Consider the following 57,671-nt stretch of genomic DNA (forward strand, 5'->3'; position numbering starts at 1 on the left):
AGTTAATCAAAAGTAGTAATATTGCTGGAAAAGATTTTTCATGACTTTGTAGGGGTTGAATATTATTCAACCCTTCCACCTTTGTAACTTTATTTTTTATTGATTAACACCTATCTCATTCTTAATTCTTGAAAATGGATATATCACCAATCTTTCTGACTGTCACCGTTTTAATAGTTTCCTTAATCGCCTTTGTCGCCGAATGGTTGCCCGTTGACTTGACTGCCTTAACAATTACAGTAGTTTTGATGTTATTAGGGTTAGTTTCCCCCAGTGAAGGTATATCGGGATTCGGAAACTCAGCCACCATTACCGTTATGGCAATGTTTATCCTGAGTGCAGGTATAACTAAAACAGGAATCTTAAACGTTGTCAGAGATTGGTTAATTACATGGGGGGGCAAAAATCCTCCTCGACAGATTTTCACTATGGGAATGATTGTAGGTCCTATTAGCGCCTTTATCAATAATACCGCAGTGGTAGCGATTTTTTTACCCATCATCGAACAATGGAGTAAACAGACAAAAACCTCCATTTCTAAACTTTTAATCCCCATGTCTTTTTTGACAATATTAGGGGGATTAATTACTTTAGTTGGTACATCTACCAATATTTTAGCTAGTGGTGTAGCGGTACAATTAGGCTATCCTGAATTTACTATCTTTCAATTTACAGCGTTAGGTTTACCAGTTTTCTTCATCGGTTTAATCTATATTTCCTTAGCCGCACCAAAATTGTTACCTGCGAGAAAACCAGAAGGAGGAGAGTCTTTAAGTGAAGATTATGAATTAAAAGAATACGTTAGTGAAATGATTATTCCTCCTAAATCTACACTAATTGGACAAACATTGCGCAGTAGTGAAATTCAGAGAAAATTTGATTTAGATGTGTTAGAAATTATCCGTAATGATGAGCATTTTCCACCGCCTTTAGCAGATAAAGTCTTAAATGTGGGAGATATTTTATTAGTAAGAGGAAGTCGCAATAATTTGCTCAATATTAAAGATGAAAGAGGAGTAGAAATTTTAGCTGATTTTAAATTTAATTCAGCAGAAATGGAAATGGAAAATAGTCAAGAAGAAGAAAAAATTGCCGAGGTTTTAATTCTTTCTAATTCTCGTTTGATAGGTACAACTTTAAAAGATTTACGTTTTCGTCAACGTTATAATTGTACAGTATTAGCTATTAGACGAGGACAAGAGTTAATTAGAGAAAGACTAGGAAAAGTTACTTTAAAATTTGGTGATTTACTCTTAATTCAAGCCCCGAAAGATAGTTTTATAGGTTTACAAACCACGAGAGAATTATTAGTTTTAGAAGAGAAAAATAGAGAGGGTTTAAGACAAGAAAAAGTATCCATTGCATTAGGGATTATTGTGGGAGTTATTTTAATTTCGGCTTTAGATATTGTACCTATTTTAGTTAGTAGTTTAGCAGGGGTTATCTTAATGGTAATTACGGGATGTCTTAAACCGGGTGAAATTTATGGGGCGGTGCGATGGGATATTATTTTCTTGTTAGCAGGATTAATCCCCCTCGGTATCGCTATGGATAATTCTGGCACTAATCAATGGTTAGCTGATAACTTATTAACAGTAGCAGGAAATTTCCCCCCTTATTGGATTTTAGTGTTATTCTATTTTGCTACTTGTATGTTAACGGAAATTTTGTCTAATAATGCGGCGGTTGTGTTAATGATACCTATTGCGGTTAAGGTTGCCGAAAATATCGGATTAGAGGCTTTATCTTTTATGTATGTAGTGACTTTTGCCGCTTCTAATAGTTATTTAGCTCCTATTGGTTATCAAACTAATACAATGGTATATGCACCAGGTGGTTATAAGTTTTTAGACTATACCCGTATCGGTTTACCTTTAACAATTACTTTAACTATTATTGTGCCGTTATTAGTTATAAAAATTTATGGTATATAAACCTGAATTCGATATAAAATCATGAAGATAAGAGGGAGGAAGGGGAGAAAATTGGGTATTAGGGTATTGGGGTATTGGGGAGTAATTTTTACATGAGTGCCTTTCTTCAATTCTGTTCATTCTTCATTAAATTTAATAAATAGATATAAAAAATCAATTTCTAATAATTTTTACTGAAATCTTAATATTATTCGATCGATTTTATCTAAATTTTATCTTGAACTGAGGTAAATATTACACTGTGGTATAGTAATTTCAAAACTATTACCTATTAACTATTCGTCATATAGCTTTCGTAGGTGTTTTGTAAAAGCATGGCTACTGTCATGGGGCCTACTCCACCGGGTACGGGAGTAATATAACTAGCTATCTCTTTCACTTGATTATAGTCAACATCCCCCACTAAGCGCCCTTTTCCATCAGGGGTTTCAATGCGGTTAATTCCCACGTCAATTACTACGGCGTTGGGTTTCACCATATCAGCAGTAATCATTTCGGGTTTGCCTACGGCGGCGATTAATATATCTGCTTCTCGACACACTTCCCCTAAATTTGTGGTTTTGGAATGAGCAATGGTAACAGTGGCGTTTTCTTCCAATAACATTAAAGCTAGGGGTTTACCGACTAAAATGCTTCTGCCTACTACTACGGCTTTTTTTCCAGCCATAGGGATATTATATTCTTTCAAAATTTCCATCACTCCAGCAGGGGTACAACTTCTTAAACCCTTTTCCCCTCTCACTAATTTACCTAAATTAACGGGGTGAAGTCCATCAGCATCTTTTTTAGGATCGATCGAATGTAATAATGCTATAGAGTTAAAATGATCAGGTAAAGGTAATTGAACTAAAATACCATCTACATTGGCATCCTGATTTAATTCTTCGATGACGGCGGTTAATTCCTCTTGGGTGGTGTTTGCTGGAAAATGTCTGCCAAAAGAAGCCATACCGATTTTAGTACAAGATTTTTCCTTATTACTGACATAAACGGCACTGGCGGGGTTGTCTCCTACCATTAATACTGCTAATCCGGGGGGGCGTTTTTTGTTTATCATTGCCTCTTTAATGGCAACTTGCAAACGAGATTGTACTTTTTTGGCTAAACTTTTACCGTCTAAAATCTGGGCGACCATGTTACTATGATTTAAAATAATTTTGAAAGAATAAGTTGATTTTTGTCTGTCTGTTATTATTCTTAAGAATTAGGTAATTATCAGGATCAAAAACTTGCTTAATTTTTTGATAAACTCTAATATTCTGTATTTTATAGTTAAAATCTCGCTTTTTTAATAAATTTTTATGAAGTTATTACTTAAATCTGTCCATTTATTATCGTTATCTTTTTTTTTTGGGGAATAACTGGTTGTACCTATTTAATTGATTTAGGTTTAGCTTCCCCTCAAGTTATCTCAATCAATGATATTCCTAATCAAGATTCTAGCACCGAAACTATTAAGGTAGAGGGTACTGTACAAAAAATTATACCTCTGCTCGATCGAAAAGCCATCGAAGTTAAAGATGCTACTGGTTCGATTATAGTGATAACGGATAACAGTATTTTACCAAAAGTGGGCGATCGAATTGCCGTAGAAGGAATTTTAAAGTCGAAAGAGATTATCCTTGATGGAGAAGCATTAAACGAGTACTATTTACAACAAATTAGTAATTAGCAAAATACAACATAGATACAGGTGGACAAGTGGACTGGTGAAGTGGTAGAATTAATCACTAATTCTTAATTCTTAATTACTGCCGAAGGTTAAGGGTTTTCCCCTTACTTCGGTATTCAATTTTCCTTTCTCTAACGCAATATTACCTAGTACGATCGTATAGACAGGCCACCCAGTGAGATTCCAACCTTCAAAGGGACTCCAACCGCATTTTGTGGATAAATTTTCCTTTAACACGGGTTTGTAATTTTTCAAGTCCACTAAAATCACATCGGCATCATAACCCACCTTAATCTCTCCCTTATTAGGAATATTGTAGAGTTTAGCAGGATTACTACACATCCATTTTACTACTTGTGCAAGGGTACAACGTCCTTTTTTATACTCCGTTAACATTAACAGTAAAGAAGTTTCTACCCCCGGCATTCCCGATGGGCTATGGGGATAAGGCTTGGCTTTTTCTTCTAAAGTATGAGGGGCGTGATCCGTTGCGATACAGTCAATAACGCCGTCTAGTAAGGCTTTCCAGAGAATTTCGTTATTTTGTTTCGATCGAAGGGGAGGGTTCATTTGTGCTAATGTGCCGATTCTGTCATAATCATCGGTATTCAGTAACAGATGTTGGGGGGTGACTTCCGTAGAAATCCATGGGGTTTTATGCTCTCGTAAATATTCTGCTTCGATGCCCGTGCTAAGGTGTAAAATATGTAAACGGCGTTGATATTTATTAGATAATTTTACCGCTAATTTAGTGGCATTGAGGGCGGCGGTTTCGTCTTGAATTTCAGAATGAATCGCAGGATTAGAAATGTCCTTAAACTGTTTTTTTCTTTCTACTATTCTAGCTTGATCTTCCGCATGGACTGCAATTAAACGGCTACCTTTAGCAAAAATCGGCTCAATTTCTGCCTCTGTGCTGACTAATAAAGCACCATGATTTGAACCCATAAAAATCTTGATACCACAAGCAGGATTAGCATTTCTCAAGTCGTCCAAATTTTCTGCCGTTGCGCCCATGAAAAAGCCATAATTAACTAAACATTTTTGACTAGCAAGGTGCAACTTCTCGTCTAATCTTTCCTGAGTGGTGGTTAAAGGTTTCGTATTAGGCATTTCAAGGAAGGATGTGACTCCCCCCTTAGCACAGGCACAAGAAGCCGTAAATAAGTCTTCTTTATATTCTAACCCCGGCTCACGAAAATGGACTTGCGGATCGATTACCCCCGGTAGTAAAGTTAAACCAGTAGCATCGATGATTTGTGCTGAGTCGTCTTGTAATTGAGTGCCAATTTCAGCAATTTTTCCCTCTTTGATGCTTAAATCTCCTAAGAAAAGATCACCATTAGGTAATAAAATTTCAGCATTACGAATTAATAAATTAGATGTCATAGTTATAATGTGTTATTTAGCTAAGAAAATCAGGAAGGTATTGTGTCATTGCGAGGCGCTTTGGAATGGAAATTAAATAATTTAGTTAAGTTGGATTGTCATTGCGAGGCACGAAGCAATCTGAAGCAATCTAAAGCAATCTCCATAAACACAGGCAAGATGCCTGTTTTACCAAAATTTTTATTAATGACAAATGTTTAAGTCCTAAAATTTTAAGTTGTTAACTGATAATTATTTTCAATATCTTAACCCATGAAAAATTCTCAATCTCATAAATCGCAACAAAAATTATTCTTTTTTTTCAAACTTTTAAGTTGGTATTACGATCGATTATTTATTAGTCGAATCATGGCATTGGTATCAGTGTTAAATTTTGGGTTAGTCTTGTTTGATTTAAGCTATATTCCATTACGAGATATATGGTTAAATGGGGTGATAACTGTAGGACAATTTAAACTAGGTCCTTATGAATTTAATGGTATTCAACTAGAAATTGTACCGAAAAGATTGAGAGAAAAAATTATTCAATATGATGTAATAAAAGGCATTGAACCTTATCGAGATACACAACTTTATTTAGAGGAAGCGGACTTATTAGAAAACACCATTAATCAATATGGTTTAGATAATGAAAAAACCAAAGAAATTTTAAAAAGATTAAGAGAAATGAGTGTTGATATGATCAGAGAAGATCCCTTTAGATTAGCAAATAAAAGTGGCACTTTGGAAATAATAAAAAATAGAATGAGGGAACACATGAATAACTATATTGACAATCCTGATTCTTCCTCCACTTTTGCTTTTACTTCTTTTTGGACTGTGGATAATTTAGAGAATAATTTATACGGACAATTAGGATTTTTTAACAGAGAAATTCGACCTTTAATTAATACTAATTATTGGCGTCCTATTGGAGAAAATGGTCAATTTGTCGATTATTTTGGTTTATTAGATTTTCCTTTTATAGTCATTATTTTTACTGATTTTATTATTCGGTGTTTAGTCATTAGTCTTCGTTATCATGGAGTTAAATTTCAGGATGCAATTTTTTGGCGTTGGTACGATTTAATCTTCTTTTTGCCTTATTTTAGATGGTTAAGGATTATCCCTATTAGTGTTCGTTTAAATGATAGTAAACTCTTAACTTACAAGCGTATTCAAAAACAAATTAGTCAGGGTTTTGTTGCAGGAATTGCAGGGGATATTACTCAAATTGTTGTGTTGAGAATTGTTAATCAAATCCAGAAAACTATTGAAAAAGGTTCGATCGAACAAATATTATTTAAAGAAGAAACGAAAGAATATATTAACCTAAGTGGCAAGAATGAATCAGCCGAAATAGTCAAATTATTAATTAATTTAGTTGTTTATGAAATGTTACCCGAAATTAGACCAGAAGTAGAAATTTTATTAAGTTATATAATGATAAAAACTATTAGCGAATCTCCTATGTATGAAAATATGAAAAACTTACCCGGATTTAACAATTTTCCTGATAAAATTAGCAATAAATTAGCTACTCAATCCTATCAAATATTTTTGAATAGCATTAACGGTATTTTACAAGAAGACCCTATTTTTGAAAAACATTTAGAAAAGATTATTGAAAAAGCAACTAAAACCTTAAATTTACGTCCTAACGCTCGATATGATATAAACAAAATTGAGGAATTATTAGTTATCTTATTAGAAGAAGTAAAAGTTAATTATATTCAACAATTATCCGATGAAGATATAGAGGCTTTAATGGATGAAACAAGAGCAATTAATAATTAGGTGTTGTCTTATAGTCTTTTGATGAAGATAAGTAATAGGTAATAGACATATTCAAAAATTACTTTAACACCCTAATTAAATTTAGTAAATAGTGTCAAAATATCATGTTAATATAACACTTGAAAAGCCTCTCCTTCTAACTGAAAATTGGGATAGTTTTGTAAAACACTATTTTTTTCTTCCTCTCCAGTAAATAAATAAGTACCCGATAAATTATTATTCTGAAAACGGTAAACTAAATCTCCTTGACTACTTCCTACGGGATAAACATAAAATGCTAATCCTTCTAACTCAAATTGAGGATAATTTGCCTCAATACTAATTTTTTCTTCTTCTCCTACATATAAATAAGTACCGTTAACATGAGTATTCTGAAAACGATATATAGGGATTAAATTTTCATCGGGAATTAAACTAACATAAAATGCTAATCCTTCTAACTCAAAGTTGGGATAATTAGCTTGAATACTTATTTTTTCTTCTTCTCCTGCGTATAGATAAGTACCTTTAATATCAGTGTTTTGAAAACGATAAATTGCTTGATTTAATAAGGAATCTTCTGGTTTATTTATATTATTTTCTTCTAGGGGTAAATCCTCAATATCAATAATTTCTGTAATGGGATTATTATTGTCATTGGGGTAAAAATAATTGTCATTCGTTACCCAATCTAATTTAACATTTTCAGATTCGATCGAGATCATTCGAGAAGTAATATTATTATCTAAATTATCCTCAAAATCGCCACTAAAATTAACGGTATAATTCCCTGATGGTAGATATAAAGAATATCCTCCCGTTGCCCATGTTTGGGTTTGATATTGTGTTCCTGTATCGATATTTTCAGCTAATATGGTAACATTACTTATGCCTTCTCCAATGGTATAAAAATTGTCTTCGATGACGGTATCATCATAAACGACTCCCGTTAAAAAAGCCCCTTCTTTATTAGAGTTAGAAACCGCAAAATTTTGGGTAGTCATCACCGCATTATAGTTGATGTTATTGACAGAAAACACCCCTTCAACGGATGCAATGCCAATTTCTTGAAAATCATCTTGGAGAATGGCAACCCGATGACCTCGATTGGGATAGTTTCGATCGATAAATAAGTTATCATAGTTATCTACGGAGAATTGTTCAAAATCGAGAGTATTTGTTGTACCCTTCCATGCAATATTTTCGCCACTCATCCAAGGGGTAAGAAATTCATATCCTGCAATGGTCATTCTTTCCTTAGATGTTGTACCATTAACTCCTGTATGGCTAAAAATATCATTGTCTAACATCCACTGACTATGATTATAAGCGGATTGATTTAAAAGGACATTAAAGGTTAAAGGTTGTTTTGGATCAAGGGAAATAGTATTATTACTGGGTACTCCTTCATTTAACAACCCATTGAGCAAACGATCGGCTTCTAATTGAGGATTTTCTCTAGCACGATTAATCAATTCTAGCATCAATTGATCAACGGCGGTAGGCTCTCTTCCTTTCATAATTTTCACCTTCTTAAGTAATATTATTTCTACCTTTTACCTATTATATATCTGAGAGAAAAACAGGCAAGATGCCTGTTCTACGGTGGTAAAATAATAAATATGATCGAAGTCTATTACTAATTAATTGTTAATCGATGGGGGATTAAGTCTTGTTTTACTAAGTCTTCGTAGGTTTCACGGCGAATAATGAGATTTGCCTCCCCTTCGTTAACTAATACGGCGGCAGGACGTGCTAAACGGTTATAATTGGAAGCCATACTGTAATTATATGCACCAGTAGCTAACACGACTAACACATCTCCTGTTTCTGTGTTGGGAATTTCGATGTCTTTGATTAAGATGTCTCCCGATTCACAGTGTTTTCCTGCGATCGTAACTCTTTCGTCATTTCCAGCCCTCATTTTGTTAGCAATCACCACTTGGTAAAGGGATTGATATGTAATAGGTCTTGGATTATCAGACATTCCACCATCCACAGAGATATAAGTTCTTACATCAGGAATTACTTTTCTTCCTCCCACGGTATAAGCAGTAACACAAGCGGTTGCAACCATCGATCGACCCGGCTCGGCGATAAGTTTAGGAAGGGTAAGATTTCTTTCTTCACAGGCTTTTGTCACGGCAGTAGCAACGGTTTTCACCCATTCTGTAATACTAGGAGGATCATCTGATTCGGTGTAACGAATGCCCAAACCACCGCCAACATTTAATTCTGTGACAGGTAAACCGTAATCTAGTGCTTTTTTAAACCAATCTGCCAATACTCCTGCTAAGTCGTTATGAGGTTGTAATTCAAAAATTTGTGAGCCGATGTGCGCGTGTAAACCAATACAATTAATATAGGCTTGTTCTTTGACAAAAGTAAATACTGCCTCTAGTTGATGGAGAGAAAACCCGAATTTACTATCAATACTACCAGTACGGATATATTCGTGGGTGTGGCATTCAATACCGGGGGTAAGACGAATTAAAATGTTAACAGATTGCTGTTTTTGAGCGGTTAATTTGGCTAAAGTTTCCAATTCTAACCAGTTATCGACGATAATTTTACACTGGCTATCGATAGCTAATTCTAGCTCGGCTACAGATTTATTATTACCATGTAGGTAAATTCGATCGATAATGTCATCAGAATTATAACCACTGATTTCTAAGGCTTTAGTAGTGGTATAAAGTTCACCTCCTGAGACGACATCAAAACCGATACCCTCACTAGCAAGGATAGAGGCAATAGCCATACAACACCACGCTTTAGAAGCGTAGATAACTTGGGATTCCCCCGCATAGTATTCTTTGAAAGCCTCTCGATATTGAGTTGCACAAGTGCGCAAAGTTTTTTCATCGACAATGTATAAAGAAGTACCAAATTGATTTACTAATTCTGTTACATCGCAACCGCCAATTTCAAGGTGATTTCGATCGTTTATGGTAGCAGTAATAGGTAATAATCTTTGATTAGGGGAAGTGTAAGAGTCCGAATTGATAATTAATTTTTCGGCGGTAGATTTTTCAGTTAATAGCATTACAGATAACTAATTAATATAAATTTTTGACAGATATTTAACGGTTTTTAATAAACTGTAATCTACCATTTTAACTTAAATTAGGCACTTACCTTCAGGTTAACCATTGAAAGATAAAAATGCGATGGCACTTCTAATCCATTCCTCTACATGAGGATTTTTTTGTAACAAATTATCTTGACTAATGACAGATATAGCTTGTTGTATTTCACTATTGGTATAACCTAACGCTAATAAAGTCATCTCTAAATCAGCCATAATTTCCTCATTAGGAAAGCCGTTATTATTAATACTTACTCCTGCACTAACACGCCATTGAGAGAGTTTGGTTTTTAATTCTAAAGCGATTCTTTCGGCGGTTTTTTGCCCGATACCGGGGGTTTTTGACAGTTGACGGATATTTCCCGTTACGATCGCTTGTACTAAATCTTCTAATCCTAAAGTATCAATTAAGGCGATAGCAGATTGACAACCGATGCCAGAAATAGCGATTAATTGACGGAATAAATCCCTTTGAGCGGAGGAAGAAAAACCATAAAGAAATTGTTGATCATCTCTTATGTGAAAATGAGTAAAAATTTGGATTTCTTTTTCTAAATTAACCTCTAATTGTCGAGAAAAACGAGGAGGAACTTGCACTTCATAACCGATATTATTAACTTCTAAAATTAAAATACTGCGATTATTATTAAATACAATATTAGTAATAAATCCTTTTAAATAACTAAACATAAAAAATAAATAATAAAAATAATAGATAATTTTTTTCAAATATTATATGATCTATTATAGAGAATAAATGATCTTTCGGGTTAATTAATATATAAAATTATTTCTCTATCTTATATGAAATTATTATTAGATCAATATGCTTACTTAGATTCTTATATTCATCGTTGGGAATCTAAACCAAAATTTATTGCCTTAGTCATTTTAATTTTTGCTTTTGCTTTTATTCAAAATTTAATTTTTTTACCCTTTATTATTATTCTTACAGCTATTCTATATTTTTGCTCTAATTTACCCTTTTCTTTTTTACTTTCTCGTCTGCGTTATCCCGGTATTTTTATTATCGCAGTAGTAATTTTACTTCCTTTTTTAGTGGGCAAAACTATTATTTTGTCTCTAGGTTTTTTATCGATAAAATTAGAAGGCACTCTCCTTGTTATTTTAGTAGTTACTCGCTTTATTTGTATCTTAACTATTACCTTAATTTTATTTGGGACTTCTCCTTTTTTAACTACTCTTAAAACTCTTCGATCGATGGGCTTATCACCGATACTTAGTGATATGATATTATTAACTTATCGTTATTTGGAAGAATTAGGCGATCGATTAACGAGAATGCAAAGGGCATTAAGGTTAAAAGGTTTTCAACCCCATAAAATTACTAGACGCAATTTAAGAGTAATTGCTAACCTTATGGGCAGTTTATTTGTGATTAGTTATGAGCAATCAAAATTAGTTTATCAAGCAATGATTTTAAGAGGTTATCACGATCGATACACAAAGGCAAAAATAACCCAAGCAACTATTCACTGGAAACACTGGTTAGCCTGTGGAATAATTATTTTTATTAGTATTAGTTTAATCATTCTTCAATGGATAATAATTAATTAAAGGTTGTCTCATAGCATAAAATGTAGGGGTTTAATATATTAAACCCAACCCCATCGGAAAATGATAAATAAGTGTTAATTGTTAATTGTTAATTGTTAATTGTTAAAGTCCCATATACTCTAAATAACTTGATAAAATTCGATCGCCCCAGAATATTGTTGAAATTGCTCCTAATACCAAATAAGGACCAAAAGGCATGGGTTGCCCTTGTTTCAATAGTTTTAGCACGATCGAACCTACTCCAACAATAGTACCTACGAGACAAGCCAAAAAGCCCGTTAATAATATACCTTGCCATCCTAACCATGATCCTATCATAGCTGTTAACTTAGGATCACCTCCTCCCATAGCAGGTTTACCAAAAACTAATGTACCGAAAATACGGATAAAATCAAACAACCAAATACCAATTACCGCACTAAAGATACTCAGAAAAAGATATTGTAAAGCACCTTTTATGCCTCCCACGGTAAAACCTAGCCAAGTTTGCCAAAGCAACCCCATAACTAAACCCGATTGAGTGAGGGAATTAGGTAAAGTCATGGTATCAAAATCAATCATGGCTAAAGCAATCAACCAACTCACCAGAATTACATAACCCAAACTTAACCATGTAAAACCATATTGAGAGAATACCAACACAAAAAGAAAGCCCGTAATTGCTTCAATAATGGGGTAACGAGGAGAAATCGGAGTTTGACACCAACGGCATTTACCTCCTAACCATAGCCAACCCATAACGGGGATATTCTCAGTTTTACCGAGGGGATGCAGACATTTTGGACATCGAGACGGAGGATTGATTAAAGAGATTTTCGCAGGTATTCGGTATATTACCACATTTAAAAAACTGCCGATCGAAGCCCCCCATATAAAAATTATGAAGTAGATAAAAAAGTTTGCCATGAGATAATTAGGAACGAGGAATAAGGAATATAGAACTTACGCATTGACAAAAAAAAGAAAAATATGCCTACCTATTTTTAATCTGATTATAAACCAAGTAATATAGCGTTTATTAAAACGATGAGGTACAGTTTTTTATACAACTTTCCATTGCCTATTGCCCATTCCCTATTCCCGAATACCGATAAGTTTTGTACCTCACCATAACGAAAATTGCTATAAATTAAGCTGATAAATGATTAATAATAAAAGAACGAATTATTTCATTAAACATATTTCTTTTCAGTTCATACCAATTTATTATATCAGAATTAAATCGTTGCATTTTTCTCTAATAGTTAAAAATACTGATAAATATTGACTGATATTAACTTTGCTCCTTGCGTCTGCCTCTTGTCTTTTGCCTCTGTTTATCAGTAAAATTAGATGCGTTCTAGCTTATCAGTCACAAAAATTATAGTTACTAAGATCAAAAATAAGTTACTCTGAAAGTAATCTCAATTATCACAATATTTTATTCTTTTCATGGCTTCACTATCACAAGTTCAAAATCCCACTTCAGCAAATCAGATGCTTAATGATATTGAGGAGTTAACTATATCCCTCGTTATCAAAAATTTTAATCCTAATTTATTAAGTTACGAACTTCTTACTATGAGCGGTATCGTTCCGGCGGATTGGGAATTGGCAAGACAACCCGTTGCTAGTCCTCGTGGTTCACAAGTGAGCTTCAAAAACGGCGTTAATATTATTGCCCAACCCAATACTATTAGTTTTGTGGAGGGTTTAGGCAACAAAGATATTAAGAGTCTTGAGTTTGCTAATATTGCCCAAAAATATGTCAGTAAAATGTCTAATGCTGAATATCAGGGTATCAGTATCAGTCCTAAAATTATTGTGCCTTTTACTCAGGGAGAAGAGGGGGGTAAAGATTTTATTAACAATACTCTTTTAAATCAAGGGGCTTGGTTTAATTTTGGTAATATTATCCCCCAAGCATCCTTAAATTTATTTTATCAGCTCGATCGATCTCAATTAGTGTTAAATATCAATCCTGCTAAGTTACAACAACCGAACGAAACAACAATTTCTGCGGTGTTATTTGCTGGTAGTTTTAACTATAATTTAAACGATTTAATTGGCGATTTACGCATCAAAACATTAACGAATACTATTAATTCTTGGCAGAAAGATTTAGATACTTTTAGAGAGTTAATTTATCAAAAATTCTTACAAAAAGCTGTGTCTGAAAAAGCCAGTTTATTTGAAAGCTAAGTGTTGATGAAGCTAGGGAATAGGGAATAGGAAATAGGGAATAGGGAATAGGAAATAGGGAATAGGAAATAGGGAATAAGTAATAAAAATAAAGGTTTTGAGGCTTTGTATGAATATATAAATACAAAAGTATTTTAGAAAAAATTCCGTAAAAAATGCTCATTTTTTGAGTAAAAATTGCTAAAACTGCACACTTTTTTAGTAATGTAGTTTGTCTAAACCCTTGATTTTAATAACCTTTTGATTTATTAAGCAAACCCTAACTAAAACCTAAAACCTAAAACCTAAAACCCCTAACTATAAAGTTTGACAATATCACCTAAACTTTTAGCAACAAAACCATCTCCTTTTGCCGTCATTTCCCAGTCATCTTCCACTCTGGTTAACTGTGCCATAATCATTCCTGTTTTTCCCTGATAGCCATTACCTGAAAGAGTATAACGAGCGATTTCCTGTTTATTCGTCATATTAACGAGACGCACAAAAGCATTTTGCACTTGTCCAAAATCTTGTTTTCTTTCAAAAGCATTATAAATATTAACCACAAAAACTAAGGTAGAAATATTCTTAGGAATTAAGGGTAAATTAACGATAATTTCTTCATCATCACCATCTCCTGAGCCTGTTAAATTATCTCCTAAATGATTAATAGCGGAAGAATAATGACGCAAGTTCCCGAAATAAACAATTTCACTATTAGATTTTAATTTGCCTCTGCTATCTAGGCATAAAACTGAAGCATCTAAGTCAAAATCAGATTGAAATAAACCGCCTAAAAAACCTCCTTTTTTTGCTACATCCCATCCTAAACCGCACATAACTTGTTCTAATTTTGGGGCTTCTTTTTTGAGAGAAATTCGTTGCCCTTTTTGTAAATTAATACCCATAATATTTATTAATTTTTGATAGTTAATTTTTTGCACTCATTACAAGGGCTTAATATATTAAGCCCCTACATTATCCATTACTCTTGCCTCTTCCCTTTTCCCTTTTCCCTATTTTCATTGATAACGATTAACTAAGGCTTGTAATCCGCCTTGATAACCAGCACCAACGGCATTCATGCGCCATTCTCCATCTTTACGGTAAATTTCAGCCATAATTAAAGCGGTTTCGATCGAAAAATCCTCTTCTAAGTCATAGCGTAAAACTTCTTCTTTCGTTTCTACATCCACTAATCGCACAAAAGCATTTCTCACCTGTCCAAAATTTTGTCCTCTTTTTTGGGCTTCATGGATAGTAACAGTGATAGCAATACGAGCTACATCAGCTGGAACTTTGCGCAAATCAACGATAATAACTTCATCATCGCCGTCTCCTTCACCAGTTAAATTATCCCCCATGTGTTTGACGGACTTTTCGGGGTCGGGGCTGGTAAGATTGTTATAAAAAATAAAATGTTCATCAGAAATTAATTTTTCATTAGAATTCAAAAGAAAGACAGAAGCATCCAAGTCAAAATCATATCCCGTGTCAGTAACATTGACATCCCAGCCTAAACCAATAAAAGCCGCATTCATACCGGGGGCGATTTTATCTAAGGAGACTCTTTGACCTTTTTGTAATGATATAGCCATGATTATTTATCTTGATTATTGTTTCTATTTATTTATCAGTCTCACTTTTCTATTTTATGCAACAAATTTAAAATAATTTGTGAAGTTTTATGATGCTGATGCTGAATCTGAGTAGTGAACTATAAAATGATGATGGTTACGCTCACCAACCGAGAGGAAGAGAGGGTAGGCGTTTTCATTTTCAGCAACCCCTAATTATTTTTTACTCTTTTTTCAATGTCTTCAAAGGTTTTTAACAACAAAGTTTGTGCCTGTAATTTCCAACCTAATTGCTGAATTTTTATAGCAACAGGAAGTGCGATCGCAGTAGCTAAAAAATCTAAATATTGTTGAGAAGAAATACCTAATAATAAGCCTAATCCTGCAATTCCCCAAAAAGGTAAAGCAAAAGTTTGACGCTCTTTTTCCAGTTTTTTTGCCCAAAATCCTTGGGGCATTTGCGTTAATAATTCTTGCTTTAATTCTTGTTGTTCTTTAAATGTTAAAGCAATGCCAATTTTACGGCGTAATTTTTCAATTTTTAGAGCTTCAGTGCTATACTCAGTTAATTGATCTTCTGCCATTAAAATTAAGTTATTAAGAGTTAGTGCCATATAATTTATTTACTTTTCAAGTATAGGAAGTAAAAAAGAGTATGATAACGGTAACGGTAGTTTAATGCGAATTTTGCCTTTAGCGTACTATTATCAACAATTTTCCCTTGAGGATTTGATTAGTCTTACCCACGAAGTAGGTAGCATCACTCATGGTCATCTTCGTGCTAATATTGCTTGTGGTATTTACATTACTATTGCGGTGCAATTACTACAAGGGAAAAGCCCTCATCAAGCCTATACTGATTCTCTCAAACAGATCAATACCATGTATAGCAAACCGATTTATCAACAGGAATTAGCCTATTATCATCGTATTTTAGCAGGGAATATCGAGGATCGATCGAGGGATGAAATAGAATCTACTGGTTATGTAGTGGACACATTAGAAGCGTCTTTATGGTGTTTATTAACAACCAATAACTACCAAGAAGCGGTGTTACAAGCGGTGAATTTAGGAGAAGATACTGACACTGTAGGGGCTGTAACAGGAGGTTTAGCAGGAATTTACTACGGTTTAAAAGGTATCCCAGAGCATTGGTTAAGTCAAATTCAAAAGTTAGATGAAATCATTGATTTAATTCGATTATGGGATAGCTCAATATATACGACTTAATATTGAAGGTTCGATCGAGCAGCGCCGCCCTTGGCGATCGAGCCAATTTCATCAATAAATATTAAGGACATAGTGCATAAATTATCAAAGTGAATAGAATAAATAAGTAGGATTACTAAATAAAAGGAGAATTAAATTTGTTGGGACTTAGTATAACTGCTATCGGACAAAGAGATTTTTCAGAATGTTTAAGTATTTACGAGACTTTAAAACCACAATTAAACCTTGATTTTTTAGAGTTAGCCGTTGGTTCTCGATGTGATACTCGATATATCCCCGATGATATGCCGTTAGTTATTCATCATAACTGTCTTTATGATAATGCTTTGAAAATTATGTTCAAACTGATGGATAAAAATACATGGGTTGATTATCACCAAAGAATCAAGGGCAAGGATATTCAATTATTCTCTATTCACCCTCCAAAGAAAAAGGAGGCTACTTTACAACAAGTATTAGATTACCGACAGGAATTAGAAATTTACCTTGATATACCTGTCTGCTTAGAAGTAATGCCCTATAGAGATGATTGGTTATTTGCTACTGATTTTGAGAATAATTCTTTATCTAAAATTCCTCTATTATTAGACATTTCTCATATTAATATATGGGCAAAATCTCAAGAAGATATAGTCAAACAATGGGTAGAAAAATTATTACCTCAAAGTGTGGCTATTCATATATCTCACAACAACGGTTTCAAAGATAGCCATGATATTATTCCTCAAGGTATTTGGTTTGAAAATCAAATAGAAAAATGGAATAGTCAAGAATTATTTGTTACTTATGAATCTTTACCTGAAAGGTTTAAAAACTTCGATCGGGCTAAAAGAAACATATCTTTATTTCAGTAAAAAACATTTATTAGTATAACAGGAGAAAAACAATGACAGATTTTGACTTAAATGATTTAAAAAAATTAGGTTTGACTGGTTCAATTAGTTATTATTTTTCTGGTGAAGGAGATGATGGTTGTTCGGATATTGAGAACGATAATTTATCATTCCCAGATAATTTTGATGATAAAGATAAATGTTACCAATATTTTCGTAACATTTTGATGGATAAATTACCTTACGGATGGGAGATTAATTATCTGAGGAATAAGGTAGTATTGCATAAGTAGTTATTTTCTGCCTGATTGACTGACAAAAATATCTAAAAAAATTGCTAGATTAAGATTATGACATTTTAGTTTTTTAAAGGTGATCGCTATAGTAATATTAGCCGTTATTAAAATTACTGTGATGTTTGATTTATCTGGACTTTAGCACTTGAGAAGAGAGTTGTGTAAAACCCTTATTCAGTGAATGTAACAGGACATTTGTCAGTTATCAGGATTTTCTGCTCTAAAACCTTTTTGCAATCATTTTTAAATCACTACATCTTTATGACTACGCTGTTGTTTTCTATTGATAATTATTATTAATAATAATCAAGTCTATATCAAGTTTTTAAAAATATTATTTCAAATAAAAAATATAAATAATTATGATCGAAATTAAAGGTGCTGGTTATCCTCTAAAAAAAATATTAAGTGATGAATTTCTTTTTACAATTCCTAATTATCAGCGTCCATATCTTTGGGGGGAAAAAGAAACCGATAAATTACTAGAAGATTTAATTGATGCTTTAGGAGAAAATGATAGTGTAAAAATATCGGAGATAACACCTTATTTTCTCGGTAATGTAGTCTTAATTAAAAAAAGTGGAAAACCAGAAGCCGAGATTATTGATGGACAACAAAGATTAACAACCATTACCATTTTATTTGCTGTTTTAAGGGAATTAATGAATATTGATGATCTAACTAAATATATTTGTCAACCTAAAGATGATTTTGAAGGAATACCCGCACGTCCACGTTTATTATTAAGAAAAAGAGATCAATCTTTTTTTGCTCAATACATTCAAGAGAAAGAAGGTATTAAAGAACTTAAAAGTTTAGATATTTCTGCTAAATCAGAAACAGAACAAAATATTGCTAAAAATGTTTTATTTTTACTAGATGAGATTGAAAAACAATTACCTACTATTGAAAAAAAACAGCGTTTAATTCAATTTTTATTGCAACAATGTTATCTAGTTGTGGTTTCAACTTCTGACTTTGATTCTGCTTATAAGATTTTTTCTGTATTAAATGATAGAGGATTAAGATTAGACGTAACTGATATTTTAAAGGCAGATATAATTGGAAATATAACTAAATCATTAGACTTAGATGAGAAGAATCAAATAGAAGATAAATATACAGAAATCTGGGAAGATAAAGAGGAAAAATTAGGTAGAGATAATTTTAAAGAATTATTTACTCACTTGAGAATGATTCGTGCAAAAGTCAAACAACAGCAAAAAATTATAGAAGAATTAAGGATAGTATTTGCAGAAGATTTTAAAAATGGAGAAAGTTTTATTAATCAAATCTTAATTCCTTATGCTGATAATTTTAATAACCTTCTTAAATGTAATTTTACTTTTAGAAGTTATTCCTCAGAGATTAATCAAATACTAAAATATTTAAGCAGGATTGATAATTTTGATTGGAAATCTCCAGCACTTTTATTCTTAGATAAATATAAAAATGACAGTAAAGAAATCTTAAAATTTTTAACTGATTTAGAACGGTTAGCTGTAGGTTTAATGATTCAAAGAATAAATATTAACCATAGAATTAAACGTTATGCAGGTGTGTTAAAAGCTATTGAAAATCAAGAAGATTTATATAAAGAAGATTCTCTTTTACAATTAAGTAAAGATGAACAAATAGAAATAGAAAAAGCCTTAAATGGTAATATATATCAGCAAAAATATAACAAATATGTTTTATTGAGATTAGATGAATTATTATCTGATGGTATTCCTGATTACGATTCATCTAAAATGATAACCATTGAACATATTTTGCCTCAAAATCCCAATAGTAAAAGTAATTGGGTGAAATTATTTACTCCAGAAGAAAGAAAAAAATATCTTCATTGTTTAGGTAATTTAGCTTTATTATCTCATCGAAAAGGTGCTGAAGCTCAAAATTATGATTTTCCTAAAAAAGTAGAAGTTTATTTGAATAATCCTACGGCTATTTTTGCCTTAACAATTACAGCAGTAAAAGAGAAAGAATGGACTCCTGAAATTATTGAAAAAAGACAACATGAATATGTTAAAAAATTAAAAGAAACTTGGCGAATTAATATGAGTTAATTGATTTTTGGTAGTCCATTAATAAACAAAGTCTTGATTATATACTTTCTTACAAAAAATTAAATAATATGGTAAAAAATCATGGACAATATTACGCTCAAAATAGAAAATAAAGAATGTTTTAACTTTGCTTTAGAACAATGTGGAATACCATTAATTGAAGCTATTTACATTGAAAATAATAACTCTTTCCCCCTTGAAAATACTTTCATAGAAATAACTTTACATCCTGATTTTGAAGAATCCCTAAAAATACCTTTACCCAAAATTCATGGTGGCGATCGTCATAAAATAGAAGAAGTGGATTTAAGACTACCACCTGCCAGAATGGAAAAAACTTTAGAAGCAGAAAGGGTAATTTTAGAATGTAGTTTAAAACAAGAAGAAGAAGAAGAAATTTTAACTCAAGTCAAAAAAGATGTTATTTTATCTGCTTATAATGATTGGAATTTAAAAGATTTTTATGCTGAATTATTAGCTTGTTTTATTACTCCAAATCATCCTGTCATAATGCAGGTACTTAAACAAGTTAGAGAGGTAAAAAAACGCAATACAGGGGATAATTCTCTACCGGGCTATCAACATAATGCTCAAACAGTTTATGAAATGACGAAAGCATTATATGAAACCTTTAAAGATTTTGGTATTTCTTATATTAATCCCCCAGCCTCTTTTGAAGCAAATCAAAAAATTAGGTTTGCTGATATGGTGTTACATGATCAAATGGGTACTTGTCTTGATTTAACGGTTTTAGCTTGTTCCTGTTTAGAACAAATGGGATTATATCCCCTTGTAATCTTAGTTCAAGGTCACGCTTTTATTGGGGTTTGGTTACAAGAAGACACCATTAACTACAATTTAATTATTGAAGATAAACTAAAGCTAATTAACTTTATCGAATCAGAAAATCTATTATTATTCAACTCTAGTACCTACGCTGTCAGTCCGCAACCTCCTTTTGAAAAAGCTGTAAAACAGGGGGTTGATATTTTAAATACTACACACTTAACTGGTGCAGTTGATATTAATATCTGTCGGAAAAAAGGTTATAAACCTTTGCCTATTCGCATGGGTGCAATAAACACGGAAGTTAACGAAGAAGAAGTTACCAGTCTTGCCCAACAAATATTAAAACAGGCGGCTTTAGCTCAACAAAATATAAAATCAGAAGAAGAAGTTAAATCTGAAAAAAAAGAGCCTTTACCAAAGGTAGTAGAAAAACGCTTTAACCGTTGGAAATCCAGTATGTTGGATTTATCCATGAAAAATAAGTTATTAAATTTAGCAAATTTAAACATTACAAAAATTGTTGCGAATATCTTAATTGGAGAAGTTAAACAATGGTTAGTTCAATTCTTAGCCCGTCAACAAGAAGAAAATAACGAAGATAATATAGATCCACAATCGTTAATGGCATTACTGCAATTAGTTAGTAGTCTAACCCCAGAAAAAATTATTGGTCATAATTTTAATCTTAGTGAGCAATTCAATTTAGGTTCTTATATTCAAGGAAAAGATCCTCTTTTACAACAATTATTACCTCAAATATTACAGCATCAACAAAGAGAAATATATGGAGCTATAGGTGACTATTTTCGCAAACAGCTAAAAAAACAACCATTTTTAATCTTAGATATACCTTCAAAAATACTTGCACAATTTGAAGATTACTTAGCATCAGGTAAAACTATTGAAATTATTCCCAACGCATCAGATCAATCTGAATCTCAAAGAGCTAATTTACAAAATCGTATTGATGAAAATGAAATTTTAGCTAGAAAAACAACTGAATTGGTAAAAGGTAGATGTACTGCTATACAAGGAATTGGATTAGATATACCCTGTGGCGAGGTTGAACTTTATACTATTGGCAAAACTCTTGAAAGAGAAGCTCTTACAGCTCAAGAAGAAACAGGCTCTAGCACTTTATATTTAGCATAAGGGAAAATCGGTTTTATTTATTGCGGAAAAGATGGCTGCGTTAGAAGTAGTACAAAGACGTTTAGATGGTATTGGTTTAGGGAATTTTTGTTTAGAGTTACACAGTAGCGATGTTAATCGTAAACAAGTGGTTGAATCGTTAATGGCATCCTTTAATCAACAACGTTTGTCTAAGGTTGATGCGAGTGAATTATTAGCGGATTTAGAAGAAATTAAACGGAAATTAGCGGATTACCCCATCGCACTTCACGAAAAACAGTCTTTAGGTTTGTCGATGTATGAAATCATGGGAGAGTTAGAGGGTTTAGAAACTATATCCACTGTTAGTTTACCTTCTTCTGTGGTGGAAGAAATTACTCCTAGCAAATTCAAGGAGATGAATCAAGCCCTAGAAAATTATGCTCTTCGAGTTGAATTAGTTGAACCTATTACAGAACATTTATGGCGTTTTAGTAACTGTGCTGACTGGAGTTTATCTTTAGAATTAGAAATAACTAATCTGCTTAATCAACTCAGAAATAATGCTTCTGAATTAGAGGAAAAATTATCCTTATGGTTAGAGAATATATCTAATCAAAATAGTAATTCTGTTTTACAAAATCAATGGAAGCCCTCGTGGAATATAATCAGACAAATTCCCCTACTGGGAGAAATAATAAATAGTAATCTTCCTGAATGTGTTTATGAACAAAATAACTGGACAAAATCTTCTGAAATAGCGAAAGAATGGTTAAATGCTTCCCGTGATTCTTTTGAACGTAAACAACAAATCAGTCAACGTTGGCAGGATAGTATTTATGGGTTGGATTTAGTTGCAAAAATAAAGACGTTTGAAAAATTAGAGCGGATATTCCCCTTATTTCGTTGGTTTATGCAAATTATTCCTCGTTTTTCTTTGCGATCGATCGTCAAAGGGAAATTACCTTCTAATCAACAGATATTAACAGATTTAAGAAGCTCGATCGAGGTTAAAAATTTATCTTCAAGAATTGAACCTTTAAACAAAGAAATAGAGCGTTTATTTAGCCCTTATTGGCAGTCTGATTATAATAGTTTAGATGAATTAGAATTATTAATTGAAAAAGGAGATCGTCTTCATAATTTGATATGTCAATTAGAGCCACAATTATCAGAATTAATTAATAATGTAAAAAATCAGACCAATAGTGTTAAAGATGAATTAATAGCCCTGATAGATAAATTTAATGAATCCATTACTATATTTGATAATAATTGGCAAAAATTTAATGATTTAGTCAAAGCTAAAACAGATATAATTTCTCCACAAGAGGAAGATTTTATTACACAAATAAAAAGATTATTAAATCAATTAAGCACTGCCCAAAGAGACTTTCAAAATTGGTGTAGGTATCAAAAAACTATTAAAGAATTAGAGGATAAACAGCTAGAATCTTTTGTTAAAGCTCATCAGAAAGGAGAAATAGAGGTAGATAAGTTGGCTAAAGTTTTACGCAAATCTATTCTTTATCCTTGGTTTGTTAAATACTTTGATAGCCAATCAATTTTACGAAATTTTGATGGTAATGAACAAAGAAAATATATTCATAAATTTAATAAATTATATAAACAATATCTGAAACTTAATCAACAGGTAATTAAATCAGAACTTTGTCAAAATTTGCCTTCAGGAGCAGTAGTTTTTGAAGGTTCAGAAGTAGGGGTTTTAAAAAGAGAAAATGAAAAACAAAAAGCCCATATACCCGTTCGTGCTTTATTACAAAAAATCCCTAATTTACTACCTAAACTAAAACCATGCCTACTAATGAGTCCAGCATCTGTGGCTCATTTCCTACCAGCCGATGGAAATCCCTTTGATTTAGTTGTAATAGAAGATAATATTTCTCAGGCAATCAATGATTTAGTCAATAATATTTCATTTCAAAATAATCAGGTTTCTCAAAACTCAGAAATATCAAATACTGATGAAAAAAAAGAAAATCAAAATACAGAAATTTCCCATGACTCTGTTCAAACAAACTCTACTCCTTTTATCTCTTATGAAAAAGCTAATTTAGAGGTAGTTACTGAAGATAAACAATTAATTTATAATAACGAATCAATACCGCTAATTAAACAAAAAATTATTCAATTAGTAGAAATAGAAGCACCAATTTTACTCAGTGATGTTGTACGTCCAGTAGCTCAATGTTGGTCTTATAACAGTGTAAGTAAAAAACTTAATCAACATTTAACTACTATTCTTAATGAACTTATTAAAGAAGAAAGGATATACCTAGATGATGATTTTCTTTGGAACAATCAATCTCAATGTCAAAAGTGGGATAAGGCAAGAAAAAACGATGATGAAAACAAAAGAAAAATAGAACAAATATCTCTGCAAGAATTAGCCGTAATAGCAGAATGGATTATACATCAATCTTTATCTATTGATGAAGAAGGATTAATGAGGGAAATGGCTAATCATTTAGACTTTAAACAGCTAACCCAAGGAGTTAAAACTCGTTTAGAACAAACAATTAAATATGTTGAAGAAAGAGGAAATGTAAAACTAGAAGGGGGCAGAATTATCTGGAATTAGAATTAAACAGTGGAGGCGATTAAAATATCAGCATCTTGAATTATTTGCCCTTTTTTTGTCAAATCTGCGTGAATTTCAGAGGCTTTTTCAAAAATCGCCAAGTTATCTAAAAATAAAATAGGATAATCTTGACAAAATATTTGAAATAATGCCAATTTTTTAGTAGCATTGGTTTTTAAAAGACCTCTTTGAATTTCATAATAAGTTATCCCACTAATGGCAATAAATTGACCACTACGACGCATAGTTTCAATTTTTAAGTATAATTTTTGGTTTTGTTTTAAAAAATATGAAACAATATTTGTATCTAATAAATAACCCATTTAATTGCCTCTTTTAACTGCCTCATCAAATATTCTCATTTCTTCTGGAGTAAAATCACTTAGCATTCCAGAGACTAAATATAATGACAACAGGCTTTTGATTCTTTTTGCTAATTCATCTTCAGAAATTTCATTGAGATCAGGTACATTAATGGGGGTAAAATTTTCTTTCATTACTTCGATCATTTCCTGTCGATTTAAGTTTTCTTGATAAAGTATTTCACTATCAATTAATCTCTCCACAATTTCTGTTATTTTTTGTTCGTTAACTTGACAATTTATCACTTGATTCATATTTATATCTCCTTTTTTTGATCTCAAGTCAATTATACATTAATTAAAAAAAGTTTTAAATTTTGTAGTTACTGCTTTAAAGGTAAAAATGTTAAATTCGATAAGGCTTAAATATTATTCAACCCCTACGGAGTTTTTAGACTTCATCAAACAAAAGTTGACATTGTATAAATTCCTAAAATTCGCCGAATAAATAAGTAGTCATAAAGCTACTAATATTCTCGATCGAAATTACCAAAAAAGAAGTTTAAAATCATATCGAAATTACTAAAAAAGAAGGTTAACATAATGTCGATCGAACCGAAGTAATTAGGTTAAAATTTGCGTACCAATTAACTTTTTATAACGTCTCTCTAACTCATCTTTTAAAGAGGGAGTATCCTTTAAATATTTATGTTGTAACAAGATTTTTTCGGCGGCTTCTCTTGCTAATACTAGCACTTCTTGATCTTCCACTAAACTTGCTAAAGCAAAGTCTGGTAAACCCGATTGACGACTACCTAATACTTCACCCGGTCCTCTTAAGCGCAAATCCATTTCTGATATAAAGAAACCATCTTGTGATTGTTCTAAAACACTCAATCTCTGCATGGCATCCCCTGTTTTACTACCACTAATCAACAAACAATAGGATTTATGGCTACCTCTACCAACCCTTCCTCTTAACTGATGGAGTTGCGACAAGCCAAATCTCTCGGCATTTTCGATTAACATTACGGTAGCATTGGGTACATCCACCCCAACCTCGATAACGGTAGTGGAGACAATAATTTGTATATCGTTATCCCGAAAGGCATTTAAGGCATTTTCCTTTTCGATCGAACTCATCCTACCATGAAGTAAACCCACATTAAAATCAGGGAAAATTTTGTCACTAAATTTTTGATGCTCGGCTACAGCCGCCTTTACGTCTAGCTTTTCCGATTCTTCAATCATGGGAAAAATCACATAAGCCTGTCTTCCTTGCGCCACTTCTCGCTTAATCAAATCATAGGCTTGGAGGCGCTCTTTTCCTGTTAAAGCAGTCGTTTGAATGGGTTGTCTGCCGGGGGGTAACTCGTCAATTTGACTCACATCTAAATCCCCATGTAAGGTTAAGGCAAGGGTACGAGGAATCGGTGTCGCTGTCATGGTTAACACATGAGGTGCTTTCCCTTTCGCTAGTAATCTCGATCGTTGTTGTACTCCAAATCTATGTTGCTCATCGATGACAACTAAACCTAGATTACAAAAGTTTACAGGGTCTTGAATTAAAGCATGAGTGCCGATTAAAAGGGGTAATTCTCCGCTTTGCAGTTGGGAATGTATCACCCTCCGTTTAGCCATTTTTGTTGACCCTGTAAGCAATTCTACGGGCAAATGGAGAAGATTAAACCACTCTACTATCTTCCTGTAATGTTGTTCTGCTAAAACTTCTGTGGGAGCCATCAAAGCCCCTTGATAGCCTGATTGTAATGCCGTAAGAATAGCAAATACAGCTACGATCGTTTTTCCTGAACCTACATCCCCTTGTACAAGACGATTCATAGGAGAATCCGACTGTAAATCCTGTTCAATTTCATTGATAACCCGTTTTTGAGCGTTAGTCAACTTAAAGGGTAAAATCTCATTAAACTGCTCAATAAGTTGCCCATGAGGGTTAAAAGCTACCGCTTGACGGCTTTCTTTTTCCTGTTGTTTACGGTTTAAAAAGCCTAGTTGGAGATAGAAAAATTCATCAAAAATTAGTCTTCTTCTAGCATGGCTTAATATTTCTTGATCTTCAGGGTAGTGTATCTGTGCGATCGCCCGTTGTAAATCGATCAAATCGTACTGTTGTTTAAGTATAGCAGGTAAAGGATCATCAATGTGTTTTAGCAAGGGGATAGCCTCCATTACTCCCTTACGAATCACATCGGCGGGGATGCCTTCGGTTAAGGGATAAACAGGTAATAAACTACCAATTTTGAAAGAATTGATATTGCCTCCGTGACTGTCTAACACCTCAAACTCAGGATTATCAAGGGTAATACCGTATTTATTTTCCTTTACTAATCCCGAAACAGCAATTAATGCACCACAAGGGTACATCCGTTTCATTTTTTCCTGCCAACCTCGATTACTATAATAATTTCCTGCATAAAAACGATTAAGTTTTAACTCTCCAGTTTGATCTTTAATGATGATACTAAGAATCGTTAATTTTTTATTTTTTGGACTACTAAAACAGTCACATTTTTTGACTTTACCAATTAAAGTAACAGTAGCACCTGCTTCTAAATCACAAATGTTAACTTTACGAGTATAATCAATATGATCCCTAGGATAATAAAATAATAAATCTCTCACTTTATAAAGACCTAATTTCATTAAAGGTTCTTTTTGTTTATAAAAAATACTCTCTAAATTAACTACTGGATCATCTAAGGTTATATTTTTGTTAGGAGTATTAACAGGCTTTATTGCAGTATTTTTAATAATTTTTTGTTCAACTACGGGAAGAGTTTCATAACTTTGAAAATAACTATCTTCTTTTGCTTGAATTTCAGTAATTAAAATTTCTGTGTCATTAATTAAATCGATTCTTTCCTGTAAAGTTAATTGAGGATAAAGAGCGTATTGTTTAGCAATTTTTTGCCATTTAAAAGCAATTAGTAAATTATTAACAGGGGGAATATTGCCAAAAGTTAAGCATAAAAATTCATTGAAGCGATACTGTTTTCCTTGAATATTTTTATAACCTAATTCTTTCTCTATTTCTAAAGATTTTGCTATTCTTTGCCAGTCGAAATTATTATCTATCTTATTCATAATGGAAAAGGTTGGATTTTCATTCTCACCTTAATATTTTGTCATAGTTTCACAATTTGGTGGACAGTTTCCTTCTCATATATTCAGTGACGTAATGTACATTTTAAGTAATCAGAGAATAGAGAATAAGTACTTAGGGCTTGGTGAATAAATCACAAAGCTATTAAAATCAAAGGTTAGAGTATAATACATTTTTGAGAAAATGCACAAAAATTGAACAATAACGTTTAAAATAGTGTCATCATTGCTAAATTAACTAACCTTTAATCCAAAGATATGCCCAATAAAGACAGTTTCAATCCTGAAGAAATTAATAATCAATTAGACCCTATTACTTCATTAATAGCAGAATTTTCTGATCCTGCCATAGAAGAAGAAGAATTTAGAAACGATTTTTTTCAAGGCTTGTCGGGAAGACGCAAAAAAGCGGCTTTTGCTTTGAGTATTATTTGGTTAGTCACGATCGTACTGCACTTAGTATCTTGGAGTATTTGGGTTGTGTTAATCTTGGGGTGTTTTGTCACAATTCAAGCCTTAAGATTAATGTTTGCCAAGCCTCCTGTTATCACATCCAATGAAAACATAGACAACTTACCTAAAATTTCTGTGATGGTATCCGCTAAAAATGAAGAAGCGGTAGTAGGAAAATTAGTGAAAATGTTGTCAAGTTTCGACTATCCTCAAGATTTATACGAGTTTTGGGTGATTAATGATAATAGTATCGATCGAACTGGTATGATTTTAGATGAATTAGCAAAGAAATATCCTCAATTAAAAGTTTTACACCGAGACAACACCGCCAAAGGGGGGAAATCGGGCGCTTTAAATCAAGCCTTTGCTTTAACCACTGGAGATATTGTCGGGGTATTTGATGCTGATGCCATTGCCTCCCCCGACTTATTAAGAAAAATAGTACCCTTATTTACTGACAAAATAGGCGCAATTCAAGTCAGAAAATCTATTAGTAATGCCGATGAAAATTTTTGGACATTAGGGCAATCCGTAGAGATGGCGTTAGATAGTTACTTTCAACAACAAAGAATCGCCTGTGGAGGTATGGGAGAATTAAGGGGAAATGGGCAATTTGTACTTCGTCAAGCCTTAGAAAGTTGTGGAGGGTGGAATGAAGAAACCATCACCGATGATCTCGATCTTACCATTCGTTTACACTTGGATCAATGGGATATAGGTATTTTAGAACATCCTGCCGTAGAAGAAGAAGGAGTTAAAAGTTCGATCGCACTGTGGCATCAAAGAAATCGTTGGGCTGAAGGCGGTTATCAACGTTATTTCGACTATTGGCGTTTTATCCTGAGTAATCGCTTAAATTGGAGCAAAAAATTCGATTTACTTTACTTCTTCTTAGTACAATATATCTTTCCCACTGCTGCTATTCCCGACTTAGTGATGGTAATTACCCGTCATCAGATTCCCTTAATTGCGCCCTTAACCAGTCTTACCCTCATTTTGGCATATTGGGGAATGTTTACAGGCTTAAAAAGAACAAAACTAGACAATATCACCATTGGGGATAACTTAAAAATGATGACTAAAAGTCTCTTAGGGATGATATATATGACTCATTGGTTTTTCGTGATGCCTTTTACCACTGCTAGAATGTCTATTCGTCAAAAACAACTCAAATGGGTTAAAACCGTTCACGAAGGTTCATCGGATGATTTAGAATTAGGAGATGCTGAAAAAGTATTTTGATTAACAAAAGTAATCGATAATAGTAGGTTGGGTTAGCGTTAGCGTAACCCAAAAATAATTGGCTCTTCTACAATAATGACCACTTTTATTTTTCCAGTAGAACTAACACCAGACAATTACAAATAGTTTAATAGAATTTCGATCGAGATTAAGCCGCCCCCGAATCTTTAGAAAAGATAACCAGAATGGTTTTTAAGATTAATTTGAAATCATACATTAAACTCCAATTTTCCTGATAACGTAAGTCAAGTTTAATCACGTCTTCAAAATCACGAATTTTCGATCGACCGTTTACCTGCCATTCTCCACTTAAACCGGGGCGCACATCTAACCTTTGCCAGTTAGGTACTTCATATTGTTCTACTTCGTTGGGAGTTGGGGGGCGAGTACCGATTAAACTCATTTCTCCTTTGACTACGTTCCAAAATTGGGGAAATTCGTCTAAACTGGTTTTGCGTAAAAATTTACCAACACGGGTAATACGAGGATCATTTTCATTTTTGAAAAATGCCCCCTGTGCCTGATTATCAATAGTAGCTTTTAAGGCTTCGGCATTTGTCACCATCGATCGAAATTTCCAAATTTTAAATCTTTTGCCCATCCAACCGCAACGAGTTTGACTAAATAAAATCGGACCCGGACTGTCTAATTTTATCGCAATGGCGACGGGAATAAACAAAATTGCCACAAATCCTAAACCCATTAATCCGCCGATAATGTCGATTAAACGCTTGGTTTTCGATCGAACTGAAGGATGGGTGACAGAGGGTAAATCCTTTAATTTAGAACCAGAAATGGGAATAGTAGGCTCTGTATGGGCAATAATGGGCAATACTTTTTCCATGCCAATTAAAGAAAATACCTCCGCCACTTGGGGCAGAATACTCCATATTTGTAAAACAATTTTTTGTTCCTTAGTAAATTTAATCATGCTAACTAAAGAACCAATACCGCTACTATCAATAAATTTAGTCTTACCAAAATCTAAAATAATTTTCTCTATGGTTTTTTCCTCTATCCATTGACGATATTCTTTTTTTAAAGCCATTGCCTCCATTACCGTTAATTTAGGTGGCATTTGAACTAACAAAGTATTTTTTATGGAAGTGAGAATGAATTTTTGATCTGTCATATATTTAGTGGGAGAGTCAAAAGATATTGGTAAAGATAGGGAGAGTTAAGAATTAAGAGTTAAGAATGAAAAAAGAAGAAATAAATATTCAGGTAATATCTCATAATCCGCCAAGAAATAAATTTCATGGAACCAATAGCCCAAGTCAGCTAAAGCGACTCATTTCAGAAGATTCAACTATATTTTCTTTGTATTTTATCATTTTAAAAGATATTTACGAAATCGCTTTAGCAGATTTTCGCTGTTAGCTTCGTCAATTTATTGCGAAGTGGGTAATAATGTTAACCTTATCAATCTGCTAGACACCTCCCACTCTCAAGATAAAGATTCGATCGAACCAAAACGTTGCTCTAAACTCTGGCAAAGCGCGATCGCACTCTGAAAGGTAACATCGCTAATAGATACTTGACGAGGATTATAGATAAAACGAATTAAATCCCCCGGACACCATGCCACAGGGATATTCATTTGTTCCATCGCCATAGCTAACTCAATTTGATGATCGTCAACGTGTTCTTTAAATTTTTGCGATCGAGATACCAAAATATAAGGTTTATCGAGAGAATCCAATAACAATAAAGTACCCTCTCCACAATGACTAATCACTAGACGAGCTTGATTGATCAAAGAGCGAAACATATCTTCCTTGACAAAACGATAAACCTTCGCCCCTGTAGGTAATACGGTACAATTACCATATTGAACGATAATTTCTTCATCAATCAGATTTGATTCTAATAAAACCTCAATCCAGTGCATGAGGCGATTAAAGGGGAATTGTTCTGTACCAACGGTGACAAAAATCATATATTTTTGAGAGGAATAACTAATTCAGCTTGAGGATAACGAGTTTGTAGTTGAGGCCACTGTACATAAAGTACACTCAAAAAAGGTAATAATCGTTCTTCGAGGTTCTTCAATGATTATACGCCAATGATATTTTATGGCTTCAAAAAATAATTTGAAGGCTACTTGGGGCGATCGTAATCTGACAGCCCTTCTTGCTAAGTATCGTAATTGATAGGCTCTAGCTTTATTACCCCATTTCTTGATAAATTCAGGGTTATAGGTTTCGGTTTTGTGTAAAATCCTTTCCCATGCTTCATACTGCGATCGAATATTTGCTGATAATCCCTTCTCATTGACTCGATAAAGGGTTAAAGAATTGGGAATGCCTTCAATGTGCCAGTTAGTTTGTAGAGCAATGCGTAACCAACATTCAATATCTTCTGACTGTCGAAAAGTATCATCAAAATAAAAATCTTCTATTTCGCCATAAAGATTCTCTTGAAATTTGATTCCCTCTAAGGTTTCTCTCCGAATGACTACCGCCGAACCGTTACTAATAGGATTACGACAAAATAGATAATCAGGGGTAATGTTGGTTAATTGGGGGATTTGATAAATACCTAAAGCCTTCCCTTCAATATCGATGAATTCAGAGCGAGAAAAACTAACCCCTACGGTGGGATTGTGATCTAAATGCTGAACATGATACTCTAATTTTTCAGGTAGCCAAAGATCATCGGCATCAACAAACGCTAAATATTCTCCTTGACTATGACGAATCCCTGTATTTCTTGCTCCTGCTAGTCCTCTATTTTGCTGATGAACAATTTTAATGCGTTCTGGGGATACTTTGTTCTGTTGTTCGATCGATTCTTGACAAAGTTCGATACTTCGATCGGTGCTACCATCATCAACAATAATTAGTTCAAAATCCGAATAAGTTTGATTTAACACCGATTCTAAAGTTTGCAGTACAGTAGTTTGTGAATTATAAACGGGAATGATGACTGATACTTTCGTCATGATTTTAAAATTGATTGATCGATCGTGCTTGTCCTCTTTTCCTAAATTTTATCTTGTTTTTTGTGTGAGAAAATTATTATTAAATTTTTGTTACCATAACCATCTAATTAGCTTTTGTGGTATTTGATCCCCCCTAAGTACCAACTTTTACCAAACTTTCGGTTGAAACTCGTTAGAATTAATAATAGTCATATTTTCTCCTGATGGAGTCATCACGAATAAACCTTGACTATAAGCATAATTAGCGACTTCATCCGTCACCACCATAGCCGCCACTGCTCCCAATGCCCTCATATTTTTGTATCGTGACATTAAGGGTTTAAACTTTTCTAATCTTTGTAAATGTTCATCCACATCCCTTTGAGTTAATTTGCTTTTTACTTCTACCAATACCACTTCAGTATTATTTACTAATAATAAATCAATTTCTAAACCGCCTTCTGCCCTTTTCACCACTACATCAGATTGTAATTCATGGACATCAATACCTCTTTCTTGAAACAAACGTACAGCAGATGGACGTACTTGCCACTCCACAAACTCTCCTAAACGATTTCCTAGTTTCCCAATTTCTTGGCTTACTTGTTTTATTCGGCGATCAGTTTCTTGCATTCGGCGATCGGTTTCTTGAGATTGTTCTTTAAGGATACGTTCAGTTTCTTGAAATTGTTCTTTAAGAATACGCTCGGTTTCTTGGGAACGTCTTTCTGTCTCTAAAGATTGTTCTTTGATAATACGCTCTGTTTCTTTTTGGGCGTTAATTAATTCACCTAATAATTGCCAAACTTCTTCTGCTGTATTTACCATATTTTTATTACATCTATTCTTTCTCCACCTAAAATTATAAGCTAGTTTGTATTTAGATGGTAGGGAAGAGGAAAAAGGAATAATTTTCAGTTGTGCATAAGACTTCGGGGGTTTAAATTTGGCTAAATATACTAATATATTTTCCTACCTTTTTGAATATGATCGATAATATTAGGTGTGAATCTAAGATCACCTAAGTTGCTAGTTATAAAAAACTGTTCAAATTAGGCATCAAAAAGGTTTATTTTAATGAAAAATCACACTAATTTTAGATATTTAGTATAAATAATTACAGTTTAAGCTAGTAACTAGCAACTTGCGTTAAGATAATATTTTGAGTGAAAAATTACATCGTAATCAGAGACATTTTGAACACCCTACTATCAACCTAACTTTTAATAATTTTAATCTATGACACTACCTAATTTTTTAATTATTGGGGCGGCGAAAGCAGGTACAACGGCTTTACATTCCTACTTAAAACAACATCCGCAAATTTATATGACTCCTGATAAGGAGACTAATTTTTTCGCTTTTGAGGGGGAAACTTTAAAGTTTAATGGTATTGGCGATCGAGCGATCGAACAATTTTCTATTACTGATTTAGCCACCTATGAGCAAGAATTTCAAGGGGTAAAAGAAGAAAAAGCCATCGGCGAAGCCTGTCCATTATATCTCTATAATGAAAAAGCCGTTGAGAGAATTTATCACTATATTCCTAACGCCAAGCTCATTGTAATTTTAAGAAATCCTGTCGATCGAGCCTATGCTAACTTTTTACACTTAATTAGAGACGATCGAGAACCCGAAAAGGACTTTGGAAAAGCCTTAGAAGCAGAGTTCGATCGCATCGCTAATCATTGGGAATGGTTTTGGCATTATATTCAATTAGGTTTTTATCACCTTCAATTAGAGAGATATTATCAGCAGTTTAACCCCGATCAAATTCGTGTTTATTTGTATGAAGATTTAAGAGACGATGCCCTCAAATTAATTCAAAATATTTTTGCTTTTTTAGAAGTAGAAACCAACTTTGAACCCGATATGACAATTCGCCCGAATAAGTCGGGAATGCCAAAAAATGAATTATTACATAAATTATTAACAAAACCGAATCCTTTAAAAAGTTTAGTTAAACCCTTATTACCAGCCTCTTTTCGCCAAAAAATTCAACATAAAAATTTACAAACCCCCACTATCACACCAGAAGTTAGAGAAAAATTAATTAATATTTATAAAGAAGATATTTTAGCCTGTCAGAAATTAATCGATCGAGATCTTTCGTCATGGTTATCTTAATAAAAATATAAAACTTATGAAACCAAAAATATGGCATTTAATCGGTGATAAAAGGGCTGGAGGTTCAAATCTCCTTGTTAAGAATTTAATGGCATCTCTAGGGCATAAATTTGACTTTAACATGGTCAGATTAGAGGAGATAAAGACACAATTAATCAAAGAAAAACCAGATTTAATTATCTTTCATTATCCCTGTGCTTGGCGTTATTTATTACCTTTAAAAAGACTCAAAAAATACTGTCCTATTTATATTTGTGATCACCATTACTGTAAGGGTTTTGAACAACATCAGGTATCTTCAAAATTCCGTTTTCATACCATGTTAAAACTGTCTTATGGTATGGTCGATCGAATTATCTCTATTTCTCAGGCACAAAGACAATGGATGATCGATAATAAATTAGTTAAACCAGAAAAAATTACCGTCATTACTCCAGCTTCTCCCCTTGAATCTTTGCTCAAAATTCCTCCGAAAATCACAGGAGAAAAAATTATTTTAGGTGCTTATGGACGTTTTGCCCCTCAAAAGGGTTTTGATTTATTGTTACGCGCCATCAAAGAAATTTCTACCTCCCCCCAATGGCAAAATTTTGAGTTACGGTTAGGGGGTTATGGGCAAGATGAAGAATTAATTACTTCTTTAGGGAAAGGATTACCTAATGTTAAATTACTAGGTTCGATCGAACATATCAATCAATTTTTAAACGATTGTGATGTAATTATTATCCCCTCTCGTTGGGAAGGTTGGGGTTTAGTAGCCTTAGAAACCAAAGCCGCCGCCCGTGCCGTTGTAGCCTTTGGAGTAGATGGTTTAGTAGAACAAATCAAAGACTGCGGTTTACTAATTCCCCGTGATAACATAAAAGCATTAGGAGAAGGAATATTATCCTTATCCACAAAACCCCTAACGAAATGGGGCATCAAAGGGAGAAACTCAGTCATCAATAGTTGGCAAAATTGTGTTCAAGAATGGGAAACAATATTTTGTCATTCCGAGCTTGTCGAGGAATCTCCCAAACGTTGATTTTTACTACCAATGGGTTAAGTCCACAATTTGTCAAATTACGGCTAAAGCCAACAATCTATTAAAAATATTTTTTGAAAATATGTAATGAACTTAGACAAACCCAGTAAAATTACTATCCAACCCGAAAATTTTCCCGAAAAATTAGTCTGGTATGGCATGATTTGGACTTATGGCTTTTATTTAATCGGAGCAACCTATATTGTTGGTTCAGTATTAGGGGTTATACTGGGCTTCTGTTTAGCATTACAATGGTGGCTACAAACAGAAGAAACTCCTCCAGAAGATCGAATTTCTATACCCTTAATCACTTGGGTATGGATTATCGGAATGTTAGTCATGCAAGTTGCTTTAGTGGTGGGGCATTTAGACTATAACTTAGGTACTGGAATGCTGATCAAATCTAGCATTGGTTGGGCAAAAGGTTGGGCAGGATTAGCCCTTTATCCCTTAGCAGGATGTTTAAAGATACGCCCTCAAATTATTTACCGTGCCGTGTGCGTTATTTGTTTTCATACCCTGCTTATTTCTCCCCTTTTAATTATTGCGCCTATTCTTCATCTCCCAGAAATCTTATATGTATCCCCCCTCAAAGCCGTAGGAGGACCGGGTAATACTTTTTTTGATGTTTCCCTCTATGAAATTGATTTCGATGGCTCAATTCGTCAGCGATTATTTACCCCTTGGGGACCTGCTTTAGGATTTGTGGCAAATGTTTACTTTATCCTTGCCCTTCAAGAGAAAAATAAGAAATGGCGTTTATTTGGCATTATTGGCTCAATTTTTATGGGAAATATCTGTAAATCTCGTCTAGCTTTAATTTCTCTCATTTTAACTCCTGTTGTCATTTTTTTCTGCTCTCGGTTAACTCGCCCAATTATTTTAATTTTAATGGGGGTTGGTAGTACGATCGCAGGTATTTTATCCCCAGTAATTTTCATGGCGTTGGATACTTTTAAGCAGAAATTTACGGAAGCAAGAGCAGATTCTAGCCGAGTCAGACGAGTTTTAAAAGAAATTGCTGGATACCGTTGGCGTACCGAAGCACCTATTTGGGGACATGGAGTGGTGGAACCGGGTCCTCATGTGGTGGAGTATATGCCTATCGGTTCTCATCATACTTGGTATGGTTTATTATTTATGAGGGGAATTGTGGGGTTTTTTGCTTTGGCAATTCCCATGATTTTAAGTTTATTGGTGTTGTTAGTTAAGGCACAAACTGAAGAAGTGGCGAGGGCTGGTTTAGCTATTTTGTTTATTCTATTCCTTTATACTTTTGGGGAAAATTTGGATATTTTAGCTTATCTTTATTGGCCCGGTTTAATTATTATGGGGATAGCTTTTAAGAATAAAAATAGTCATAAATCTTTAAATTTTAAAGAACAAATCTAAGTAAGTAAGCAAAATTAATTATGAATTTTATTTACCTCAAAGCTATGATAAAAAGGGGTTTAAATCCCTTGTCTCTATACAATTAATTTTGCACGATAACTTAATAGGTGTATAATATATTTATTGTTTTGCTACAAGTATGAACTTTTCTGAATTTTTTGTGAATTGTGGGCATAAATTGTGAAGAAAATACTTAATTATCTTAAATATCCATGGCTAAAAATGACTGTAATTCTATTGATAATTATAATCATCAATTTTGCCTTGGAAATTAGAGCGTTGGATGATTCCATTATAGAAAAGGCGATCGAATCTTCCCGTTTAATTTCTGAAAGTATGATCAATGCGAGGGATATTTATAGTACAGAAGTGGTAGCAAAACTCAATGATATTCCAGAGGTTAACTTTTCCCATAACTATTCTTCTTTTCCTAATCATGCTCCTATTCCTGCCAGTTTTTTAATGGAATTGAGCGAAAAAATTAGACAAAGTAATCCCGAACTAATTGTGAGATACTATAGTGATTATCCTTTCCCTTGGCGAGAAAAAGAAGGGGGAGTTAAAGATGACTTTCAAAAATCCGCTTTACAAAATATTCGTCAGAATCCTAGTCAACCTTTTTATAGAGAGGAAAAAATCAAGGGAGTTCCCTTTTTTCGTTATGGGGTAGGGGATGTGATGAAACCTTCCTGTGTGGAGTGTCATAATCGTCATCCTGATTCCCCAAAAAGGGATTGGAAGGTGGGAGATGTTCGAGGAGTGTTAGAAATTTCTTATCCTCTTAGTCTTTTCCAATCGGCTGATAATTATACACACCATCTAACTCGTTTAGTTGTAATTACTTTTGTCGTAATTATTCTTTTATATCAAACTATCGAAAAAATGGTTAAAAGTGAAAGCAACAAAAAAATTAATCAGATTCTCCAAGAAGCTAATCGAGAATTGGAAGAAAAGGTAGAGATGAAAACCAAAGATTTAATTTTGAAAGAAAGGGCGATCGCAGCTACTCAAAATGGCATTATTATTGTCGATGCCACTAAACCCGATTTTCCTTGTATGTTAGTTAATCCCGCCTTTGAACAAATGACGGGTTATCAAGCAAAGGAAGTAATTGGCAAGAATTGTCGCTTTCTACAGGGTAACGATCAAAATCAAGAGTCATTACAAATTCTTCGACGCAGTTTAAAAAATCATCAAGGTTGTCAGGTAATTGTGCGTAACTATAAAAAGAATGGTGATTTATTCTGGAATGAATTAAATATTTCACCTATTTACGATGTTCATGGTAATTTAACTCATTATATCGGCGTTCAAAATGATGTCACTGAGAGAGTTAATACAGAACAAATCATGAAACGTCAACTAAACGCTATGGATGCAACCATTGACGGTATTGCAGTTTTAGAAAATGAAATATTTGTCTATGTCAATGCTTCACACCATAAATTATTCGGTTATAATGATCCTCAAGATTTAATCGGTGTAAATTGGCGTGTACTATATTCTCCCCAAGAGGTCGATCGAATCGAGAAAGATATTTTTCCGATTTTGTATGATCACGGTTATTGGCAAGGAGAGGCGATCGCTACTAAAAAAGATGGTTCAACTTTTATCGAAGGTTTATCCTTAAGTATCAATGATAATGTAATTATTTGCATTTGCCGAGACATCACCGACATCAAAAAAGCCCAAGAGGAAGTAAAGACATCTCTAAGACAGAAAGAAATATTACTAAAAGAGATACATCACCGAGTCAAAAACAATTTATTAGTAGTCTCTAGCTTAATTGATTGGCAAACAGAATTTTTAACAGACCCAAATATTATCTCCATCATGGAAGATAGCCAAAAAAGAATTCAAAGTATGGCGTTAATCCATGAGAAACTATATAAATCCTCTGATTTAGCCCGTATCGACTTAGCGGAATATCTCAAAAGTCTGATTGAACAAGTTTTTCTTAGTAGTAACTTGAATTTAGACAAAATCAATATAGAATTTGACTTACAATCTATATTTGTTAATATTGAAACTGCCACTCCCTGCGGATTAATTGTCAATGAGTTAGTAGCCAATTCCTTAGAACACGCTTTTTCTAACCAAGAAAATGGGACTATTTCCCTTAATTTATGTCTCGATCGATCTAAAAAAATAACTCTAATAGTTAAAGATAATGGTATTGGTTTTCCTGATAATTTTGACTGGCAAAAAACTGATAGTTTAGGTTTACAATTAGTGAGTTTACTCACGCAACAATTAGAAGGAAAATTGGTGATTAACCAAGAACAAGGAACAGAAGTAATTATTGCTTTTAAAGAACTAGAATACAATACTCGTTTTTAACTCCTTCAATACGAGTGGAAGAACCAATACTTTCGATCGTGGCAACCTTTTTCAATGTAGCTAACTTTTCAGGGGAAAGAGTTTTTAAACTCCGCCATGAGCCTTTAAACTTGTCAATTTCAGCGATCAGAGTTAAGATTTCTGGAGTGATGACAATTTGGTTAATATCCATACCATAGCCAATTATTAAGCTAATAACAACCAATTATAGCCAATTATAGCCAATTATAAACCAATAGACATCTTCAAAAATACAGGCAAAATGCCTGTCCTACGGTGATAAAATCATAAATTTAGGTACTATTAGATTAGGATAATGAATCTCGATTCAGCATTATTTTTTCGGAAGTGAACTATACGTCCAGAATCTACATGAGCAAATATCTCCTTTCCAAACATATAATAACGATAAAAAATGAGCAACAAAATTTTAGTCAAGATTTTATTTTAGACAATGAAACTTATTCTATTGGTCGTAATTCTGAAAATAATATTGTCATTTCCCATTCTCTCATCTCTAGGTATCACTGCGTCATTATGCCTATGTTTTATAACAGTATAGATCAAAAAATTAGTTACTGGATTATTGATGGTAATTTAAAAGGAAAAAGAAGTGCTAATGGTATTTTTGTCGATCGAAAAAGGTGTTTATCTCATGAGTTAAAATCTCAAGACGTGGTTGATTTAGGAGGAGTAAATAGTGGCATTCAAATTATTTATCGAGTTATAAAATTTGAGCAAGAGAATAATTTAGAAGAAAAATCAAGTACTAAAGTAAATTTACAGAACAAAAATGATATTACTCTAATTAATAGTGATCAATTTAATACCACTTTTAATCAATCGATTCAAGAACAAGAAGAAAAATATCGTTCCGTAGTTCGTCAAATAGCTCAAGATATTATTTTGGCTGACCTCGATACTAAGCAAATAATAGAGGCAAATATTGCCTTTTGCAACTTGATCGGTTATACAGAGTCGGAACTAACTAAGTTAAAAATTTATGAACTTCAAACCATTAATACTGAAGTATTTGACACTCAAATCCAACAAATTGAGCAAGAAAAATTAAATATTATTTATGATTCTACCTTATTGCACAAGGATGGTTCATTAATAGATGTAGAGTTAAATATAAGTATTATTTACCTTAGTCAAACATCTCTGATTTGCTATACAGTGAGGGATATTCGTCAAATTAAACAGTTTCAAAGGCAACTTTCTCAATCTTTAGATGAAAAACAGTTGTTACTCAAAGAGATTCATCATCGAGTCAAAAATAATTTATTGGTAGTAAGTAGCATTTTAGATTGGCAATGTGAGTTTACAGATGACGATAAGATTCTTCAATTGATGACGGAAACTCAAAAAAGAATACGGACGATCGCACTCATTCATGAAAAACTTTATAAATCCCCTGATTTTTCTAACATTGATATTGCCCAATACATTCAAAATTTAGTTGATCAGTTATATTTATCCTTTGTACATAATCAACAAAAAATTGAGATTAATTTTGAATTAGAATCTATAATTTTTAATATAGAAACTGTTACTCCTTGTGGTCTAATTGTTAATGAGTTAATTTCTAATGCCTTAAAACACGCTTTTATCGGTAGAAATCAAGGATCAATAACTATTTCCCTTAAAACTGATAACAATAAATATTTGTTAACTGTCAAAGACGATGGTATTGGTTTTCCTGAACAATGGGAACTGGAAAAAAGTGAGAGTCTGGGTTTGCAATTAGTTTCTTTATTAACGTCTCAACTAGATGGAGAATTATCTATTGGAAAGGAAGAAGGTACGGTTGTTAAAATTCTTTTTCAAAAACAAAAATATCAGAGGAGATATTAAACAAGATGAATCCAGTGAAAATATTGATAGTGGAAGATGAATTACTCATCGCACGAACTTTGTCCAAAAAGTTAGAAAAAATGGGTTATCAACTCACGGGCATTGTTTCTTCGGGAGATGCGGCTTTAGAGTCTATTAGAAAAACCCCCCCTGATTTAATTCTCATGGATATTGTTATCAAAGGAGATAAGGATGGTATTGAAACCGCAAGGGAAATTGATCAAAATTATCATTTACCAATCATTTATTTAACTGCTTATGCGGATGATCAGACTTTAGAAAGGGCGGAGGAAACAGGGTGTTATGGTTATATTCTCAAACCTTATTTAGAAAAAGAATTACACGCTAATATCAAAATGGCATTGAAAAAACATGAACAAAACAAAGTATTAAAAGAAGAAATCAGTCGTGATCCTTTGACGGGATTATTTAACCGCCGTTATTTAGATGAGTTTTTAGTTAAGGAGTTACATCGGGCAAAACGAAATAAATCTTGTTTTTGTGTGATGATGATTGATATAGATCATTTTAAACGTTTTAATGATAATTTTGGTCATAGTGCAGGGGATTTAGTTTTACAAAGGGCTGCCAATCTGATTAAAAAAAATGTAAGGGAATATGATGTGGTTTGTCGTTATGGGGGGGAAGAAATCACCGTTATCTGTCCTGAATGTGCGATCGAGGATATTTTTTTCCGTGCAGAAAGCATCAGAGAGACGATCGAACTTGACAGAATCGTTTATCAATCATTACCTTTACCTCCCGTTACTGTTTCCATTGGTATTGCCAGTTATCCTGCTCATGGAATTTCTCTACTCAATGAGGCGGATAATGCCCTTTATGAAGCCAAAAATCAAGGTAGAAATCGAGTTATAGTTGCTCACAAAACCCAAAATAATCCCAATATAGCTTTTGAGTAAAAATTGCTAAATATATGAAACTTGTATCAGTAATTGTTCCTGTCTATAACGTTGAAGCCTATATTGCTCAAGCTATTAATTCGGTTTTGAGTCAAACCTATCCCCATTTTGAATTATTGATTATCGATGATGAAGGCAACGATCGAACTATGGATATTTGTCGGCAGTTTGAGGATTATCGTATCAGAATTATCTCTCAAAAAAATCGAGGATTAGCGGGGGCAAGAAATACAGGGATTCGCCACAGTCAGGGGGAGTATTTAGCTTTTTTAGATGGTGATGATATGTGGATGCCTGATAAATTAGCAAAACATATTGAGCATTTAGAATCACATCCTGAAGTGGGGGTGAGTTTTTCTCGATCGGCTTTCATTGATAATCAAGATAAATTACTTGGTACATATCAAATGCCCCGATTAGAAAATATTACAGCCGAACATTTGTTTTACGAAAATTCCATCGGTAATGGTTCAGCCCCCGTAATTCGTAGAGAAGTATTTGAGGAGATTTGTTTTCCAGATAACCGTCATGGAGAGGTAGAAAATTTTTATTTTGATGAGGATTTTCGACGATCGGAAGATTTGGAATGTTGGATCAGAATTGTATTACAAACTTCTTGGAAAATAGAGGGTTTTTCTGATACTTTAACCCTTTATCGAGTCAATCAACAAGGGCTTTCCGCAAATGTATTTCCCCAGTTGGCTTCTTGGGAGCAGGTAATCAACAAAACTCGCTCTTATGCCCCTGATTTAATCGATCGTTGTGAAAAACCTGCCAAAGCCCATCAATTATTATATTTAGCCCGTCAAGCTATTAAATTTAAGGATGGTAAAACCGCAGTGCAATTAATTAATCAAGCCTTTTCCACCTACAACAAGATTTTATTTACTAATACCCGTGTTACTGTATTAACTTCGATCGTGGGTTATTTACTGTATTTATTGCCTTCTCCTTTGTATAATTTTCTGGAATTTTGGGGCTTAAAACTCAATGGATTTATCCAAAAAAGTGCCATTAAACGAAAGAAAAATTAAAACATCGATCGAAGTTGTACTTTAAATATTTTTCTGGTTTTAGGATGGGTTGCATTACTCAAAAAAGAGGCAATGGCTTGAGAAATAATCGTGGCGATCGCCGCTCCAATTCCTGCATAAAGAGGAATTAAAATTAGATTTAAAATAACATTGCTAATAGCCCCTAAAAAAGTTCGGCGAAAAGATAAATCGTTTAAGCCTTCGGCAATAAACCAAGGAAATGTACCCTGCCCCATAAACACAAATACGGAAGTCCAAATATGAATCGCTAAAATCGTTCCTGCGGGGCTAAATTCTTGACCAAATAATAGTAGTATCAATGGTTTTGATAAAATTGTCATGGGAATAGAGATGGAAATGGCAACGATATTTAAAAATCTTAAGACTTTAGTGATTTTTTGGTAATAAAGTGCTTCATCGCCGTCTTTTTTTGCCTGATAAATACCGGGGGATACAGAAGATACGATCGCAGTGGGAATAAAATACCACGCCTCAGAAATTTTCGTAGCGGAAGAATATAAACCAACAGCATTAGCATCAATCATAAAACCAAGCATAATTTGATCCATCTTCATATAAATCATAACGGTTAAGCCCGATAATATGAGAGGCCAACTTTCTTTAAGTAATTTTTTGGCTAAGGAGAAACTCCATCGCCATAGTTTCAGGGAATAACCTTGACATTCATAGACAATAATTAAACCAATACCCGCAATAATAAATTCTGCTAAAGTTGCCCATGCAAAAGCGATCAAGGGAGCATTGAGGTAGATTAAAATTATTTTCAGCATCCCCACCATAATAAATGCTGTATTTTTGGCTAAAACTGTATATTTCGATCGAACCTGAGATTGAAACCAAAGATCGATCGTCTCAAAAGCCCGAAAAATCCCCATTGAGCCTAAAATTGCCACTAAATAAATCGTTAAATAATCATCGGGTTTGAGTAGAAAAATAGTCAAAACACTGATAATTAAACTGGCTATCCCCCCTCCAATTTGCAACAAAAAAGTAGTGCCTAATATCGTATCTTTATCTTCAGGGTTTTCTGTAATAGTTCTGACTACCAAAGAGGGTAAACCAAGAGTTGAGATACTAATAAACAAGATAACGAAAGCCAAGGCATAGTTAAAAATACCAAATTGCTCTACTCCCAGATAACGGGCAACCCAGACTCCTATCAATAAGCCGATACCCATTCTCAAGATTCGATCGAAAAAAAGCCATCCTGTATTACCGACTATTTTTAGTAATTCGGGATTATTTTTTAAGTGTGTTAATTTTTCGACAATATTTTTGTAATTCATAAAGTTTTATATATTTTTAAATCAGCACGACGTTTTTATTCTCAAAATTTGATTTAATGGTTCGACTACACGGTTATCGAGCGGAGTCGAGACTTATATTGAGCGTAGCCGAAGTGTCTGCTAAACGGACTAAGAAAAATTCAATTTTATCCCGACTTTGAAAAAAACCCTGCTTGTATAAGATTAGCCCCAAATTGTCCAGAACAAAACCCAAAGAATTACACCTAACTATAAAAAAAATATCAGAGAATTTTATCATTTATGTAAATCATTTAAGATTGTTAAATATTTATTTTAGTTTTCTACGAATAATAATATTTTTAATTTTGAAAAAATGTTCATGTATGGTAATTTATCACAAATGATTTAGGATTGCTATATGATATAAAGTATCGCATGGGCAAAGAATTAGACTCAGATTAAAATTATGGGAAAGTTAGAAAAATTAATCGACAAATTATTAAGAGATCCACCAGAATTAAGTTATGATGATGTCTATTATATTCTTACTAATTTTGGCTTTCAAGAAGTATCAGCCAAGGGTAGTCATCATACTTTTAGGAATAATCAAGGACAAAAAATAACCGTACCCAAAAAAAGCGGTAAAACCGTTAAAAGAACTTATCTTAAACAAATAGTAATGTTATTAAAATTAGGAGAATAAACTCAATGAAAACTCAAGATAAATTAACCACATTAAAAGATTATTTAAACTTAAATTATCCTATTACTTTTTATCCCGAAAATGAAGGCGGATATACTGTAATAATTCAAGATTTAGAAGGTTGTATTTCTGAAGGTGAGACATTAGAAGAAGCGATGGAAAATATATTAGATGCCAAACAATCATGGTTAGAAACTGCATGGGAATATGGTGATAATATTCCTTTCCCCTCTAATTTGATTCCTAATAATTACCTCAGTGAACCATAAAGAAAATGATGAAAACTAGACAGGTGGACAAGTGGACAGGGAGAAAAATTCTCAATATTTGATGTACTTTTGAGAGAATTTTATTCATTCACCAGAAATACAATCTTCCTGTCTGCCTGTCTTCGGAGTCTTCCAAGTCAGCCCTCACCTATTTTTATAGTTCACTCAGGTTAATAATTAGACTTTAGGCTCTTCTACTTTGAGTATGATAAATTATATCTAAAAAAAGGTGTCAGGTATGTCGAATCACCCTTTTTCTAGCCATCATCAGTAAACTTAAATGCAAACTAGCTTATTACTCAAGAACATTTTTGATAATTTTCGTAACTATCACTTGTAAAGGCGCTCTCCACCAAAGAATAGTTAAACCAAAGGTAACTAAAATTGAGCCTAATCCTGCCCCGATAATTACTAATTTCGTTTTCGGTGATGTTGGGTCTTCTGGTAAACTAGGTTCTTCGATTAACTGTAGCAAAGGAAATGAACCAAAAGGATCGCTTTTCCCTAAATCAACTTTGGCAAGGGTAGATGTGAAGATAGCTTCGGCAATTTGTACTTCTTTTAATAAAGAATCAAGAGTTCGGGCTTTATCGACTAAGACAGTCAGTCGTGCTTCTAATTCTTTGATTTGTTGATTTAATGCCTCTAGTTGCCCCACAAAGCCCTTATGTTCTGATTCTAAGGTGACAATTTTTTGATATAGTTCTCCTCGTTTAATGCCTAAACCACTGGTATTGTCTAGGTTAAGATTTTGTAAGCTATTTTGATCTAAGGATTTGCCTAGTAAGGATTCTCCTCGTTTTAAAAAGATATTAAGGGCTGTTTGCTGTTTGTCTTTTAATTCCAATACATCAGGGTAATTCTCCCCTCGACTTTCTTTTAAGGCTTCTAATTCAAGGGTGATTTGGGTATATTCTTTTAAACTATTTTGAAATTCTTGATCACTTTGTAAAGTAAGAGAGTCGGAGGCTTCGGGGGAAGATGTTTGTAAGGTTTCCGATAGTTGCTTTAGTGTGGCTTCCGATTGGCTGGTTTGGGTGATTAATTCCGCTCTTTGTTTTCGGAGTTGTTCGATCGTATTAATTAAATATCCTACCTGATCGGAGGAACTTAAACCCGATTGCATCTTATAATCTGAGAGACGGCTTTGAGCCTTGGTTAATTTTGATTCTGCTTCATTCACCGCCGATTGAATCGCCTCATTGCGACTGTTTTGTTCCGTTGTGCGCAGAAAATCTAATCTGTTGGCTAAGGCTTCGTAAAGAGCTTGTGCTTTTTGTTGGGCTTTTTCGGGAGAGTTGCCCGTTATTTCTATTTTAAACGTAGTAGTATTATTAATAATCTTGATTTGAGGTGAGCCAAAATCTTCTAAGGGCAATTTTAGTGAATTGGCGGCTTCTTGTAAAACCGTATTATTGGAAGCGATTAGTTTATAATTTTCTCTCGGATCAGATGAACTACCAAAAGCTGATGTGGTTGATGTGACGGCTTGTCCTATGTCGGGTAAGTTAACATTGACCCCTTGTCCGCTTCCTGCTACATTCAAAATTAGTTCGCTGGTATAACTAGGCATTGTTGTTTTTAGATAATAAAGAGCCAATCCCCATACCATGCCATTAGCAAGGGCTGCTACTCCTAAATAACGAAAAATTCTCCATCCAATTCGTTTTTGGGATTTGGCTTCGATTATATTTGATGGTATAGCTTTGACCATAAAATTTAATGATAAATTAGCGAAAAATATTTCTAAAGATTAAAAGAGGATTAAGAGGGCTAAGTATATCGGCGATCGTTCTGAAAACATCTCTAGTGCTGGTTACTTTTGAATCATAACAGACAACGCCATCTCTATTCATTAAAAAAGGATTATCGGCATCATCATTATTATTCCGCAGTAATTCTTCCACCTTTCTTTCTGTGACGGATGTTTCTCCAGTCAAAGGATCAACTCTAACTAAAATAGCACTTCGGGAGGCGTTGGTATCAGGAATCCCCCCGGCACAGTTAGCGGCGACAACGGCTTGACTAAAACGAGCACCATAGGGAAAGGTAATGCCCTCTTGTTGATTGCCAATGGCGGAGGTAGCATTACTATTGGCGGGAATAGTCAGGTTAGACATAAAAACTTTTATACCGGGGGGCGTAATAGCAGAAGGGCGAACTAATTGGGGTTGAACAAAGTCTTTGGCAGGGACTATAATTCGATCGCCCGATATTAAGGGTATATCCTCCACTGCTTCGCCTGTGAATACGCCTGAAAGATCAACGATCGTTTCTAACTCGCCTCTTTTAACGATAATTTGTTCTATATCTGCCGTGGGTAAAACCCCTCCTGCCGATCGAATGGCATTGGTGAGAAAACGCCCTAAAGGAAAATCTCCCGTTACCTGTTGGGCTTCTCTGGAAATATTGACATCCGCTCCTGATTCTTCTCTATTATTAATGAGGATTAATCCGGGTTGATATACTTCTCCGCTCACACTAACTTGTATGGGCGACCATTTCAACATTTCAACGGTTAATTGTAGTTTACCTGCTGGGAAGAAACCTCGATCGATCAATAAATCTGATAGTTGTTGTTGTACTTCATAAGGTTCTAAACCAATCACAGATACTGAACCCAGAAAAGGTATTTCTAATGCTCCATCTTGATTAACTTGATAGACTCCGGCAAAATATTTTTCATTAGGTATCGAAACTTGTAGTCGATCGCCCTTCGATAAAGGTAAACTGTGAGAGGATGGAATCATTAAAACAGAAGTCAACAAGAACACAAATACATTAATAACAGTTCTCGTCTTGTTAACCAATGAACTCTCCATCGCCAATTTCTCCTTATTTTTAGCTCAATTATTAGTATAATCTATGAGTTTATATTTTTGAGTTGTCACAAAGACTAATAAGGATAGGTAAGTCCAGACAAAATTAAATGAATATTGAGTTTATATTAAAATGTTAAAAAAAATCAATAATGATACTGATAATCCTGATTTTCACTTAAAAATTGTCAGTAATCTTGACGAAGTAGAAAATTTATTAAATTGGTTTGAAAAACAACATCGATCACATATTCCTGAACAAATTTGGTTACAGGCTCAAACGGCTTTAATTGAAGGATTTACCAATGCGGTGCGTCACGCCCATGAATATCACACAGAAGACACTCCGATTGATGTGAGACTAGAGATTACAAGTCATCATTTAGAAATGAAAATTTGGGATCAAGGTATATTCTTTGATTTAATATCAGCGTTGCACAATTTACACACCAAAATTAGCTCTAATGACATTGATTTGTTTGAAAGGGAGTCTCAATGGGGTTTTATTTTTTTCCTCAAATTAAGAGATGAATTTGGTTGGTCGATCGATTATATTCAAGAGGATAAGTTGAATTGTTTGAAAGTTCGATCGCCTTATTTTTAAGATAGTGTGAGAGAATGAAGAAAGTCAAATGAAAAATTCAATATCGTAGGTTGGGTTAGCGTTAGCGTAACCCAAAAATAAATATTAATAATTTCAATAGAATTGTAGCAAAGTTTTAAATTTTAAAGATGTCAAATAATCCCAAACAAGCCTTAAACTATGTATTCAGAAAAATACCTGTGGCGAGGGAAGATATTAATAAATTTAAGCAAAATTTAGAGAATTTACTGACTATAACGGATAGTAAAATTAACGAATCGGAAGAATATCATAAAAATAACTTACGGGATTTTCTCAATCAAACTTATTATCATCCCTATCATTATCTCAACACTCAAAATAGAAATGATTTAGTAATTCATAATGGTAATAAAGACAGTAAAATTGGTGTTATTATCGAGACAAAAAAGCCAGAAAATAAAAGCGAGATGGTAAGTATTGATAAATTTAATGTTAAGTCATTACAGCAGTTACTTTTTTATTATTTACAAGCCCGAATTAACGAAAATAACATCAACTTAAAACATTTAATTATCACCGATATTTATAACTGGTTTATCTTTGATGCCAATTTATTTGAAAGATTATTTTATCATCATAAACCCTTAATTAAAGAATTTAATAACTTTCAAGAAGGCAGATTAACTAGCAAAAAAAAAGAGCTTTTTTATCAAGATATTGCTAGTCAATATATAACTGAAAATGAGCAAGAATTAAAGGAAAATTGTACCTATTTTAACCTGACTGACTATCAAAACATCTCCGAAGATAAGCAATTAATTCCTCTTTATAAAATATTCTCTCCTCAGCATTTATTAAAGTTACCCTTTGTTAATGATAGCAATAGTTTAAATCAAGATTTTTACTGCGAATTATTACACATAATTGGATTAACAGAAGTCAAAGATAAAAGCAAAAAATTAATTCAAAGACTCCCCCTAGAAAATCGAAATCAAGGCTCACTATTAGAAAATGTCATCTATCATTTAGATACTTATAATAAACTTGATAATTTATCTATATTCAGTGAAACAATAAAAGATGCAGGTAATGAGAGGGAAAAGGGAAAAGGGAAGAGGGAAAAGGAGTTGTTAGAATTTTCACATGATAATAATGAATTAAGAGAGAATTATCAAGAAGAATTATTTAAAATTGCCTTAGAATTAGTAATTACTTGGATTAACCGTATTTTGTTCTTAAAATTACTGGAAGCCCAATTAATTAACTATAATAATGGGGATAAAAACTATAGTTTTCTGAATAAGGAAAAGATTACTCATTTTAATGATTTAGATACTTTATTCTTTCAAGTCTTAGCAAAAAAAATTGAGGAGAGAAACCCTGATATTCAAGTTAAATTTAGTCATATCCCTTATCTTAATAGTGGCTTATTTGAGACAACAGAGTTAGAAAATAAAACCCTTTTTATTGCTAACTTAAATAATGATTATCAATTACCCTTATTTAAGCATACGGTGTTAAAAGATAATCAAGGCAAAAGAAAAACAGGAGAGTTAAACACATTAACTTATTTATTCGAGTTTTTATCGGCTTATAACTTCAGTAATGAAGGCAAAGAGGAAATCCAAGAGGAAAGAAAAGGTTTAATTAATGCCTCCGTTTTGGGGTTAATTTTTGAGAAGATTAACGGTTATCAAGATGGCTCGTTTTTTACACCCGGTTTTATTACTATGTATATGTGTCGGGAAACCATCACTAAGGCAATTATTACTAAATTTCATCAAGTTAAAAAATGGAATTGTCAAAATATTGACGAGTTAAAAGAATTAATAGAATATCAAAGTCCAGAAGCAAGAAATGAGGCAAATTCTATCATTAATAGTATCACCATTTGCGATCCTGCGGTAGGTTCTGGTCATTTTTTAGTGTCGGCTTTAAACGAAATTATCGCTTTAAAAAGTAGCTTAAATATTTGGCAGGATAGACAAGGTAAACGTATTAAGGAATATTCGATCGAACTGGAAAACGATGAGTTAATAATTAAAGATGAAGATGGAGAATTGTACAATTATAAGCCCGAATTTGCTAATAGTCAACGCATCCAAGAAAGTTTATTCCACGAAAAGAAAACCATCATCGAAAATTGTTTATTTGGGGTGGATATTAATATTAATTCCGTCAAAATTTGTCGGTTAAGACTGTGGATTGAGTTACTCAAAAATGCTTATTATATTCTCCCCTTACGAAGGGAGGTTAGGGGTGATCGCACTCTTGAAACTTTGCCAAATATTGATATTAATATTAAGTGCGGTAACTCTTTAATTAGTCGTTTTGACTTAAAATCTGACTTAAAATTAGCGCTGAAAAAACATAATTTAACTATTAAAGATTATCAACAGGCAATCAAAACTTATCATAACCCAAAAAGTCGTCAAGAAAAACAGCAAGTTATCACTTTAATTAAGCAAATCAAAGATAATTTTACTATGGCAATGACGGGAAATGCTCCACTTCAACAGGAGTTAAGAAAAAAGGAAAGTGAGTTATATAATCTACAAAATCAACAATCTTTATTTGAGGAGTCAGTGAAGGAGAAAAAAGCTAGAAAAAAGAAGGAAAAAGATTTAGAAAAACAAATTAATTTATTGAGTAAGGAGATAGATGATAAACAAAATAATGCTATCTATCGTCATGGTTTTGAGTGGCGTTTTGAGTTTCCCGAAGTGTTAGATAAAAATGGTGATTTTATCGGTTTTGATGTGATTATTGGAAATCCACCCTACGGAGTTAAATTAACTCAAAATCAACAAACTATTCTCAATCAAATTTATAATTATGGCACAACGGAAACAGCAATTTTATTTATCAAAAAAGGCTATGAAATGTTAAATAAATCTGGCATTCAGTCTTATATTATTCCTAAGTCTTTTACTTTTGCTTCTAATTATCAAAAAATTAGAGAGGATACCATTAAAGATTTAACTAAAATTGTGGATTGTGGTAAGGTTTGGCAAGATGTAAAACTAGAAGTGTGTATTTTTCAACTTAATAAAAATAAAGTTAATAATAGTTATGATTCTTACAAACGTTTTGGAGGAAATATCGAATATTTAACTACTTTAGATAAAGACTTATTTACTAAATTTGGCTTTATTATTAATGGTATCAATAATCAAGAAATTAAGTTAGGATTAAAAATATTAAATAACTGTCAATTTTTAAATGATATTAGCACTAATCAAAGAGGTGCGATGTTGCAAAAATTAGTTACTAACACAGGGGATTGTGATGTAATTGGCGGTGCAGACGTGCAAAAATACGGTATTCAAGGCATAAAAGGCAAAATTAACCGTCAAATTGTTAATGATAATAAGGCATTTATTAAGGCTAATTCTCTTTTAGTTCAAAATATTATTGCTCATATAATGAATCCGATCGAGCATATACAAATTACGGTTTGTATTCCAGAAAATCAAGATTTAATTTTAGTGGATACCATTAATCAAATTGAATTAAAATCAGAGATTAAACCAGAATTTATTTGGGCTTTATTACACTCAAAATTGCTGAATTGGTATGTTTATTTATTTGTCTTTGCTAAGGCTATTCGCACCATGCACTTTGATAATCAAGTCACTGCAAAAATTCCTATTCCTAAAGATATTAATGAGCAAAAACAAGAAATATTTAGCAAATTAGTAACAAAAATATTAGAAGAAAAAAGGACAAATGCTGTAGCAGATACCAACAAATTAGAGAGAGAAATCGATTTATTAGTGTATAAGTTATATGGCTTAACGGCGGAGGAAATTAAAATAATTGAAAGTGAAAATTAACGTCTCTAAAAATATTCGACAAAAAGATGATTTATAGTTCACTCTTTAACTATTGTGAATAATCAGATTTAAAATGCCCTGTTTTTGAGTAAAAATTGCCAAAAATTCGCACTTTTTTATGAATATAGTGTGCCTAAACCATTGATTTTAATAACCTTTTGATTTATTCAGCAAACCCTATTTACCAAAAATTCCTTGAGGACGAATTAACAAAATACCGATCATAATTATTAAAGCTACTCCTAATTTATACTCAGAACCAAATATGGGAACACTTAACTCTTGTGCAATGCCAATAATAAGCCCCCCTGCGATCGCACCGTAGGGATTGCCAATACCTCCCAGTATCACCGCCGCAAACATCGGCAAAATTAAAAACCACCCCATATTCGGGCGCACCGCCGTAATTAAACCAAATAACCCCCCTCCAAAAGCAGTTAATACCGCCGTCATAATCCATGTAAATAAGATAACCTGTTCGACATTAATCCCCGACACTCTGGCTAAATCAATATTATCCGCCACCGCTCGCATGGCTTTTCCAATTTTTGTATTTTGCAAGACAAGATGTAATCCAACGATCGCACCGATGGTTAAAGCAACCACTATGACACGATAATAAGCGATTTTGACACCCCCAAGATCGATCGCTTCCATTAAAGGCAAGTCATAATTTTGATTACTGCCACCCCAAATAAACAAAACTCCGTTACGCAAAAACAACGCCAAACCAATGGAAATAATAATTAAAGTCGTGCTACTAGCCCGTTTATCTCGCATGGGTTTCCATAACAACTGTTCACAGATTAACATTAAAATCACCGTGCCAACCGTAGCGACAATAATAGATAACCAAATATTCAACCCTTCATGGTTGATTACCCACGTTAAATAAGCACCAATCGTCAAAAAATCCCCGTGAGCAAAATTTGATAACCTTAAAATTCCCATCGTCAAGGTTAAACCCACGGCGGCTAGCGCAATAATACTCCCCACTGCAACACCGTTAAAAAGTGACTGTATTGTATCCATTGAGATCAAACTTCTTAATTTTTTTTAATATTATGAGCAAATCATTACTAATCAAAGCATTAAACTAAGAATCTTTAACAAAAAATAATCATTTCTTAGCAATGACCAATTATAATATTGACTAAGCAATAAAAACTATCACTTATTAAATTAATCTCAAACTTTATTATTCGATCGTACTGGAGACATTAATCAAAACCTGTGACCTATAGCAACAATAAAAAAACAAACCAAAGAGATTTACCGAAAATAAACAACAATATCCGTTTTCCCAGAGTACGGGTAATTGGTATGGATGGAGAACAATTAGGCATCCTTGATACCAGAGACGCTAATCGCATGGCGGAAGAAAAAGAACTGGACTTAGTATTAGTCAGCGAAACTTCCGATCCTCCTGTATGTCGTATTATGGATTACGGTAAATTCAAGTTTGAACAGGAGAAAAAAGCAAGGGCAATCCGCAAAAAGCAACACACGGCGGATATAAAAGAAGTGAAAATGCGGTATAAAATTGATGAGCATGATTATCAAGTGCGCGTCAATCAAGCAAAACGTTTTCTTAATGCTGGTGATAAAGTCAAAGCCACGATCAACTTTAGAGGGAGAGAAGCGCAACACGTTCACTTAGGACAAGAATTATTAGAACGCATGGCGCAGGATTTGACTGAATTAGCAGAAATTCAACAAAAACCCAAAAAAGAAGGGCGAAATATGATCATGTTTCTCTCTCCTAAAAAGTCTTAGGGCTATGGGAGATAGAGGGATTAGAAGAGTGACGCTCCATACACTTACGTCTGTAAAGTATAGGCTTCAAGCGGAAATTATCCTTCTTGAACTTCCATCGTGGTACTCCTTCTTTCCCACTACGGCGTTTTAAAGTGAGGTACACGTCCAGCCCCACTAGGCAAATAATAACACATCACTGGCGATTCATACCACACTTGTTTAATTATTTTTTTTGGTTGAAAACAAAGTGTGGGGCTTCTCGCCTAAAAGCTAAAAGAAAAAAAGAAAAATGGATGCGTTTTATTAGACTTCGATCAAATTTATAATTTTGCGCAGGTTTTTAGTTAGTTACCAATTGCCTCATTTATGTCATGGTAGGTGAAAGTATTGTTCATACTAAACTTTTCATAGCTCACTTTTTTCCCATTATTAATTCCTAATTCTTCATTTCTCATTAATTTATTATGTCTGACTGGAAAGTAATTGAAGGGGGTTTAACTGCCCCTAAAGGCTTTAAATCTTCTGGTATTACCGCAGGGCTTAAACCTTCCAAAGCCCCTGATTTAGCCCTGATTTATTCGGAAACCAATGCGATCGCAGCAGGGGTATTCACTACTTCTGAGGTTCGTGCCGCTTGTGTGGATTATTGTCGTCAAAAATTGCAGAAAAAACCTAGTGCCAGAGCGATTATTTGTAATGCTGGTCAAGCTAATGCCGCCACAGGTGAACAAGGTTTACAAGATGCCCTAGAGACGGCGGAGGCTTTGGCTAAAGAGTTAAACATTGACACGGATTCTATTCTTTTGGCTTCTACGGGAGTTATTGGGCAAAGAATCAAAATGGATATATTAAAGAGTGCTATTCCTCAATTAGTAGCTGAATTATCGGAAAATGGGGGAGAAGCCACCGCAAAAGCTATTATTACTACGGATTTAGTCACTAAATCGATCGCACTGGAAACTATGATAGACGATCGACCCGTGCGCATTGGCGGTATTTCTAAGGGATCAGGTATGATTCATCCTAATATGGCAACGATGTTGGGCTTTATTACCTGTGATGCGGCGGTTTCTACTCAACTTTGGCAACAGATGTTAAAACGTGCCTGTGATAAGAGTTTTAATCAAATTACCGTTGACGGTGACACTAGCACTAATGATAGTTTAATCGCCCTTGCCAATGGACAATCTCGCACTCCTGCTATTACTAGCCTCGATGAAAATGGTCAAAAATTGGAGGCGATGTTAACGGAAGTTTGTCAACATTTGGCAAAAGCCATTGCGAGAGATGGAGAAGGTGCAACCTGTTTAGTGGAAGTTGAGGTAAAAGGAGCAACCGATGAAGCCTCCGCTCGTCAAATCGCTAAAACCATTGTGGGTTCATCTTTAGTTAAATCCGCTATCTTCGGACGGGATCCGAATTGGGGACGTATTGCCGCCGCCGCAGGTAGAGCAGGAGTACAATTTAATCAAGATGATTTAATGATCAAATTGGGGGATTTCTTGTTGATGGAAAGAGGGCAACCCTTGCCGTTCGATCGAGCCGCCGCCAGTAACTATCTTAAACAAGCCGCCGCAGGAGAATATTTGAAAAGCGACACTGTAGCTATTTCTGTTTCCGTTGGTAATGGTTCAGGGAGTGGTAAAGCATGGGGTTGCGATCTCAGTTACGATTATGTGAAAATCAACGCCGAATACACCACTTAAATAATTAGGATGAGAAATTAGGAATTGAGAATGTAGGGGTTTAATATATTAAACCCACCCCCACCAAAACCTGAGTTCGACATAAAATTATGTTTACTTTTTTAACGATGCTCCAAGCCTTGATTTTAATAGCCTTCTGATTTATTCAGCAAACCCTATTTACACTTCATTAGCGAAACTTTGGACACGGGTAAAATGAAATGGTCCCGCCACCGACCCCCACAATAATTCGTCTGTAACTAAATCCCTACCTCGATCGAAACTAATCATTTTTTCGCTACTAATTTCAAAACTATTATCAAGATAAGATTCTTTACCTTTTCTAACAACAATACAGGCTTTTCCCGGTTTAATATAACCTTTAAAATGAGTTCCAGTCCATTCGGCAATCATATCACAACCGTTCATTTTTTCGAGGTTTTCGATCGATAATTTTTTTAATTTTTCGATGTTTCTCGAAGCACCATAAAAGGGAGTTTCTTCCTTTAATTTATAATGTTCTAACTCTAAATGATCATCCACAGCATCAATTTTAAACACCCTTAAACGATAGGGTTGACTAGGTAAAAAATCGTAGGCTTGTTCTAAAAATAAACTTACTCCCCCTAATAAAGACTCAGGTAAAGGACGCATACAAACTCGAATATGAGCGAAAAAAGGAGGGTTATCTAATGCTTGTTGTTGATTACTAAAATCTGCAGCCATTAATCTAGCTAAAGCCTTAATATCTGTAGAATGACTCATTTTAAATAGTTATTTATTATAAATTTTTTTCAATGCTAGTTTACCACGATTTTGGATAGCAATTTCTTCATCTTGAGTGATAATTTCCGTTAATTTATCTGTAATTTTTTTCAATAAATTTTCACAGGAAGAATGGATGGCAAAATACAAATTTTCTAAGGAAACAATGGAAGCGTAACGCACCACCCATTCACCATCATTAATGGTAATAAAAAGAGTATCTAAAATTCGAGTTTGAGTAGGGATAAGATTGTCAGGGGATAGTTGATGCCACTGTAAACTCCCCAATCCTTTAGTTGCCGCCCGTCTAACGCTTAAAGAAAAGTCATTCACGGCGGTTTTGAGGAGTAAATCTAAGGCACGAATATCGCCAATTCCTGCAAAAACTCTCACAGCCCACGCCCTCGCACCATAATTATAATTATCTAAACTGGTTAATAATGGTTCAATAACCGCATCTCCTAGGGCGATTAACCCTTCTGTGGCACTGACTGCCGCCCCCGGATTGTTATAACCTAACACTTGTATTAAAGTGGGTATGGCTTCGATCGATCTCGCTTGTGACAGTTGAGTGACTGCTTGAAATAATTTTGAGGCAGAGTCGGCTTTTTCTACCGCTTCGATGAGTTGACTAACAGGATTGAGGGTTGTTTCAATCATAATTAAAAGTTACAAAATATTGTTTAATAAGGGTAAAAAATCTTGGACGGTTAAGTATTTTTGAATGTATTGAGGGTTACTAGGATTATAAGGACTAGAGGCTCGATCGATCTTTATAATTTGCGCATCAGGGGATAAAATAGGTACATCAGGATCATATTGAGTACTTCCGCTTAAATTACTCGAAAAACCCTTAAAAATCATAATTTCCACCTCCTCATTATTATCCTTAGCAGTGACAATTAAAACCTCTTGGGGATTTTGTTGACTATAAGTTTCTAATACTTGAATGTTAATATTCACTAGACTGATAAATTAGGTTTTCTTCATTTTTAATTCTTAATTCTTAATTCTTAATTCTTAATTATTGTTCAAGAGCTATTCTACCCTGTTTAATGAGCCTAAAAGTTAAGAAATAGAATAGATAGATAAAATAAATAACTAACCCCGTTATGCCCAGAAATCCTAAAAATCCGGGGGTTGAGTTGGCATGAAAGATACTTTTATATTGCCAAGGGGCTTCA

General features: G+C 33.6%; 51 protein-coding genes (1 of these 51 running past the window's edge). 26 read left to right on the top strand and 25 right to left on the bottom strand.

Translation table 11 applies throughout. From position 1 onward, the window contains the following. The first annotated feature begins 134 nt into the window (after nucleotides 1–134). Nucleotides 135–1,934: an SLC13 family permease gene (locus ACN4EE_RS04700; RefSeq protein WP_431705251.1), complete on the top strand. Its 1,800-nt coding sequence runs from the start codon at nucleotides 135–137 to the stop codon at nucleotides 1,932–1,934. Between the two features lie 271 nt (nucleotides 1,935–2,205). On the opposite strand, the gene folD is transcribed toward ACN4EE_RS04700, so the two are convergent. Beyond that, nucleotides 2,206–3,069, bottom strand: coding sequence for a bifunctional methylenetetrahydrofolate dehydrogenase/methenyltetrahydrofolate cyclohydrolase FolD (gene folD, locus ACN4EE_RS04705; RefSeq protein WP_431705252.1), 864 nt, complete (start codon nucleotides 3,067–3,069; stop codon nucleotides 2,206–2,208). A 405-nt stretch (nucleotides 3,070–3,474) separates the two neighbouring features. On the opposite strand from folD, the gene ACN4EE_RS04710 reads away from it, so the two are divergent. Continuing rightward, nucleotides 3,475–3,606, top strand: coding sequence for a hypothetical protein (locus ACN4EE_RS04710; protein WP_431705253.1), 132 nt, complete (start codon nucleotides 3,475–3,477; stop codon nucleotides 3,604–3,606). Between the two features lie 72 nt (nucleotides 3,607–3,678). On the opposite strand, the gene ACN4EE_RS04715 is transcribed toward ACN4EE_RS04710, so the two are convergent. Further along, nucleotides 3,679–4,995 (bottom strand): dihydroorotase, encoded by a 1,317-nt coding sequence (locus ACN4EE_RS04715; RefSeq protein WP_431705254.1) that lies wholly within the window; start codon nucleotides 4,993–4,995, stop codon nucleotides 3,679–3,681. Nucleotides 4,996–5,247: 252 nt separating this feature from the next. Between ACN4EE_RS04715 and ACN4EE_RS04720 the strand changes: the two genes are divergently transcribed. After that, nucleotides 5,248–6,771, top strand: a complete 1,524-nt coding sequence (locus ACN4EE_RS04720) for a hypothetical protein (protein ID WP_431705255.1) — start codon at nucleotides 5,248–5,250, stop codon at nucleotides 6,769–6,771. A gap of 107 nt (nucleotides 6,772–6,878) precedes the next feature. Here the strand turns inward: ACN4EE_RS04720 and ACN4EE_RS04725 are convergent, their stop codons facing one another. From ACN4EE_RS04725 to ruvA, 3 genes are all read right to left on the bottom strand, one after another. Further along, complete coding sequence (locus tag ACN4EE_RS04725; RefSeq protein ID WP_431705256.1) at nucleotides 6,879–8,270, bottom strand: CAP domain-containing protein; 1,392 nt, start codon at nucleotides 8,268–8,270, stop codon at nucleotides 6,879–6,881. A gap of 119 nt (nucleotides 8,271–8,389) precedes the next feature. After that, nucleotides 8,390–9,796, bottom strand: coding sequence for a diaminopimelate decarboxylase (gene lysA, locus ACN4EE_RS04730; RefSeq protein ID WP_431705257.1), 1,407 nt, complete (start codon nucleotides 9,794–9,796; stop codon nucleotides 8,390–8,392). Between the two features lie 99 nt (nucleotides 9,797–9,895). Next, nucleotides 9,896–10,528: a Holliday junction branch migration protein RuvA gene (gene ruvA / locus ACN4EE_RS04735; protein ID WP_431705258.1), complete on the bottom strand. Its 633-nt coding sequence runs from the start codon at nucleotides 10,526–10,528 to the stop codon at nucleotides 9,896–9,898. 114 nt (nucleotides 10,529–10,642) lie between these two features. On the opposite strand from ruvA, the gene cbiQ reads away from it, so the two are divergent. Next, entirely contained in the window at nucleotides 10,643–11,416 is a 774-nt protein-coding gene (cbiQ, locus tag ACN4EE_RS04740; RefSeq protein ID WP_431705259.1) for a cobalt ECF transporter T component CbiQ, read from the top strand. A gap of 102 nt (nucleotides 11,417–11,518) precedes the next feature. Here cbiQ and ACN4EE_RS04745 read toward each other — a convergent pair whose 3' ends face one another. Next, on the bottom strand, nucleotides 11,519–12,322 hold the full coding sequence (locus tag ACN4EE_RS04745; RefSeq protein ID WP_431705260.1) for a prepilin peptidase: 804 nt from the start codon (nucleotides 12,320–12,322) through the stop codon (nucleotides 11,519–11,521). A gap of 525 nt (nucleotides 12,323–12,847) precedes the next feature. Between ACN4EE_RS04745 and ACN4EE_RS04750 the strand changes: the two genes are divergently transcribed. Further along, the gene (locus ACN4EE_RS04750; protein WP_431705261.1) at nucleotides 12,848–13,597 is read left to right on the top strand and encodes a hypothetical protein; all 750 of its coding nucleotides are present in this window, start codon (nucleotides 12,848–12,850) and stop codon (nucleotides 13,595–13,597) included. A 293-nt stretch (nucleotides 13,598–13,890) separates the two neighbouring features. Here ACN4EE_RS04750 and ACN4EE_RS04755 read toward each other — a convergent pair whose 3' ends face one another. From ACN4EE_RS04755 to ACN4EE_RS04765, 3 genes are all read right to left on the bottom strand, one after another. After that, nucleotides 13,891–14,484, bottom strand: coding sequence for a TerD family protein (locus tag ACN4EE_RS04755; protein ID WP_431705262.1), 594 nt, complete (start codon nucleotides 14,482–14,484; stop codon nucleotides 13,891–13,893). Nucleotides 14,485–14,598: 114 nt separating this feature from the next. Further along, nucleotides 14,599–15,174, bottom strand: coding sequence for a TerD family protein (locus ACN4EE_RS04760; protein WP_431705263.1), 576 nt, complete (start codon nucleotides 15,172–15,174; stop codon nucleotides 14,599–14,601). 191 nt (nucleotides 15,175–15,365) lie between these two features. Next, a complete protein-coding gene (locus ACN4EE_RS04765) occupies nucleotides 15,366–15,767 on the bottom strand; it encodes a hypothetical protein (protein WP_431705264.1) in 402 nt (133 codons plus the stop codon). A 22-nt stretch (nucleotides 15,768–15,789) separates the two neighbouring features. Between ACN4EE_RS04765 and ACN4EE_RS04770 the strand changes: the two genes are divergently transcribed. The 6 genes from ACN4EE_RS04770 to ACN4EE_RS04795 all read left to right on the top strand — a co-directional run bounded on the left by ACN4EE_RS04770 (nucleotide 15,790) and on the right by ACN4EE_RS04795 (nucleotide 24,082). Further along, nucleotides 15,790–16,383, top strand: a complete 594-nt coding sequence (locus ACN4EE_RS04770) for an ADP-ribosylglycohydrolase family protein (RefSeq protein WP_431705315.1) — start codon at nucleotides 15,790–15,792, stop codon at nucleotides 16,381–16,383. A gap of 140 nt (nucleotides 16,384–16,523) precedes the next feature. Then, nucleotides 16,524–17,237, top strand: coding sequence for a hypothetical protein (locus ACN4EE_RS04775; protein ID WP_431705265.1), 714 nt, complete (start codon nucleotides 16,524–16,526; stop codon nucleotides 17,235–17,237). Between the two features lie 32 nt (nucleotides 17,238–17,269). After that, nucleotides 17,270–17,509, top strand: a complete 240-nt coding sequence (locus ACN4EE_RS04780) for a hypothetical protein (protein WP_431705266.1) — start codon at nucleotides 17,270–17,272, stop codon at nucleotides 17,507–17,509. Between the two features lie 365 nt (nucleotides 17,510–17,874). Then, nucleotides 17,875–19,581: a DUF262 domain-containing protein gene (locus ACN4EE_RS04785; RefSeq protein WP_431705267.1), complete on the top strand. Its 1,707-nt coding sequence runs from the start codon at nucleotides 17,875–17,877 to the stop codon at nucleotides 19,579–19,581. 81 nt (nucleotides 19,582–19,662) lie between these two features. Continuing rightward, nucleotides 19,663–21,522: a DUF4011 domain-containing protein gene (locus ACN4EE_RS04790; RefSeq protein WP_431705268.1), complete on the top strand. Its 1,860-nt coding sequence runs from the start codon at nucleotides 19,663–19,665 to the stop codon at nucleotides 21,520–21,522. A 31-nt stretch (nucleotides 21,523–21,553) separates the two neighbouring features. After that, on the top strand, nucleotides 21,554–24,082 hold the full coding sequence (locus ACN4EE_RS04795; RefSeq protein ID WP_431705269.1) for a hypothetical protein: 2,529 nt from the start codon (nucleotides 21,554–21,556) through the stop codon (nucleotides 24,080–24,082). A gap of 2 nt (nucleotides 24,083–24,084) precedes the next feature. Here ACN4EE_RS04795 and ACN4EE_RS04800 read toward each other — a convergent pair whose 3' ends face one another. The 3 genes from ACN4EE_RS04800 to recG form a co-directional block, all read right to left on the bottom strand. Then, nucleotides 24,085–24,405: a PIN domain-containing protein gene (locus ACN4EE_RS04800; protein ID WP_431705270.1), complete on the bottom strand. Its 321-nt coding sequence runs from the start codon at nucleotides 24,403–24,405 to the stop codon at nucleotides 24,085–24,087. Next, nucleotides 24,406–24,699 carry a hypothetical protein gene (locus ACN4EE_RS04805; protein ID WP_431705271.1) on the bottom strand — a complete coding sequence of 98 codons (294 nt, stop codon included), beginning with the start codon at nucleotides 24,697–24,699 and terminating at the stop codon, nucleotides 24,406–24,408. Nucleotides 24,700–25,008: 309 nt separating this feature from the next. Beyond that, nucleotides 25,009–27,489 carry an ATP-dependent DNA helicase RecG gene (recG, locus tag ACN4EE_RS04810; protein ID WP_431705272.1) on the bottom strand — a complete coding sequence of 827 codons (2,481 nt, stop codon included), beginning with the start codon at nucleotides 27,487–27,489 and terminating at the stop codon, nucleotides 25,009–25,011. Nucleotides 27,490–27,765: 276 nt separating this feature from the next. Here recG and ACN4EE_RS04815 point away from each other — a divergent pair, with 276 nt between their 5' ends. Further along, the gene (locus tag ACN4EE_RS04815) at nucleotides 27,766–29,202 is read left to right on the top strand and encodes a glycosyltransferase family 2 protein (RefSeq protein ID WP_431705273.1); all 1,437 of its coding nucleotides are present in this window, start codon (nucleotides 27,766–27,768) and stop codon (nucleotides 29,200–29,202) included. Nucleotides 29,203–29,350: 148 nt separating this feature from the next. Here ACN4EE_RS04815 and ACN4EE_RS04820 read toward each other — a convergent pair whose 3' ends face one another. Beyond that, nucleotides 29,351–30,334, bottom strand: coding sequence for a sugar transferase (locus ACN4EE_RS04820; RefSeq protein ID WP_431705274.1), 984 nt, complete (start codon nucleotides 30,332–30,334; stop codon nucleotides 29,351–29,353). A 65-nt stretch (nucleotides 30,335–30,399) separates the two neighbouring features. Between ACN4EE_RS04820 and ACN4EE_RS04825 the strand changes: the two genes are divergently transcribed. Continuing rightward, nucleotides 30,400–30,582 (top strand): hypothetical protein, encoded by a 183-nt coding sequence (locus tag ACN4EE_RS04825; protein ID WP_431705275.1) that lies wholly within the window; start codon nucleotides 30,400–30,402, stop codon nucleotides 30,580–30,582. A 67-nt stretch (nucleotides 30,583–30,649) separates the two neighbouring features. Here the strand turns inward: ACN4EE_RS04825 and ACN4EE_RS04830 are convergent, their stop codons facing one another. The 3 genes from ACN4EE_RS04830 to ACN4EE_RS04840 form a co-directional block, all read right to left on the bottom strand. Beyond that, entirely contained in the window at nucleotides 30,650–31,141 is a 492-nt protein-coding gene (locus ACN4EE_RS04830) for a glycosyltransferase (protein WP_431705276.1), read from the bottom strand. 24 nt (nucleotides 31,142–31,165) lie between these two features. Next, nucleotides 31,166–32,146, bottom strand: coding sequence for a glycosyltransferase family 2 protein (locus ACN4EE_RS04835; RefSeq protein WP_431705277.1), 981 nt, complete (start codon nucleotides 32,144–32,146; stop codon nucleotides 31,166–31,168). A gap of 147 nt (nucleotides 32,147–32,293) precedes the next feature. Continuing rightward, complete coding sequence (locus ACN4EE_RS04840; RefSeq protein WP_431705278.1) at nucleotides 32,294–32,953, bottom strand: DUF3782 domain-containing protein; 660 nt, start codon at nucleotides 32,951–32,953, stop codon at nucleotides 32,294–32,296. A 411-nt stretch (nucleotides 32,954–33,364) separates the two neighbouring features. On the opposite strand from ACN4EE_RS04840, the gene ACN4EE_RS04845 reads away from it, so the two are divergent. The 4 genes from ACN4EE_RS04845 to ACN4EE_RS04860 all read left to right on the top strand — a co-directional run bounded on the left by ACN4EE_RS04845 (nucleotide 33,365) and on the right by ACN4EE_RS04860 (nucleotide 39,008). Continuing rightward, the gene (locus ACN4EE_RS04845; RefSeq protein ID WP_431705279.1) at nucleotides 33,365–34,252 is read left to right on the top strand and encodes a sulfotransferase family protein; all 888 of its coding nucleotides are present in this window, start codon (nucleotides 33,365–33,367) and stop codon (nucleotides 34,250–34,252) included. A 16-nt stretch (nucleotides 34,253–34,268) separates the two neighbouring features. After that, nucleotides 34,269–35,276 (top strand): glycosyltransferase family 4 protein, encoded by a 1,008-nt coding sequence (locus tag ACN4EE_RS04850; protein ID WP_431705280.1) that lies wholly within the window; start codon nucleotides 34,269–34,271, stop codon nucleotides 35,274–35,276. Between the two features lie 87 nt (nucleotides 35,277–35,363). After that, the gene (locus tag ACN4EE_RS04855) at nucleotides 35,364–36,668 is read left to right on the top strand and encodes an O-antigen ligase family protein (protein ID WP_431705281.1); all 1,305 of its coding nucleotides are present in this window, start codon (nucleotides 35,364–35,366) and stop codon (nucleotides 36,666–36,668) included. Between the two features lie 222 nt (nucleotides 36,669–36,890). Next, a complete protein-coding gene (locus ACN4EE_RS04860; protein ID WP_431705282.1) occupies nucleotides 36,891–39,008 on the top strand; it encodes a PAS domain-containing protein in 2,118 nt (705 codons plus the stop codon). Here the strand turns inward: ACN4EE_RS04860 and ACN4EE_RS04865 are convergent. Further along, nucleotides 38,977–39,213, bottom strand: coding sequence for a hypothetical protein (locus ACN4EE_RS04865; RefSeq protein WP_431705283.1), 237 nt, complete (start codon nucleotides 39,211–39,213; stop codon nucleotides 38,977–38,979). The two genes, ACN4EE_RS04860 and ACN4EE_RS04865, sit on opposite strands and share 32 nt — an antisense overlap. Before the next feature lie 167 nt (nucleotides 39,214–39,380). On the opposite strand from ACN4EE_RS04865, the gene ACN4EE_RS04870 reads away from it, so the two are divergent. The 3 genes from ACN4EE_RS04870 to ACN4EE_RS04880 are packed head-to-tail and all read left to right on the top strand — an operon-like array spanning nucleotide 39,381 to nucleotide 42,819. Then, nucleotides 39,381–40,865, top strand: a complete 1,485-nt coding sequence (locus ACN4EE_RS04870) for a histidine kinase dimerization/phosphoacceptor domain -containing protein (protein WP_431705284.1) — start codon at nucleotides 39,381–39,383, stop codon at nucleotides 40,863–40,865. Nucleotides 40,866–40,879: 14 nt separating this feature from the next. Then, nucleotides 40,880–41,785 (top strand): GGDEF domain-containing response regulator, encoded by a 906-nt coding sequence (locus ACN4EE_RS04875; RefSeq protein ID WP_431705285.1) that lies wholly within the window; start codon nucleotides 40,880–40,882, stop codon nucleotides 41,783–41,785. Nucleotides 41,786–41,799: 14 nt separating this feature from the next. Further along, the gene (locus ACN4EE_RS04880) at nucleotides 41,800–42,819 is read left to right on the top strand and encodes a glycosyltransferase family 2 protein (RefSeq protein WP_431705286.1); all 1,020 of its coding nucleotides are present in this window, start codon (nucleotides 41,800–41,802) and stop codon (nucleotides 42,817–42,819) included. Here ACN4EE_RS04880 and ACN4EE_RS04885 read toward each other — a convergent pair. Continuing rightward, nucleotides 42,816–44,126 (bottom strand): flippase, encoded by a 1,311-nt coding sequence (locus ACN4EE_RS04885; RefSeq protein ID WP_431705287.1) that lies wholly within the window; start codon nucleotides 44,124–44,126, stop codon nucleotides 42,816–42,818. The two genes, ACN4EE_RS04880 and ACN4EE_RS04885, sit on opposite strands and share 4 nt — an antisense overlap. 427 nt (nucleotides 44,127–44,553) lie before the next feature. Between ACN4EE_RS04885 and ACN4EE_RS04890 the strand changes: the two genes are divergently transcribed. Next, the gene (locus ACN4EE_RS04890) at nucleotides 44,554–44,790 is read left to right on the top strand and encodes a type II toxin-antitoxin system HicA family toxin (protein WP_431705288.1); all 237 of its coding nucleotides are present in this window, start codon (nucleotides 44,554–44,556) and stop codon (nucleotides 44,788–44,790) included. 5 nt (nucleotides 44,791–44,795) lie between these two features. After that, a complete protein-coding gene (locus tag ACN4EE_RS04895; protein ID WP_431705289.1) occupies nucleotides 44,796–45,059 on the top strand; it encodes a type II toxin-antitoxin system HicB family antitoxin in 264 nt (87 codons plus the stop codon). Between the two features lie 295 nt (nucleotides 45,060–45,354). Here the strand turns inward: ACN4EE_RS04895 and ACN4EE_RS04900 are convergent, their stop codons facing one another. Both ACN4EE_RS04900 and ACN4EE_RS04905 read right to left on the bottom strand, forming a co-directional pair. Further along, entirely contained in the window at nucleotides 45,355–46,773 is a 1,419-nt protein-coding gene (locus tag ACN4EE_RS04900; protein WP_431705290.1) for a GumC family protein, read from the bottom strand. 16 nt (nucleotides 46,774–46,789) lie between these two features. Continuing rightward, nucleotides 46,790–47,881 (bottom strand): polysaccharide biosynthesis/export family protein, encoded by a 1,092-nt coding sequence (locus ACN4EE_RS04905; protein ID WP_431705291.1) that lies wholly within the window; start codon nucleotides 47,879–47,881, stop codon nucleotides 46,790–46,792. 130 nt (nucleotides 47,882–48,011) lie between these two features. Between ACN4EE_RS04905 and ACN4EE_RS04910 the strand changes: the two genes are divergently transcribed. Further along, nucleotides 48,012–48,482: an ATP-binding protein gene (locus ACN4EE_RS04910; protein ID WP_431705292.1), complete on the top strand. Its 471-nt coding sequence runs from the start codon at nucleotides 48,012–48,014 to the stop codon at nucleotides 48,480–48,482. A gap of 128 nt (nucleotides 48,483–48,610) precedes the next feature. After that, the gene (locus tag ACN4EE_RS04915; protein ID WP_431705293.1) at nucleotides 48,611–52,279 is read left to right on the top strand and encodes a DUF7149 domain-containing protein; all 3,669 of its coding nucleotides are present in this window, start codon (nucleotides 48,611–48,613) and stop codon (nucleotides 52,277–52,279) included. A 177-nt stretch (nucleotides 52,280–52,456) separates the two neighbouring features. On the opposite strand, the gene ACN4EE_RS04920 is transcribed toward ACN4EE_RS04915, so the two are convergent. Further along, nucleotides 52,457–53,311, bottom strand: coding sequence for a branched-chain amino acid ABC transporter permease (locus ACN4EE_RS04920; protein WP_431705294.1), 855 nt, complete (start codon nucleotides 53,309–53,311; stop codon nucleotides 52,457–52,459). A 201-nt stretch (nucleotides 53,312–53,512) separates the two neighbouring features. Here ACN4EE_RS04920 and infC point away from each other — a divergent pair, with 201 nt between their 5' ends. Next, nucleotides 53,513–54,055, top strand: coding sequence for a translation initiation factor IF-3 (gene infC, locus ACN4EE_RS04925; protein ID WP_431705295.1), 543 nt, complete (start codon nucleotides 53,513–53,515; stop codon nucleotides 54,053–54,055). 446 nt (nucleotides 54,056–54,501) lie between these two features. After that, nucleotides 54,502–55,743, top strand: a complete 1,242-nt coding sequence (argJ, locus tag ACN4EE_RS04930) for a bifunctional ornithine acetyltransferase/N-acetylglutamate synthase (protein ID WP_431705296.1) — start codon at nucleotides 54,502–54,504, stop codon at nucleotides 55,741–55,743. Nucleotides 55,744–55,902: 159 nt separating this feature from the next. Here argJ and ACN4EE_RS04935 read toward each other — a convergent pair whose 3' ends face one another. From ACN4EE_RS04935 to ACN4EE_RS04950, 4 genes are all read right to left on the bottom strand, one after another. Beyond that, nucleotides 55,903–56,487 (bottom strand): chromophore lyase CpcT/CpeT, encoded by a 585-nt coding sequence (locus tag ACN4EE_RS04935; RefSeq protein ID WP_431705297.1) that lies wholly within the window; start codon nucleotides 56,485–56,487, stop codon nucleotides 55,903–55,905. 9 nt (nucleotides 56,488–56,496) lie between these two features. Beyond that, nucleotides 56,497–57,147 (bottom strand): HEAT repeat domain-containing protein, encoded by a 651-nt coding sequence (locus tag ACN4EE_RS04940; RefSeq protein ID WP_431705298.1) that lies wholly within the window; start codon nucleotides 57,145–57,147, stop codon nucleotides 56,497–56,499. A 9-nt stretch (nucleotides 57,148–57,156) separates the two neighbouring features. Next, the gene (locus tag ACN4EE_RS04945) at nucleotides 57,157–57,450 is read right to left on the bottom strand and encodes a DUF7734 family protein (protein WP_431705299.1); all 294 of its coding nucleotides are present in this window, start codon (nucleotides 57,448–57,450) and stop codon (nucleotides 57,157–57,159) included. A 61-nt stretch (nucleotides 57,451–57,511) separates the two neighbouring features. Continuing rightward, on the bottom strand, nucleotides 57,512–57,671 hold the 3' portion of the coding sequence (locus tag ACN4EE_RS04950) for a DUF3177 family protein (protein ID WP_431705300.1). The gene runs 434 nt beyond the window's last position; 160 of the gene's 594 nt are visible here — the last part of the coding sequence; its start codon lies off the right edge, out of view; it ends in the stop codon at nucleotides 57,512–57,514.

This window comes from Geminocystis sp. CENA526, assembly GCF_050753365.1.
Classification (GTDB): Bacteria; Cyanobacteriota; Cyanobacteriia; order Cyanobacteriales; family Cyanobacteriaceae; genus Geminocystis.

Bases quoted from the DNA above. Each gene is read 5' to 3' on its own strand.
- ACN4EE_RS04700 (WP_431705251.1), top strand. From the start codon at position 135: ATGGATATATCACCAATCTTTCTGACTGTCACCGTTTTAATAGTTTCC.
- folD (WP_431705252.1), bottom strand. From the start codon at position 3,069: ATGGTCGCCCAGATTTTAGACGGTAAAAGTTTAGCCAAAAAAGTACAA.
- ACN4EE_RS04715 (WP_431705254.1), bottom strand. From the start codon at position 4,995: ATGACATCTAATTTATTAATTCGTAATGCTGAAATTTTATTACCTAAT.
- ACN4EE_RS04720 (WP_431705255.1), top strand. From the start codon at position 5,248: ATGAAAAATTCTCAATCTCATAAATCGCAACAAAAATTATTCTTTTTT.
- ACN4EE_RS04725 (WP_431705256.1), bottom strand. From the start codon at position 8,270: ATGAAAGGAAGAGAGCCTACCGCCGTTGATCAATTGATGCTAGAATTG.
- lysA (WP_431705257.1), bottom strand. From the start codon at position 9,796: ATGCTATTAACTGAAAAATCTACCGCCGAAAAATTAATTATCAATTCG.
- ruvA (WP_431705258.1), bottom strand. From the start codon at position 10,528: ATGTTTAGTTATTTAAAAGGATTTATTACTAATATTGTATTTAATAAT.
- cbiQ (WP_431705259.1), top strand. From the start codon at position 10,643: ATGAAATTATTATTAGATCAATATGCTTACTTAGATTCTTATATTCAT.
- ACN4EE_RS04745 (WP_431705260.1), bottom strand. From the start codon at position 12,322: ATGGCAAACTTTTTTATCTACTTCATAATTTTTATATGGGGGGCTTCG.
- ACN4EE_RS04750 (WP_431705261.1), top strand. From the start codon at position 12,848: ATGGCTTCACTATCACAAGTTCAAAATCCCACTTCAGCAAATCAGATG.
- ACN4EE_RS04755 (WP_431705262.1), bottom strand. From the start codon at position 14,484: ATGGGTATTAATTTACAAAAAGGGCAACGAATTTCTCTCAAAAAAGAA.
- ACN4EE_RS04760 (WP_431705263.1), bottom strand. From the start codon at position 15,174: ATGGCTATATCATTACAAAAAGGTCAAAGAGTCTCCTTAGATAAAATC.
- ACN4EE_RS04765 (WP_431705264.1), bottom strand. From the start codon at position 15,767: ATGGCACTAACTCTTAATAACTTAATTTTAATGGCAGAAGATCAATTA.
- ACN4EE_RS04780 (WP_431705266.1), top strand. From the start codon at position 17,270: ATGACAGATTTTGACTTAAATGATTTAAAAAAATTAGGTTTGACTGGT.
- ACN4EE_RS04785 (WP_431705267.1), top strand. From the start codon at position 17,875: ATGATCGAAATTAAAGGTGCTGGTTATCCTCTAAAAAAAATATTAAGT.
- ACN4EE_RS04790 (WP_431705268.1), top strand. From the start codon at position 19,663: ATGGACAATATTACGCTCAAAATAGAAAATAAAGAATGTTTTAACTTT.
- ACN4EE_RS04795 (WP_431705269.1), top strand. From the start codon at position 21,554: ATGGCTGCGTTAGAAGTAGTACAAAGACGTTTAGATGGTATTGGTTTA.
- ACN4EE_RS04800 (WP_431705270.1), bottom strand. From the start codon at position 24,405: ATGGGTTATTTATTAGATACAAATATTGTTTCATATTTTTTAAAACAA.
- ACN4EE_RS04805 (WP_431705271.1), bottom strand. From the start codon at position 24,699: ATGAATCAAGTGATAAATTGTCAAGTTAACGAACAAAAAATAACAGAA.
- recG (WP_431705272.1), bottom strand. From the start codon at position 27,489: ATGAATAAGATAGATAATAATTTCGACTGGCAAAGAATAGCAAAATCT.
- ACN4EE_RS04815 (WP_431705273.1), top strand. From the start codon at position 27,766: ATGCCCAATAAAGACAGTTTCAATCCTGAAGAAATTAATAATCAATTA.
- ACN4EE_RS04820 (WP_431705274.1), bottom strand. From the start codon at position 30,334: ATGACAGATCAAAAATTCATTCTCACTTCCATAAAAAATACTTTGTTA.
- ACN4EE_RS04825 (WP_431705275.1), top strand. From the start codon at position 30,400: ATGAAAAAAGAAGAAATAAATATTCAGGTAATATCTCATAATCCGCCA.
- ACN4EE_RS04830 (WP_431705276.1), bottom strand. From the start codon at position 31,141: ATGATTTTTGTCACCGTTGGTACAGAACAATTCCCCTTTAATCGCCTC.
- ACN4EE_RS04835 (WP_431705277.1), bottom strand. From the start codon at position 32,146: ATGACGAAAGTATCAGTCATCATTCCCGTTTATAATTCACAAACTACT.
- ACN4EE_RS04840 (WP_431705278.1), bottom strand. From the start codon at position 32,953: ATGGTAAATACAGCAGAAGAAGTTTGGCAATTATTAGGTGAATTAATT.
- ACN4EE_RS04845 (WP_431705279.1), top strand. From the start codon at position 33,365: ATGACACTACCTAATTTTTTAATTATTGGGGCGGCGAAAGCAGGTACA.
- ACN4EE_RS04850 (WP_431705280.1), top strand. From the start codon at position 34,269: ATGAAACCAAAAATATGGCATTTAATCGGTGATAAAAGGGCTGGAGGT.
- ACN4EE_RS04855 (WP_431705281.1), top strand. From the start codon at position 35,364: ATGAACTTAGACAAACCCAGTAAAATTACTATCCAACCCGAAAATTTT.
- ACN4EE_RS04860 (WP_431705282.1), top strand. From the start codon at position 36,891: ATGACTGTAATTCTATTGATAATTATAATCATCAATTTTGCCTTGGAA.
- ACN4EE_RS04870 (WP_431705284.1), top strand. From the start codon at position 39,381: ATGAGCAAATATCTCCTTTCCAAACATATAATAACGATAAAAAATGAG.
- ACN4EE_RS04880 (WP_431705286.1), top strand. From the start codon at position 41,800: ATGAAACTTGTATCAGTAATTGTTCCTGTCTATAACGTTGAAGCCTAT.
- ACN4EE_RS04885 (WP_431705287.1), bottom strand. From the start codon at position 44,126: ATGAATTACAAAAATATTGTCGAAAAATTAACACACTTAAAAAATAAT.
- ACN4EE_RS04890 (WP_431705288.1), top strand. From the start codon at position 44,554: ATGGGAAAGTTAGAAAAATTAATCGACAAATTATTAAGAGATCCACCA.
- ACN4EE_RS04895 (WP_431705289.1), top strand. From the start codon at position 44,796: ATGAAAACTCAAGATAAATTAACCACATTAAAAGATTATTTAAACTTA.
- ACN4EE_RS04900 (WP_431705290.1), bottom strand. From the start codon at position 46,773: ATGGTCAAAGCTATACCATCAAATATAATCGAAGCCAAATCCCAAAAA.
- ACN4EE_RS04905 (WP_431705291.1), bottom strand. From the start codon at position 47,881: ATGGAGAGTTCATTGGTTAACAAGACGAGAACTGTTATTAATGTATTT.
- ACN4EE_RS04910 (WP_431705292.1), top strand. From the start codon at position 48,012: ATGTTAAAAAAAATCAATAATGATACTGATAATCCTGATTTTCACTTA.
- ACN4EE_RS04915 (WP_431705293.1), top strand. From the start codon at position 48,611: ATGTCAAATAATCCCAAACAAGCCTTAAACTATGTATTCAGAAAAATA.
- ACN4EE_RS04920 (WP_431705294.1), bottom strand. From the start codon at position 53,311: ATGGATACAATACAGTCACTTTTTAACGGTGTTGCAGTGGGGAGTATT.
- argJ (WP_431705296.1), top strand. From the start codon at position 54,502: ATGTCTGACTGGAAAGTAATTGAAGGGGGTTTAACTGCCCCTAAAGGC.
- ACN4EE_RS04935 (WP_431705297.1), bottom strand. From the start codon at position 56,487: ATGAGTCATTCTACAGATATTAAGGCTTTAGCTAGATTAATGGCTGCA.
- ACN4EE_RS04940 (WP_431705298.1), bottom strand. From the start codon at position 57,147: ATGATTGAAACAACCCTCAATCCTGTTAGTCAACTCATCGAAGCGGTA.